The organism is Pontibacter sp. SGAir0037, assembly GCF_005491705.1.
In the GTDB taxonomy this organism is placed as follows: domain Bacteria; phylum Bacteroidota; class Bacteroidia; order Cytophagales; family Hymenobacteraceae; genus Pontibacter.
This window is the reverse complement of the sequence record NZ_CP028092.1, coordinates 2,018,503-2,076,173: the sequence shown is the minus strand read 5'-3', so window position 1 is coordinate 2,076,173 and position 57,671 is coordinate 2,018,503. Positions and strand designations below refer to the sequence as shown.

At 47.6% G+C, this 57,671-nt stretch carries 35 protein-coding genes (2 of these 35 only partly in view); 25 read left to right on the top strand and 10 right to left on the bottom strand.

Going from position 1 to position 57,671, the window contains the following annotated elements:
- Nucleotides 1–438 carry the 3' portion of a sugar porter family MFS transporter gene (locus C1N53_RS08410; protein ID WP_137758879.1) on the top strand. It extends 969 nt beyond the left edge of the window, so only the last 438 of its 1,407 coding nucleotides appear in the window; its start codon lies off the left edge, out of view; the stop codon is at nucleotides 436–438.
- A 100-nt stretch (nucleotides 439–538) separates the two neighbouring features.
- Nucleotides 539–2,935, top strand: coding sequence for a GH92 family glycosyl hydrolase (locus C1N53_RS08405; RefSeq protein WP_137758878.1), 2,397 nt, complete (start codon nucleotides 539–541; stop codon nucleotides 2,933–2,935).
- Nucleotides 2,936–3,073: 138 nt separating this feature from the next.
- Here C1N53_RS08405 and C1N53_RS08400 read toward each other — a convergent pair whose 3' ends face one another.
- The gene (locus tag C1N53_RS08400) at nucleotides 3,074–3,805 is read right to left on the bottom strand and encodes a GntR family transcriptional regulator (RefSeq protein WP_137758877.1); all 732 of its coding nucleotides are present in this window, start codon (nucleotides 3,803–3,805) and stop codon (nucleotides 3,074–3,076) included.
- Between the two features lie 409 nt (nucleotides 3,806–4,214).
- Between C1N53_RS08400 and C1N53_RS08395 the strand changes: the two genes are divergently transcribed.
- The 17 genes from C1N53_RS08395 to C1N53_RS08315 all read left to right on the top strand — a co-directional run bounded on the left by C1N53_RS08395 (nucleotide 4,215) and on the right by C1N53_RS08315 (nucleotide 39,606).
- Nucleotides 4,215–5,744, top strand: coding sequence for a family 43 glycosylhydrolase (locus C1N53_RS08395; protein ID WP_137758876.1), 1,530 nt, complete (start codon nucleotides 4,215–4,217; stop codon nucleotides 5,742–5,744).
- 745 nt (nucleotides 5,745–6,489) lie between these two features.
- Complete coding sequence (locus tag C1N53_RS08390; RefSeq protein WP_206077631.1) at nucleotides 6,490–10,596, top strand: two-component regulator propeller domain-containing protein; 4,107 nt, start codon at nucleotides 6,490–6,492, stop codon at nucleotides 10,594–10,596.
- A gap of 902 nt (nucleotides 10,597–11,498) precedes the next feature.
- Entirely contained in the window at nucleotides 11,499–13,265 is a 1,767-nt protein-coding gene (locus C1N53_RS08385) for a glycoside hydrolase family 43 protein (RefSeq protein ID WP_137758875.1), read from the top strand.
- A 65-nt stretch (nucleotides 13,266–13,330) separates the two neighbouring features.
- Entirely contained in the window at nucleotides 13,331–16,576 is a 3,246-nt protein-coding gene (locus C1N53_RS08380) for a TonB-dependent receptor (RefSeq protein ID WP_137758874.1), read from the top strand.
- Between the two features lie 64 nt (nucleotides 16,577–16,640).
- Nucleotides 16,641–18,485 carry a RagB/SusD family nutrient uptake outer membrane protein gene (locus C1N53_RS08375; RefSeq protein WP_240773433.1) on the top strand — a complete coding sequence of 615 codons (1,845 nt, stop codon included), beginning with the start codon at nucleotides 16,641–16,643 and terminating at the stop codon, nucleotides 18,483–18,485.
- Between the two features lie 41 nt (nucleotides 18,486–18,526).
- Nucleotides 18,527–21,553 carry a SusC/RagA family TonB-linked outer membrane protein gene (locus C1N53_RS08370; protein ID WP_137758872.1) on the top strand — a complete coding sequence of 1,009 codons (3,027 nt, stop codon included), beginning with the start codon at nucleotides 18,527–18,529 and terminating at the stop codon, nucleotides 21,551–21,553.
- Nucleotides 21,554–21,572: 19 nt separating this feature from the next.
- Nucleotides 21,573–23,333, top strand: coding sequence for a RagB/SusD family nutrient uptake outer membrane protein (locus tag C1N53_RS08365; protein ID WP_137758871.1), 1,761 nt, complete (start codon nucleotides 21,573–21,575; stop codon nucleotides 23,331–23,333).
- 54 nt (nucleotides 23,334–23,387) lie between these two features.
- Entirely contained in the window at nucleotides 23,388–24,416 is a 1,029-nt protein-coding gene (locus C1N53_RS08360) for a DUF5627 domain-containing protein (protein ID WP_137758870.1), read from the top strand.
- Between the two features lie 23 nt (nucleotides 24,417–24,439).
- The gene (locus C1N53_RS08355; RefSeq protein WP_137758869.1) at nucleotides 24,440–26,548 is read left to right on the top strand and encodes an endo-1,4-beta-xylanase; all 2,109 of its coding nucleotides are present in this window, start codon (nucleotides 24,440–24,442) and stop codon (nucleotides 26,546–26,548) included.
- A gap of 148 nt (nucleotides 26,549–26,696) precedes the next feature.
- On the top strand, nucleotides 26,697–27,584 hold the full coding sequence (locus C1N53_RS08350) for an esterase family protein (RefSeq protein ID WP_137758868.1): 888 nt from the start codon (nucleotides 26,697–26,699) through the stop codon (nucleotides 27,582–27,584).
- Between the two features lie 531 nt (nucleotides 27,585–28,115).
- Nucleotides 28,116–29,252: an endo-1,4-beta-xylanase gene (locus C1N53_RS08345; protein WP_137758867.1), complete on the top strand. Its 1,137-nt coding sequence runs from the start codon at nucleotides 28,116–28,118 to the stop codon at nucleotides 29,250–29,252.
- 38 nt (nucleotides 29,253–29,290) lie between these two features.
- A complete protein-coding gene (locus C1N53_RS08340) occupies nucleotides 29,291–31,252 on the top strand; it encodes a glycoside hydrolase family 97 protein (RefSeq protein ID WP_137758866.1) in 1,962 nt (653 codons plus the stop codon).
- Between the two features lie 38 nt (nucleotides 31,253–31,290).
- On the top strand, nucleotides 31,291–33,756 hold the full coding sequence (locus tag C1N53_RS08335; protein WP_137758865.1) for a glycoside hydrolase N-terminal domain-containing protein: 2,466 nt from the start codon (nucleotides 31,291–31,293) through the stop codon (nucleotides 33,754–33,756).
- Between the two features lie 264 nt (nucleotides 33,757–34,020).
- Nucleotides 34,021–34,899, top strand: coding sequence for a sialate O-acetylesterase (locus tag C1N53_RS08330; protein ID WP_137758864.1), 879 nt, complete (start codon nucleotides 34,021–34,023; stop codon nucleotides 34,897–34,899).
- Entirely contained in the window at nucleotides 34,896–36,203 is a 1,308-nt protein-coding gene (locus C1N53_RS08325; RefSeq protein WP_137758863.1) for a glycosyl hydrolase family 8, read from the top strand. The genes C1N53_RS08330 and C1N53_RS08325 overlap by 4 nt, the downstream gene beginning before the upstream one ends.
- A gap of 14 nt (nucleotides 36,204–36,217) precedes the next feature.
- A complete protein-coding gene (locus tag C1N53_RS08320; RefSeq protein ID WP_137758862.1) occupies nucleotides 36,218–37,807 on the top strand; it encodes a glycoside hydrolase 43 family protein in 1,590 nt (529 codons plus the stop codon).
- Nucleotides 37,808–37,869: 62 nt separating this feature from the next.
- Nucleotides 37,870–39,606 carry a glycoside hydrolase family 43 protein gene (locus C1N53_RS08315; protein ID WP_137758861.1) on the top strand — a complete coding sequence of 579 codons (1,737 nt, stop codon included), beginning with the start codon at nucleotides 37,870–37,872 and terminating at the stop codon, nucleotides 39,604–39,606.
- 95 nt (nucleotides 39,607–39,701) lie between these two features.
- Here the strand turns inward: C1N53_RS08315 and C1N53_RS08310 are convergent, their stop codons facing one another.
- From C1N53_RS08310 to C1N53_RS08295, 4 genes are all read right to left on the bottom strand, one after another.
- Nucleotides 39,702–40,757 (bottom strand): CNNM domain-containing protein, encoded by a 1,056-nt coding sequence (locus C1N53_RS08310; protein WP_137758860.1) that lies wholly within the window; start codon nucleotides 40,755–40,757, stop codon nucleotides 39,702–39,704.
- Nucleotides 40,758–40,801: 44 nt separating this feature from the next.
- Nucleotides 40,802–41,212, bottom strand: a complete 411-nt coding sequence (locus C1N53_RS08305) for a hypothetical protein (RefSeq protein ID WP_137758859.1) — start codon at nucleotides 41,210–41,212, stop codon at nucleotides 40,802–40,804.
- 19 nt (nucleotides 41,213–41,231) lie between these two features.
- Nucleotides 41,232–42,068, bottom strand: a complete 837-nt coding sequence (locus tag C1N53_RS08300; protein ID WP_137758858.1) for a TIGR02587 family membrane protein — start codon at nucleotides 42,066–42,068, stop codon at nucleotides 41,232–41,234.
- 86 nt (nucleotides 42,069–42,154) lie between these two features.
- On the bottom strand, nucleotides 42,155–42,979 hold the full coding sequence (locus C1N53_RS08295; RefSeq protein WP_137758857.1) for a LytTR family DNA-binding domain-containing protein: 825 nt from the start codon (nucleotides 42,977–42,979) through the stop codon (nucleotides 42,155–42,157).
- 334 nt (nucleotides 42,980–43,313) lie between these two features.
- Here C1N53_RS08295 and C1N53_RS08290 point away from each other — a divergent pair, with 334 nt between their 5' ends.
- Nucleotides 43,314–43,727 (top strand): hypothetical protein, encoded by a 414-nt coding sequence (locus C1N53_RS08290; protein WP_137758856.1) that lies wholly within the window; start codon nucleotides 43,314–43,316, stop codon nucleotides 43,725–43,727.
- Nucleotides 43,728–43,835: 108 nt separating this feature from the next.
- Here C1N53_RS08290 and C1N53_RS08285 read toward each other — a convergent pair whose 3' ends face one another.
- A complete protein-coding gene (locus tag C1N53_RS08285; RefSeq protein ID WP_137758855.1) occupies nucleotides 43,836–44,042 on the bottom strand; it encodes a hypothetical protein in 207 nt (68 codons plus the stop codon).
- Between the two features lie 254 nt (nucleotides 44,043–44,296).
- On the opposite strand from C1N53_RS08285, the gene C1N53_RS08280 reads away from it, so the two are divergent.
- Nucleotides 44,297–44,593 carry a hypothetical protein gene (locus C1N53_RS08280; RefSeq protein WP_137758854.1) on the top strand — a complete coding sequence of 99 codons (297 nt, stop codon included), beginning with the start codon at nucleotides 44,297–44,299 and terminating at the stop codon, nucleotides 44,591–44,593.
- A gap of 56 nt (nucleotides 44,594–44,649) precedes the next feature.
- Here the strand turns inward: C1N53_RS08280 and C1N53_RS08275 are convergent, their stop codons facing one another.
- The 4 genes from C1N53_RS08275 to C1N53_RS08260 form a co-directional block, all read right to left on the bottom strand.
- Entirely contained in the window at nucleotides 44,650–46,011 is a 1,362-nt protein-coding gene (locus C1N53_RS08275; protein ID WP_137758853.1) for a RagB/SusD family nutrient uptake outer membrane protein, read from the bottom strand.
- A 23-nt stretch (nucleotides 46,012–46,034) separates the two neighbouring features.
- Nucleotides 46,035–49,235, bottom strand: coding sequence for a SusC/RagA family TonB-linked outer membrane protein (locus tag C1N53_RS08270; protein ID WP_137758852.1), 3,201 nt, complete (start codon nucleotides 49,233–49,235; stop codon nucleotides 46,035–46,037).
- 17 nt (nucleotides 49,236–49,252) lie between these two features.
- Complete coding sequence (locus C1N53_RS08265) at nucleotides 49,253–50,626, bottom strand: TlpA disulfide reductase family protein (protein WP_137758851.1); 1,374 nt, start codon at nucleotides 50,624–50,626, stop codon at nucleotides 49,253–49,255.
- 146 nt (nucleotides 50,627–50,772) lie between these two features.
- A complete protein-coding gene (locus C1N53_RS08260; protein ID WP_137758850.1) occupies nucleotides 50,773–51,096 on the bottom strand; it encodes a hypothetical protein in 324 nt (107 codons plus the stop codon).
- A gap of 539 nt (nucleotides 51,097–51,635) precedes the next feature.
- On the opposite strand from C1N53_RS08260, the gene C1N53_RS08255 reads away from it, so the two are divergent.
- The 4 genes from C1N53_RS08255 to C1N53_RS08240 all read left to right on the top strand — a co-directional run.
- Nucleotides 51,636–52,166 carry a helix-turn-helix domain-containing protein gene (locus C1N53_RS08255; RefSeq protein ID WP_137758849.1) on the top strand — a complete coding sequence of 177 codons (531 nt, stop codon included), beginning with the start codon at nucleotides 51,636–51,638 and terminating at the stop codon, nucleotides 52,164–52,166.
- Nucleotides 52,167–52,213: 47 nt separating this feature from the next.
- Nucleotides 52,214–52,867: a helix-turn-helix transcriptional regulator gene (locus C1N53_RS08250; RefSeq protein WP_137758848.1), complete on the top strand. Its 654-nt coding sequence runs from the start codon at nucleotides 52,214–52,216 to the stop codon at nucleotides 52,865–52,867.
- A 347-nt stretch (nucleotides 52,868–53,214) separates the two neighbouring features.
- Nucleotides 53,215–56,058 (top strand): hypothetical protein, encoded by a 2,844-nt coding sequence (locus tag C1N53_RS08245; protein WP_137758847.1) that lies wholly within the window; start codon nucleotides 53,215–53,217, stop codon nucleotides 56,056–56,058.
- On the top strand, nucleotides 56,055–57,671 hold the beginning of the coding sequence (locus C1N53_RS08240; RefSeq protein WP_137758846.1) for a DEAD/DEAH box helicase. It continues 4,431 nt past the right edge of the window; only the first 1,617 of its 6,048 coding nucleotides appear in the window; the start codon lies at nucleotides 56,055–56,057; its stop codon lies off the right edge, out of view. The genes C1N53_RS08245 and C1N53_RS08240 overlap by 4 nt, the downstream gene beginning before the upstream one ends.

Below are 57,671 nucleotides of genomic sequence, written 5' to 3'. Positions count from 1 at the left end.
AAACTGGGGCGTCGCCCGCTTTACCTGATAGGTTCGGCAGGCGCGACCGTCAGCCTGTTCTTAACAGGCTATAGCTTTTACAGCGGCGGTTCCAACCTGCTTCTGTTGGTGAGCATCATTGTATTTCTGGCCTGTTTTGCCTTTTCCATTGGCCCTCTGAAGTTTGTGGTTGCCGCCGAGATTTTCCCCAACAAAGTCAGAGGCAGGGCGCTGGCGCTCAGCATCATGGTGATGTGGGTGGCGGATACGATCGTAGGGCAGATAACCCCCATCTTTCTGGCTTCTTACGGTGCCGCCGTTACTTTCTGGTTCTTTGCCGCTTTCTGCCTCATCGCTTTTTGGGTAGTGTACAAAATGGTGCCGGAAACAAAAGGGAAAACGTTGGAAGAAATACAAAATATGTGGGCAACTCCGTCAAAAGAGAAAAGTTCAGGCTAAGGTTTCAAAGGGGCTTCTAAATGCTTGGATGCGGATGACAATGAGCCCTTTGTTACATACCTGGCTGCTGTTTGTTTTATAAATCCTTATCATATAACTGATGAATAACCTGGTTAGAAGTGTAAAGCTTGTTTTTACTGTTGCACTATGCTCCGCATCGCTTATGTCCTGCCTTACAAGCCAGGAAAGCGGCGTAAAGCAGGAGAGCGTTTTGAAATATGTGGACCCCAACATAGGCACGGCCCATAGCCGCTGGTTTTTCTATACCCCGGCCGCTGTGCCCTACGGCATGGCCAAACTGGCCCCCTCCACCAATGGGCATTACGGAAATAAAGACGGCTGGGAAGCCGTAGGGTATGACACCCGGCACAATTCTATTGAGGGATTTGTGCATTTTCATGAATGGCAGGTAGGAGGAGTAAGCTTTATGCCTACGGCCGGAGAGCTGAAAGTACGCCCCGGCGATTTGGAGAACACAGGCAGCGGCTACCGGTCTGCTTTTGACAGGAAAAACGAGCTGGCTGAACCAGGCTATTATAGAGTGGTGTTGGATGAGCACCAGATTACTGCCGAACTGACCGCCACCAAGCGCGTCGGGTTCCACCGCTATACTTTCCCTGAGAACGACCAGTCTAGGATCATGCTGGATATAGGGAATGTACAGGGGGAGAGTGGCTGGGTTACGGATGCTTCCATTAAAATGGTCGATGACACCCATTTCGAGGGCTTTGTGGAGACCTATCCGAAATATGTGAAAAAATACGACCCTGAAGGCAAGGTGTTTATGTATTTCTACGGAGAAGTTAGCAAGAAGCCTCTGCGCGTTGGTTCCTTCTCGGAAAAAGGGGTAGAGGCCTCTGCAACGGTAGCCACGGGCAAAGGAGCCGGTCTTTACCTGGAGTACCATACCCAAGACCAGGAATCCATCGAAATAAAAGTAGGGCTATCCTATACCTCCACGCAGAATGCCAGGTTAAACCTGGCCGCCGAGGGCGAAAAGCTCTCGTTTGACAAAGCCAGGGAGCAGGCCCAAAGCGCATGGGAACAAGAGTTAAGCAAGCTGCAGGTAGAAGGCCCAGACGAGAGAGATAAAGTCAAGTTCTACACCGGTCTATACCATGCATTGTTGGGCCGCGGCGTGGCCAGCGATGTGAACGGCGCCTTCCCCCGGCACGACGGGACAATCGGGCAGTTACCCCGCGACGCGAAGGGAAACTTCAGCTATAACTTTATGAATACGGATGCCATTTGGGGGGGCTACTGGAACATCACCCAATTGTGGGCTTTAGCTTACCCGCAGCATTACAACGATTTTGTGCACACCCAGTTGCAGGTCTATAAAGAGCGAGGGTGGTTCGGCGACGGTATAGCCAACAGTAATTTTGTTTCAGGGGTAGGCACCAATATGGTAGGGCTGGCCGTGGCAGCGGCTTACAATGCCGGTATCCGGGACTATGACACGGAGCTGGCTTATAAAGCGGTTTACGCAAATGAGATGAGCTGGAAAAACAGGGTGGAAGGCTCCGGTAAAATGGATGTGAAGGCTTTTGTAGAGCGCGGGTACAGCCCTTTTATAGGAGGGGGCGATCTTTTTATCACGGATTCTACGGGGTCTACGTTTTCAGCCTCGCACACCATGGAATACGCCTTTAGTGCCTACGCGGCCGCCCAGATGGCAAAATCGATGGGCAAGACGGAAGACTACCAGAAGCTAATGAAGTATGCGGGCGGCTGGAAGAACCTGTTCAACCCGCAGTCTAAGCTGATACACCCCAAAGACATCCATGGCAATTTCATCGCTCCGTTTGACCCGTACCAGGCCTGGAGAGGCTTCCAGGAAGGAAATGCCATCCAGTATACCTTTTTTGTTCCTCAGAACCCGGAAGCATTGATCTCTGCCGTGGGTAAAGAAGAGTTCAACACCAGGTTGAACAGTATTTTTGCCGAGTCTCAAAAGAACGCCTTTGGCGGGGGCAAAACCATTGACGCCTTTGCGGGCATCAACGCCATATACAACCACGGGAACCAACCTAACCTGCACATCAGCTGGCTCTTTAACTTCTCGGGCCAGCCTTGGCTAACGCAAAAATGGACCAGGGCCATTTGCGATGAGTTCTACGGTACAGAGGGGGTACACGGCTACGGCTACGGGCAGGACGAGGACCAGGGCCAGCTGGGCTCCTGGTATAACCTGGCTGCGCTCGGGCTGTTCGATGTGAAAGGCTTTACCGACGCCAGGCCTGTTGTGCAAATCGGAAGCCCGCTGTTCGACAAGGCGACCATTGCATTGGGCAATAAGAAGCAGTTGGTTATCGAGGCCGAAAACAATGCAGCTGAAAACGTGTACATCCAGTCCGCGGAGTTCAACGGCAAGCCATTGAACAACTGCTGGTTGTACCGGGACGAGTTGATGCAGGGGGGCAAACTCAAGTTTGTCATGGGTAGCCAGCCCAATAAGAACTGGGGAGTTCAGGCACCTCCGCCTTCTGTGCAATAGCAGCTGTCCGTAAGGCAGTTTACTACGCAGATTGGCTGACGTAATACTCCTGATTAATCACGATGAAGCGCATGTATGAATTTGTTCTTTGTGCTGAGAATAAATTCATACATGCGCTTCATTACCTTTACCTGAGCCTCATGACCTCGTGCTTTCTACCGTATACACAAAGCTATCGGCCTTGTAATATCCCAGGTTATATTCCATTGGCCGCTCTCCCTGGTCATACACAAACCGTTTTCTAAATAAAACAGGCTCTCCTAATTTCATTTCAAGCTTCTTAGCTAAAAAGCCATCAGCTGCTATGGCTGTGATTTCTTCTTTGGATAATTGAGCAATAATAGAATAGTCATTTTGCAGAATCTCATAAAGTGGCCGTTTAAAGTTTTCCTCTCCATTCAACCCCACCCTGGGATGGAAGAAGGAGACGAAATAGACAAAAGGACCTTCCTCTCTTCCTCTGAGCCTTTCAAGCTTCAGAACTTTTCTATCGGCAGGGATTTCGAAAAAGTTAGCTATGCTCTCGTCTGGCAGCACCCAGCTTACATGAAGCTCAAAATTCTTTATTGGAATTCCCCGTGCCTGCATTTCCTGTGAGAAGCTGAGCCAGTTCTGTGATTTAGAGCTAACGGAGGGCATGGCAACTTTTGTCCCGATGCCCTTTTTTCTTATCAGTAACCCCTCATACACCAGTTTGTTGATGGCCTGCCGTAGTGTCGTTCTGGATATTGCCAACTGCTTTGCCAGTTCCATTTCATTGGGCAATAGCTTACCGTTTTTGTAAATAGGATCATTTATGAGTTCTCGGAGTAGATATTCTGCCTGAATGTGCAGTGGGATAGGATTTTTTCGATCAAGAGCTAAGTTCATAGGAACTGGTAAAGAATATTTTATATAAAAAACTATAGTTACAGAACGAAAGACTTCTCCTGTAACAAAATCAGTGGTCAGCAATATACATCATAGCTAAATTACGAATTCTTTATAAGAATGTATTTACATTAAAACATGATCCTACCTAAAACGATTAAGTAAAAAATGATAATTTTAAGTCGTGCTTGGACTACCTCTGGTTAAAGCTGAAATTTGTAGATGAACAGCAATGAGAGGAACCAATCTGAGCGGATGAATCTGTAGGATTGGTAGTTAAAGGTCGTCTAAGCTTCTTAAGCAGTTTGGGCAAGCGGAAATTAAGCCTTTGTAGCATTCTGAAAAGCAGGAGGCTGGTTTAATTTAGAGATTGCCTTGGTTAATAATGTAGTACTCAAACCTAAGAATAATGTATAAGTTACTTCTGATTTTCTTTGCTTTCTGGCTTGTAAGCTGCACCCCTGAACTAAAGCAAACCTATCAACAGCAGGTTATTCCAGGTGAACTGCCTGATCCTTCGATTATTAGGGTAGGTGATATGTATTATGCCAGTGGGTCGTCCAACAACTGGGGACCTTACTATCCAATTTATCAATCCAAAGACCTGAAGACATGGGAATTCGTCAACTACGTATTCGATGAAAAGCCTGCCTGGACAATAGACAGCTATTGGGCACCTGAACTGTATTACGACAAAGGTACCTTTTACTGTTATTACACCGCCAGAAGGACCGATGGTGTTTCCTGTATAGGTGTAGCAACTACCAGTGATATCAGAAAAGGATTTACAGACCATGGCATCATTATCGAGTGGGGTAACGAAGCCATAGATGCTTATGTTTATGAGGAAGACGGTACCAAGTACATCACCTGGAAAGCATACGGACTTAACCCGGACAAGCCCATTCAAATCCTGGGATCAGCTTTAACAGATGATGGATTAAAACTGACAGGTGAAGCATTTGATATACTAACGGCTGAGGAAGGCAGCTGGGAAAGCGGAGGAATAGAAGGCCAATGCATTGTGAAACATGGCGACTATCTTTATATGCTTTATTCTGGAAATGCCTGTTGTGGTGGCTCTTGCGACTACCAGGTAGGTGTAGCCAGGGCTAAATCCATGCTAGGCCCTTGGGAAAAAAATCCCGCAAATCCCATTTTAACTGGCAATGAGACCTGGAAATGTCCAGGCCATGGCACTGCTGTAAACACGGGGCAGGAATGGCAATATCTTTATCATGCCTATCATAGCTACGGATTTCCATACTTAGGCAGGTCGGTCATGCTCAGCCCATTTTTCTGGGATAATAAAACGGAATGGCCTTACTTCAACCTCACCGCTGAAAACATCAGGCCTGGGCAACTCCAAACCGATAAGGTTGATGAGTTCGATAATGGTCTGGCCGACTGGTGGCGGTATGACGCATCCACCTACCTGCCTGTCACTGAAATTTCAAACTCCAGGCTCCGGTTAAAAGATGAGCCAATTGTGAAGGGAGAACACATCTTCTCTGCCTTGGTAACTGTGCCCGAGCGAGGTGATTTTGAAATCAGCACGACCATCACCCAGGAAAGCAAGGTGCTGAGCGGACTGGTATATTATGCGACCAACAATAAGGCTTTAGGGTTTGGGGTAAAGGAAAGCAAGCTGGTGGTCTGGAAGTCGGATGAAGATACCTTTGAGGTACTCTCGGAAGCAGAAGTCAGCACAACGGCAACTGTTTACCTGCGGTCAACTGCTAAAGGAGCTAATTTATTTGAGTTTGCCTACAGCACAGATAATGAAAATTGGACAGCCATGCCCTTGGACGCTCCTGTAAAGGCAAGCTACCTCGCTTGGTGGTCCTGGGGAATGAAAGCAGGTTTATTTGTGAAGGCTGATAAGGAGGCAGAAAATAAGTATGGAACCTTTGGTAACTTCAGATTGACCTACCTGTAAAGCAGGTGGATCATAAGGTGATCGGGGAGCGCCAGTGAGGTTTTAACACATGTTCTCACCCCAAAAATACGTTTGCAAGGTTTACTTCTATAATTAATTTATAGAATACAGATTGTGAAAGCTTGCGGAATATTCTATATTTACAGAACAACGAATAGCGTCTTTCATTGCTATCTTATTGTCTGAAGAATTTCTGAGCTATTTTCAATGAAATGGGCGCTCGGTATATTGTCAGAAATACCAGTGAATTCTACATTTTCTTTGCTTTGGAAGTGTGACTAATCACTTTATATAAGGCGCTGCTTGAGTGGAGGCCGCTGAAAAGCTTTCTGTTTTTTGTCGGGGTTTAGCTTACGAGACATACATTAAAAATCTAAATGCTTGGCAGGATCTGTATAACGGTCACATTACTTAATGCGCGGTTCCAGGGCTACGGTAGTAATAGGGGTAAAGATAAGCTTTGCGAAAAGGTGTATAAAAAATGATTTCATAGCCCTTGATGAGTTATACTGACAAACATACCTAAGATAACGCATTCATAGGCTAACACAACGTACTGCGCACTAACACAGGCACGATAAGTTGGTTTAGTGGCCTTTGTGCTGAGGGAATACCTGTTGATAAGGAGGAAAGCGATATACTTCTCTTCAGAAAAGTGGAACTGCTGGAAGATGTGCTTATTTGAAGAAATTGTTTTATAAATGTTTGCAGTAGGTAATGCTGCTGTATACTTTGATTTTCTACAGTGAAAATAAAATTTAGATTACTTTTTTTTCTTTTTTTTATATGCCAGCTTGCTCTTGCTCAATCTGGTAAATTATTTTCTGTTGACCTGGAACTGTCTAATAGCCTCATTTACCAGGTTTACCAGGATAGCAAGGGTATTATCTGGATTGCCACTGAAGATGGCTTGAACCGTTACGATGGTTCCAAGTTCACTATTTACAAACATGATCAGCGTGACCCGAGTACTATTCAGAACAATTATGTCCGGCTTCTGTTTGAAGATAAAGAAGGGCATCTGCTGATTGGGTATTTCAATGGGCTCCAGCTTTACGATTACGCGACCGACTCATTCAGGCATATTCCTCTGGAACTGGAAGGGGGGAACAAGTTCGATGCTCATGTGCTGCATATTATGCAACGGCGAAACGGGGAAGTTCTGATCGGTACTTCGGGCGTAGGAATATTCACTATCAACTTTGACGGACCGACGCCAACAGCAAAACAAGTAAGGAGGAACCTGCCATCAGGCGGCATTGACTATATTTTCGAGGACAAAGACTTGAACCTTTGGGTGTCCACCCAGGAAAACGGACTTTACCGCATCAGCAAAGAAGGTAAAACAAAGCACTTTCTTCCATCTAAAGAAATTCCTTCGAGTACAATCACCGGAATTTGCCAGGATAAAGAAGGCAATGTGTACCTGAGCAGTCTGAGTAACGGGCTTTTTATCCATCATAAAACAACAGACGACTTCAGGCAGATTGAATATCCTCCTTCACCCAATCTCTCCATCAGTACAATGCACCTGAGCAAGCAGGACAAGCTTTACCTGGGCACGGAAGGTGAGGGCGTTAAAATTTATGATTTGAAGAACAAAGTAATTACAGATGGCAACTTTAACGTTGCTACTTTCGATTTTAACAAATCGAAAGTGCATTCTATTCTCGAAGACAAGGAGGGGAATCTGTGGTTGGGAATCTACCAGAAAGGTGTAATGCTGTTGCCCGCCAGTGCCAGTAATTTCAAGTATATCGGCTATAAATCGATTAATAACAACATTATAGGTTCTAATGCGGTGCTTTCCATGTATAAAGATTATGAAGGAACCGTTTGGGTCGGGACAGACAGTGACGGCCTTTATGGAATAGGTCCTGATGGAGAGCCTAAAGTTCATTATACCCGCACCAAAAATCCCGCTTCCGTGTCTTCCTCTATCATGAGTATTTTCGAAGATTCGGACAGCAACCTTTGGCTAGGCTCATACCTGCACGGCCTGGCGAAGCTAAATCGCAGAACCGGAACATGCGAATACATTACCACCATCCGGGACCAAAGCGGCGACCAAGTAGAGCGTATTTACAGCATAACAGAAGATAAGGATAAGACTTTATGGATTGGTACGATGGGAGCTGGTTTGTTTTCCATGGACTTACGTTCTCAGCAAGTAACCAATTATGTTGCCACTCCGGGTGCTGATGGCGGTGGGCAACAGAACTTCCTTCATAACCGCTGGATCAATTGCCTGTTGGTAACAAGTAAAAATAAACTCTATATCGGCACCTATGATGGACTGGGATGCATGGACCTTCAGACGAAGAATTTTGCGTCCACACACGGCACCAATCGTATGCTGCAAGGGCATATCATCTATTCTTTGCATGAAGATGCGAACGGAAGCATCTGGATAGGCACTTCACAGGGCCTGATGCGGCTGGATGGCAGCATAAATGACATGGAAGTATACACCATGGAAGATGGCCTACCCAGCAATGTTATTTGTGCCGTTAAAGGAGATGAAGCCGGTAATCTCTGGATTAGTACGAACTACGGTATATCCAAGCTCAACTCCCAAACTAACAGCTTTATAAATTATTATGCCAATGATGGATTACAGGGGAATGAGTTTAGCAAAGGAGCTGCTTTTATAACCGAAGAAGGAAAAATCATGTTTGGAGGGATAAATGGCATTACTCATTTCCAGCCAGAGGAAATTCCCCCTGTTGTCTACTCCCCTGAAAAGAAACTAGACATACGCATTACAGGCTTTTACCTTCATAACCAGCCTGTAAAAAAAGGAATGAAATCCGGTAAATATGATATCATCGACCGGGCGGTAATGGATACGGATAGCTTTCATCTCTCCCACAAAGACAATTCTTTCAGTATAGAATTGTCGGCCATGGATTTTGCCAATCCGGAGCGTATAACCTACCAATACGCCTTGCAGCAAGGCGGCTGGATAAACCTGCGACCTGGAACAAACACCGTTAATTTTACTGACCTGGTACCCGGTACTTATCGTTTCCGGTTCAGGGCAAAAAGTTATAACCATTACTCCGACGAAAAGGAGATTGCCATCATCATTTATCCTGCCTGGTATTTTTCCGCCTGGGCTAAATTTGCCTATGGGCTTCTGCTCACGGTCGTCCTGTCGTTAGTGGTACTGCAGATCCGGCAAAGGCAGCAAACACGCCGGAAAATGCAGGAGCACCTGCATGCGAAACAAATCATCGATGCAAAGTTGCAGTTCTTTATCAACATTTCGCACGAGATCCGGACTCCAATGTCTTTGATCATCAGCCCGCTTAAGAAGTTAATGTCGCTTGATACTGACCGTGAACGCCAGAAAGCCTACGCTACCATGCACCGCAACTCTGATCGTATCCTGCACCTTATCAACCAGTTGATGGATATCCGGAAGATTGACAAGGGGCAAATGGAAATGAAGTTTCAGAAAATCGAAATGGTAGGATTCATAAAAGAGCTTTGTGCCATTTTTGATGAACAGGCAAAATCCAAGAACATAGCCCTTCGCTTTCACCACCAGACGGAAGAGTTGCCGGTGTGGGTAGATCCAAGTCATTTTGACAAGGCTATTCTGAACGTGCTGTCGAACGCCTTTAAGTTTACTCCCAAGGACGGCCAGATTAATGTTTACCTGCATACAACAGAGGGTAACGTTAGTTTAAAGGAGCTGCCGCATTTTTTTGAGATAATTGTAGCAGATACCGGTATTGGCATAAAGCAAGGAGAGGAGGAAAAAATATTTGAGTGTTTCTACCAGGTTAGGGCCTCTCAGAACCATTTTGTCGGCGGTACCGGTATTGGCCTGAACCTGACGCAGTCTATTGTAGAACTTCATCATGGCACCATTAAAGCCGAAAATAACGCTGAAGGACCAGGTTGCCGTTTCATCATGCGTTTCCCTTTAGGGAAAGATCACCTGCAGGAAGAGGAACTGCTAACTGATGCACCTGTTCCTGTGCCAAACCCGGAAGCTGTTACGCTGCCTTTGCCGGTTCTATCGGAAGATGAGCCAGAAGAGAAGGTGAAAGCAAAAACAAAGAGCCATGTGTTGGTGGTAGACGATGATGATGAGATCCGGAAGTATATTTGCCACGAACTGGCTTCGGACTACCATATCATGGAGAGTAGCAACGGGAAAGAGGCTCTCTCAGTCTTACTTCATAAACCAGCAGATATCATTATCAGTGATGTGACAATGCCTGAAATGGACGGCATTACGCTCTGCAGAAAAATCAAGCAGAATGTTAATATCAATCATATCCCCATTGTGCTGTTAACGGCCAGATCGGAGGAGGAGGATAAACTGGAAGGCTTAGGAACTGGCGCCGATGCTTACATTGTGAAACCGTTTAATATCGAGATACTGAAAAAGACGGTGCAGAACATCATTAAAAACCGCGCCCTCCTGAAAAACAATTTTAGCGGCAACCAGCAACAGACAGATAAGGTGCAGAAGGTCTCTTTGAAATCAGCAGACGAAAAGCTGCTGCATAAGCTGCTTGATATCATTAACCAGAACATGGATAATCCGGCCTTGAATGTGGAAATGCTTGCCAATGAAGTAGGCATCAGCCGGGTACATTTGCACCGGAAGATGAAAGAATTAACGAACCAGACGACTCGTGACTTTATACGCAATGTGCGTTTAAAACAAGCTGCAGACCTGCTTTCGAGCAAGCATCTTAACATTTCTGAAGTAGCCTTCTCTGTTGGTTTCGCAAATCTTGCATCGTTTTCTGCAGCTTTTAAAGAGCTTTACGGTGTGCCGCCAACTGTTTACATGGAGTCTCATTTAAAACAGCAACACGACACGAATTAATTTCACCAACATAGTATCAGGAAAGCAAGCCTTCATAGCTTAAGCGTTACAAGTTCTGCAGGTAAAAGCGTTGCTTTCCTGCTTGTGTTTTCTTTAACACCAGACAGGCTATCAGACATCAGGCGGTTCCAGCCATATCCTCACACTAATTTAATTTGAACCGGACAAAGCGGCTACTATTTGCCATTAGTGGCCACGCGGTGCTATGCCCTTTACTCAAGTGTAGGATATGCTGAAGGGCTTACAAATGCCGCGCCTTGTTGAAAAAATGCATAAACTTCTATAGCTGTAAAACAGGTAACCTTTTACCGGGCCTTGGGCTGCTCAAGCTTGTTTTAGTGAGTGAGGACTTATAAACAACAGTGTTTCAGGCAGTATGTTACATAAGCATAAACAATTGTAACATGAATTTTGAGGAATGTATCATACAGAAAAGGACGTGTTACATATCCATGATTATTTAGATGTCTAATAAAATATATTTGCTAGGGAGGAAAAGAGAAAACCATGCTTTCAAATGATTCAATGCTTTGTTATGGGAGGATCACATGAAGTTCTTTTTTTTATACAGTATTGTATAAGTGATTCCTCACCTATGTGTTTAGAAAGACTAGCTGCATATAGGAGAATATCAGTCTGAAGAATACTTAAGTATCGTCTTGTGTTGCATTGAATAAGTAATTCCTCACTTATTACGAGTAAGGGAAGCCCAAAGAGCCAGCATGCTTCACCGGGTAATACAACAGCACACAGCACAAGCATAAACAGGAAATAAAGATTTTCAGGAAAATGGCCTGCTCTAACGGTAAAGATGCTATTGCATAACAGGAGTTATCCAGGTATGTAGAGAGGGTTACAGATATACAACCAAGTCGAAGCGAACATTAATTTAAACATACTAAATGCATAAGAGAAAAAAATGGAGTGCGCTACCGTTTCTGCTGCTGCTGGCAGCCGGACTAGGTAGTGGCTGTGCTGACAGTTCTAAAGCGGTGGTAGATCGTGCTGAAACCAATCAGGCTGCTCAAACGGCAGGCAAGGCCGGGGCACATTTTGATTATTTCTCCTATAAGGGACAAGATGATTATTACAACGAGAATACGCTTCCTGGCAAGGATTATTTTTATAACCCTATCTTACCCGGCTGGTATTCTGACCCCAGTATCTGTAAAAATGGGGATGACTATTTTATGGTTACTTCCACATTCTCCTATTTCCCGGGAGTGCCGATTTTCCACAGCAAGGATCTGGTAAACTGGAAACAGATAGGGCATGTTTTAGACAGGCCTTCCCAGTTAAAACTGGACGGGCAGAAAGTTAGCCAGGGCATATTTGCTCCTGCTATCAGCTACAACCCGCATAACCAAACGTACTATATGGTTACCACCAATGTTGGTGGGGGGAACTTCTTTGTGAAAACAAAAGATCCCTTCGGCCCCTGGTCCGATCCCATCTGGATTCGGGAAGTGCCCGGAATCGACCCCTCTTTTTTCTTCGACGACGATGGCAAAGCCTATATTCTGAACAATGATGCGCCGGATGGCCCGGCTTTGTATGACGGGCATCGGGCCATTAAAATTCAGGAATTTGATCCGGCAACAGACAAAGTAATAGGACCACGTAAAATGCTGGTTAACGGAGGTGTGCGGCCGGAAGAAAAGCCCATTTGGATAGAAGGGCCTCATATGTACAAAATTAACGGGCAATACCTGTTAATGTCAGCTGAAGGTGGCACAGGCCCCGATCACTCTGAAGTAATCCTGCGAGGAAATGCTCCCATGGGAGATTTCAAACCGTGGCAAGAAAACCCTATCCTTACCCAACGCCACCTGGACCCGAAACGTGCAAACCCGATCACATGCGCAGGGCATGCTGATTTGGTTGAGGCAAAGGAAGGGGAGTGGTGGGCTGTTTTCCTGGCCTGCCGCCCGATTGAAGGCAAATTTGAGAACCTGGGGAGAGAAACGTTTCTCATGCCGGTCAGGTGGAGCAAAGATGGCTACCCTTACATGACACAAGGCAATGAATTAATTCCGATGATGCTCCAGAAGAAAGGTGTTCAGCCTGCGCAGGAGGTAACGTATGGTAATTTCGAGAAGCACGATGACTTTGATGCCGCAGTACTTGGAAAAGAGTGGATGACACTGCGTGGTGATGCAAATTCTGTCTACGCTTTGAATAAGGTTCCCGGTTTTCTATCCCTGGAGTGTGCCGAAGCCAATGCCTCTGAGTTAAAGACACCGGCATTTGTATCCCGGCGAATGCAGCACCATAAATTCGAAGGCGAAACAAAGCTACACTTTGAACCCACAGACGACAAGGAAGCTGCCGGTCTACTGCTTTTCAAAGATGAGACGCACCAGTATTTTTTATCAGTTTCCAAAGAAGGTAACCACCGGAAAGTATGCGTCGAGAAGATTTCGGATGCAGAAGCCCGGGTTCTTGCCAGTAAAACCATTGCTCAGGGCAATGATCCCATCGGGTTGAAAGTGGTGTCTGAGGGTACGCATTATAATTTTTATTACGCAGTAGGTAAACAGGAGTGGACGGAGCTGGCCAGGCAAGTGAACGCCCATTATTTATCCACTGCCAACTCCTTCGGCTTTACAGGTACCAATATAGGACTGTACGCAACAAAAAATCCATTCCGGAAAAGAGAAGTGCAATAGGAGGTTGCCCCGTCCGCAGGGGCGGGGCAGCTTCATTTTAATAATTTCAATTAAATAATGATCATATGAGAAAATTGCTACAACAAAACCTGCATAGGGTAAAATATGCATTTATCGGGGTTTCTGTTCAGTGCTTTTCGGTGGGAGTATCATGGGCATCCGACACAAATTCTCAACCAAAAAGCAGTGATCATATTGCCCTTATAGCAGAACCTCCTGGTTTCCGGGGCAGTAGCCAATCTGTTGCGCAGCAGGAAAGAACAATTACCGGTAAGGTGGTTCTGAGTGACATGAACCAGGGGATGCCCGGGGTAAGTGTGCACGTGAAGGGGGCGAGTGTAGGTACTGTTACAAACGCGACAGGCAGCTATACGCTTCGGGTGCCTTCAGAGGAAACCGTACTTGTTTTTAGCTTTATCGGATATGTTGCAAAGGAAGTAACTGTAGGAAACCGAACGGAACTGAATGTTACGTTAGATCCGGATGTCACTTCGCTGCAGGAAGTGGTGGTAGTGGGCTATGGCGAACAGAAGAAAGAAAGTGTTATAGCCGCCATTACCCAAACAAAAGGAGAAGTGCTGGAAAGGGCGGGTGGCGTACAGACTATCGGCGCAGCCTTAACAGGGAATGTGCCGGGGGTGGTTACAACCGCCAGTACTGGTATGCCGGGTGAAGAAGATCCCAGGATTGTGATCAGGGGTACCAGTTCCCTAAGCGGTGCATCTCCTCTCATTCTGGTGGATGGAATTGAGCGCCCGATGAACAGTGTGGATATTAGCTCAGTGGAGTCTGTTTCTGTACTGAAAGATGCCTCGGCTACTGCTGTGTATGGGGTAAGAGGAGCCAATGGGGTAATTCTGATCACCACCAAAAGGGGGACTGAAGGAAAAGCCCAGATTAGAGCCAGGGTGCAGACAACTGTAAAGTCACCATCTAAATTACCCGGCAAAGCAGATGCTTATGACACGTACATAATGCGGAACCGTGTCATCGAAAACGAACTTTCGTTAAGGCCTGCCGCCTGGGCAGATTACCGCCCGCAGGCAATCATCGATAAATACAGAAACCCTGCTGATCAGGAAGAACTGGAGCGATATCCGAACATAGATTGGCAAAAGGAGTTGTTCAAAGATTACGCCATGGCGTACAACGCCAATGTTAACGTAACCGGAGGCACAAAGCTTGTAAAGTATTTTACCAGCATTGACTACCTGCAGGAAAACGACCTTTTTAAAGTATACGATAATAACAGGGGCTACGAGAGTGGGTATGGCTTTAATCGCGTGAACGTGCGAAGTAACCTGGATTTCCAGTTAACACCTACTACCGTTTTAAGAAGTAACCTCTCCGGTTCTTATGGCGTGCAAAAAAGGCCCAGGATAAATCTGAACGAATACAATGCCTGGATTTCTGCCTACAACAATGCACCCGACGTGTTTTATCCCCAGTATGCAGATGGATCCTGGGGTTACTATGCTCCTAATGCCAGCAGAGCAGAGAATTCTATGCGGGTAATGGGAACCAGTGGTGTCAGGTATACGACTACTACGCGTCTCAATACAGATTTTACGCTGGATCAAAATCTCGATTTCATTACGAAAGGCCTCAAGTTTGCCGGTACCATCGCCTTCGATAACACCTTCGTGGAAAGGGACAGAGGAATTAACGACGCGAACAACCCACCTCAGGAAAAATGGATTGATCCTGTAACAGGGATGGTAAGTTACAGACAGGCATTCGATACGAATAACCGTTTTGATTTCCAGGAAGCCGTAGCCTGGACCACCACTTCCGGTGGAGTTGACAACGGGGCCACCCAGCGCAGGCTGTTTTACCAGGCACAAATCAACTACGCTACTACGCTCTGGGATAAACATAACATTACCTCTATGGGGCTTTTCAACCGAAATGAACTTGCCTACGGTAGCGAAGTCCCTCGTTACCGTGAAGACTGGGTATACCGGGCTACCTATAACTACGATGGTAAATACATGTTTGAGTACAATGGTGCCTATACTGGTTCTGAAAAATTCAGTTCTGAAAACCGCTTTGCTTTCTTCCAGTCAGGTGGTGTGGGCTGGCTGATTTCGAATGAGAAGTTCATGGAACCGATTTCCTTTATGGACTACCTGAAAGTAAGAGCCAACTATGGACAAATTGGAGATGATAGTGGTGGTGGCAGATTCCTGTTCATGTCAAACTGGGCCTATGGAGGGCAGGCTAATTTTGGTACTGTGGGAGAGGGAGGCGAGTTGAGCCCCTACACCTGGTACAGAGAAAGTTCTGTTGGAAACCCTGAGCTTCAATGGGAAACAGTAACCAAAGCGAACATAGGGGTTGAGTTCGGGTTTTTTAAGGGCTTAATTAAGGGTAGTGTCGATTACTTTAATGATAGACGCAAGGACATTCTGCTAGTAGGAAATAGCCGTGCAATACCTTTCTATTATGGAGGTGTAGGAGAACTGCAAGCTCCTACAGTTAACGATGGAAGAGTGCAGAACCGGGGATTTGAGTATGAGCTGAATCTCAATTATACTTTCGGAAACGGTTTGTACTTGTGGTCTAACATGAACATGACACATGCACGAAACAAGATAATTGAAGCCGATGACCCACTGTTGCTACCGGAATATCAGAAGCGGGCAGACAAAAGGATTGGACAGGCTTACTCTTATGTTGGCAACGGTTACTATAACACCTGGGATGAGTTGTATGCAAGTACCATCCACGACCAGAACGATTTACATAAACTACCGGGCAACTACCACATCATCGACTTTAATGGTGATGGTGTAATCAATGCGGAGGATAACATCCCATATGGATATTCGGGAACTCCTGAAAACACTTACAATGCGACCGTTGGGTTCGAGTGGAAAGGGTTTAGCGGTTTTGTCCAATTTTACGGCGTAAACAATGTAACACGACAGGTGGTTTTTAATAGTTTCGGCTCACAGAACAATGTGGTTTACGACGAAGGCTCCTACTGGTCTAAAGATAATCCCAATGCCGATACCCCGCTGCCCCGTTGGAACTCAACCCCGGCAGGCTACTACAGAGGGCACCAGTACATGTTCGATGGCTCTTATATCCGCCTTAAAAACTTAGAAATTGCCTATACCTTAAACTCCAGTTTAGTGAGGAGAATAGGTATGAGCAATGTGCGAATTTTTGCGAACGGCAACAACCTGTTCTTGTGGACGAAAATGCCCGACGACCGGGAGTCAAATTTTGCAGGCACGGGATGGGCTTCACAGGGCGCTTACCCAACTGTGAAAAGGTATAACGTTGGCGCTAATATCACTTTCTAAATTACCAGTTATGAGAAATTTATTGCAATATATACTGAGATGTGGCCTCGCACTAAGCTTGATTATGTTTGCTTCCTGCGAAGACTACCTGGAAAGAACTCCCGATTCTGTTGTGGCTCCGGATGATGCCTTTCGGAATTTCAGGAACTTTCAGGGCTATACGGAAGAGCTTTACAGCTGCATTCCTGATTTCACCAATGCCTACTGGACTAACTCCTGGAACTGGGGAGATGATGAAATACAATCAACTGCACGCGATTTCCATTTTGACGTAAAGATCGACAACGGGAATTTCTGGGGATGGCAGCGGGAGCATGATGGCTGGGGAGCCGGTTGGATGGATGGTGGCGGTAATCCTGCTACCAACAATGATAGAATGACAAAGAGGCTGTGGCCATTAGGGTGGTATGGGATACGAAAGGCTAATCTTGGTCTTGCCAACCTGGACAAAATGACCGATGCCACAGATGAAGAGAGAAACCTGGTGAAAGGCCAGTTGCTTTTCTTCAGGGCCTGGTTTCACTTACAGTTTATACAGTACTTCGGTGGTCTTCCTTACATCGATACAGTACTGCCTTCTGATGAACCCTTAAGACTGCCCCGCCTGAGTTACCACGAGAGTGCTGATAAAATAGCCAAAGACCTGAGAGAAGCTGCTGACTTACTTCCCCTTGACTGGGATAACACTGACCCAGGAAGAAGAACGCTGGGTAAGAATGCACTGCGCATAAATAAAGCCATGGCTTTGGGTTATTTAGGAAAGAACTATCTCTATGCTGCCAGTCCGCTCATGAACTCTGTTTCTACCGGAAGCAGAACATACCATGCAGAGTACAGTAGAAAAGCTGCAGAGGCATTCGGAGAGTTGCTAACCCTGGTTGAAAGTGGGCAGACCTTATATCAACTGCTTCCTTTTGCCCAGTATTCCACTAACTTTTATACAACAGGGCAGAACTGGCGGATGCCAGGAGGGACAGAGGCTATATTCCGTGCTCCTACCTGGGGTGCCAACGGGTCAAACTGGGGTACAAGTAAGCAATACCAGCCATCGCCAGATCTCGCCGACGGTGATGTTAAGTTTGTGCCTACCTCTAATTATGTAAACAACTATGGGATGGCCAATGGGCTCCCAATCAAGGATATAACAAAGGCTGACCCGGAGTCTGGTTATGATCCGGAATTTCCATGGCGCGGACGCGATCCGCGCTTCTATCACGATATTGTGTATGATGGAGTAAAAACAGTTCAGGGAAGTATACCGGCAGATGTAAAAGAACCTGAAAAAGTTCGTTACGCCAGCCTTTACACTGGTGGTAGATTCAGAAATGTGACCACCGGGAGCCGTACAGGATACCTGCTTTACAAGTTTATTCCTATAAACGCAAACAGGTTTGATGGCGGGTTTGATTATGGAAACAGCCTGCATGTTAAAGTTCCCTACATGCGTTTAGCCGATGTATATCTGATGTATGCGGAGGCTGCTGCGCAAGCCTATGGCTCTCCGTCTGGTAAAGCTCCCAACTATAGCAAGAATGCCACAGAAGCGATCAATGTGCTTCGTGAAAGGGCTGGTGTTGGACCAGTGGCTACAAAGTTTCTTGGTTCTGTAGATGCCTTTATGAGTGAGTTAAGACGTGAGCGGGCTGTAGAACTGGCTTATGAAGGGCACCGCTTCAACGACCTTCGCCGCTGGTTAATGCTTATCGAAAGTCCTTACACCATCAAAAAATCAATTGAATTTGACAGGATAGGTGAATTCAATACACAGGATCCAACACAAAACCGTGTGGCAAATATACGGGAGGTGGTTATTCTGGAACGCAAGTTCAGTGAAAAGCACTACTGGTTACCACTAAAGAATGCGGATGTAAACATGTACTCGGAGCTTTATCAAAACCCAGGTTGGTAATGCCAGTTATGATTTGATTTATAAAGTTTAAAACTGAACGTATGAAATACTTATATAAAAGAATAGTACTGGGGGCTCTCATTACCGTATTACCAGCGATAGTACAAGCCCAGACCAATGATAAAATTAATGTAAAGGCTATCGTGCGGGATTCGAATGGTAACCCGATCAGTGGTGTCGTAGTAAAAAATGAACTGGATATAGCCAGTAACACCGTTACAGATTCGCTCGGTACCTTTTCCTTAAGCACTTCTCCTAATGCAATCCTGCTCATAGGGGCACCTGGTTACAGGTCTGCTTCTGTCCTTGCAAGCTCTGAGTTAAGTTATATTACCATGATGCCGGATCAGAGTTCCAGAGCGGTACAGGTGGCGCATCGTAAAGTTAAAGAAGGAGATCTGAACGGCGATGTATCCGTAATTAACGTTTCGGAACTGCTGGAAAAGAACTACATGACGTCTAGCCTGGAAAACATGCAAGCCTTAGTGAACGGTTTTCATGGCAACATATGGGGCATGGATAGTTATTTAGTGTTGGTAGACGGCGTGCCACGCGATGCAAGTAGTGTGATGCCTACTGAGATTGATCAAATTTCATTCTTAAAGGGTGTAGGCGCTGTTGCTCTTTATGGTAGCAGGGCTGCCAAGGGGGTTGTGTACATCACTACAAAAAGAGGCGAGGTAAAAGATTTGCAGATCAGAGCAAGGGTGAACAGCGGCGTGTTTGTGCCGAAAAGCTACCCGAACTACCTGGGATCAGCCGAATATATGACCCTCTACAACGAAGCGCGGCGTAATGATGGATTAGATGAATTGTATACGGATGGGACTATCTACAACCATGCCTCCGGCCTGAACCCTTACCGTTATCCTAATGTAGACTATTTTTCGTCTGAGTATCTGAGAAAGTCTTACAACCGGCATGATGGTACGGTTGAAATAAGCGGAGGAAATAAATTAGCCCGTTACTATACCAACATTGGCTTTAATACAGCCGGCTCATTGCTGAACTTTGGAGAAGCTATAAAAAACAATAGATCTGATCGTTTAAATGTTCGCGGAAATGTAGATGTTAACATTACGGATTATATCTATGCTAAAGTAGATGCTGCGGCTATTTACAGTAATGGACGCGGCGTAAACACCAACTACTGGCAAAGTGCTGCTACACTTCGGCCTCACAGGTTTGCCCCGTTGATACCTATAAGTATGCTGGAGGCAAATGATGAGGCTTCGTGGCAGATGGTCAACAATACCCGGAACATCATTCATGAGAAGTATGTTTTAGGTGGAACTCAGTTAGACCAGACCAACCCTTTTGCAGCCATCTATGCCGGAGGAAACTCACAAAATACCAACCGTCAGTTCCAGTTTAATACGGCAATCGGCGCCAATCTGGATAATGTGATCAAAGGCCTGGCGTTCGAATCAACGTTTGGGGTAGACTACGCCACGTCCTACACACAGTCTTTTAACAACGATTACGCTATATTTGAAGCCACCTGGAATAACTATGCCGGTTATGACCAGATTTCCAAACTGACACAATACGGAACTGATGCCAGATCAGGCAATCAAAACGTATCGAACAGCTCTTTCAGGCAGACACTTGCTTTTTCCGGGCAGCTGAATTACCTGAACACCATAAACGATAGCCACACCATTTCAGCTATGCTGGTTGCCAATGGGTTCCAACAGGCTAACTCAGGGGTTTACCATAAAAACAGCAATGCAAACCTGGGTATCCATGTGGGGTATAATTTCAGGAATAAGTATTATGCTGATTTTAATGGTGCCATAGTGCACTCGGCTAGGTTGCCTGAGGCTAACAGAAGAGCTTTTTCTCCTACTGCCTCCCTGGCCTGGCGAATCAGCGAAGAAGATTTCCTGCGGGGATCATCTGTGGTGGATAACCTGAAGCTTTCGGTTTCGGCGGGAAGGTTGTATACCGACCTTAGTATGTCTGACTACTACATGTACACGAACATGTACACGCAGACAGACGGTGCCTGGTACAGTTGGAGAGACGGTGCACTAAACAGAACAACTGACTCCAGACAAGGTGCCAACGCAAATCTGACTTTCTCGAAGCGGGATGAAGTGAACGTGAGCGCTGAGGCATCTTTGTTTAAAGGACTGCTTACGATGGAGGGAGCCTTCTTTGCAAATGAAATGACAGGCAATGTAGTGCGGGCTTCTGCTTTATACCCTAGTTATTTTTCTACCGGGTGGCCTAATTCCTCTTTCATTCCTTATGTAAACTATAACGACGACCAGCGAATAGGCTTTGATTATAACTTAAACTTTAACAAAAATTTCCGCGGGGTAGAATGGTCTTTGGGATTTATAGCGAGTTACTACGAAACCAAAGCCACCAAACGGGCAGAATTGTTTGAGGATGAATACCAGAAAAGACAAGGAAGACCAATAGATGCTATCTGGGGATTACAAAGCGCTGGTTTCTTTACAGACAATGAAGACATTGCAAATTCACCAAAGCAGTCATTCGGACAGGTACGGCCGGGAGACATTAAGTACATCGATCAAAACGGCGATAAAGTCATTAACGAACAGGACGAGGTATACCTCGGGCGGGGCGGTTGGTACGGCGCTCCACTCACTTTAGGTCTAAACTTAACGGCTAAGTGGAAGAACTTCACCTTTTTTGCTTTAGGGCTCGGCCGCTATGGGGCACATGACATGAAGAGCAGCTCTTACTTCTGGATTGCCGGTGAAGACAAATACTCCGAAGTGGTACGCGATCGCTGGACAGAAGAGACGAAAAACACAGCCACTTATCCGCGTCTGACGACGCTGGGCAGGAACAACAACTTCAGGAACTCAGACTTCTGGCTTTATAATAGCAACAGGTTTGATCTGGCTAAAGTGCAAATTTCTTATGACCTGCCCCTTACATTCTTAGGCAAATCATTTGTGCGCGAGTTGGGTGTGTATGTAAACGGGCTTAACCTGCTCACGGTCTCTAAAGAGCGTGAACTGATGGAAATGAATGTGGGAAGTGCTCCCCAGACAAGGTTCTATAATGTAGGGGTTAAAGCATTATTTTAATTAAGGATAATTTAAAGATATGAAAAAGAGAACTATATTCTTTTTATCAGTAGCTCTTATGTTTAGCAGTTGCGAAGACATGTTTGATCCAGCCATACAGAATATTCGTGACATCGACGGTATGTACGGAGAGCCTATATTTGCCCAGGGAATTTTGCTGAACGGTTATGCCCGTATCCCGACCAATAGCTACTCTTTTAATGATGTGGCAACAGACGATGCTGTAAGCAATGATGTGAACAACAACTACTTGAGAGCAGCTACGGGGCAATGGGCCGCCAACATGGACCCTTTTAACCAGTGGACAAATTCCAAAGCAGCCATACAGTACCTGAACATTATGCTGAAAGAGTCAGATAAAGTTCAATGGGCCAATAACGATGTGGTGAGCTCTATGTTTAACGACCGGATGAAAGGGGAGGCGTACGGATTACGCGCACTTTTTATGTATTACTTACTCCGGAGCCACGCGGGATGGGCCGGGGGTGAATTGCTTGGCGTTCCGATTGTGCTGGAGCCCGAAGATACCTACTCCGACTTTAACAAGCCACGAGCTACCTTTGAGGCATGTATGCAGCAAATCTACAGCGATCTGCAAAAAGCGGAGGAACTACTGCCACTGGATTATGTAGAGATTAAGAACATATCGCAGGTGCCTGCCAAGTACCGTATTGGAAGCGAAGTAGATGCCGTAGACAATTATGACCGGGTGTTCGGAGAATTTGCCAAACTGCGCATGACAGCCCGTATTGCGAAGGGCATAAAAGCCCAGGCAGCCTTGTTAGCAGCAAGCCCTGCCTACAACACAGGCAATACCACTACCTGGGCCGACGCAGCCAGATATGCCGGGGAAGTATTGGAGCTAAACGGAGGTATTGGCGGTATCGATCCTAACGGTGGTAGCTGGTATTCAAATGCTAACCAAATTACAGGACTCGCATCAGGAGCAAATCCGCCTGAAATACTGTGGAGATCAGATCTGAGTGAGAGCAATGAGCTGGAGCGCCAGCATTTTCCGCCAACTCTTTTCGGAACCGGCCGACTGAACCCAACGCAAAATATAGTAGATGCCTTTCCGATGAGCAACGGATACCCTATTTCGCATGCAGCGAGCAATTACAATCCGTCGTCACCTTATGCCAACCGGGACCCACGCTTAACCAGGTACATCCTGGTAAACGGAAGCACAGCCGGCGTTAACAACACCACTATCAGGACAGCGGCTGACGGTGGCACAAACGATGCGTTAAACAAAGTGGAAACCTCTACGCGCACAGGGTATTACCTGCGAAAACTTCTGCGCCAGGATGTGAATCTTAACCCCCAGTCAACTACGCAGCAAAGGCGTTATCAGCCCCGCATTCGCTACACAGAGCTGTATCTTGCCTATGCCGAAGCTGCCAATGAAGCCTGGGGACCTAGTGGTACCGGTAGCTTTGGATTCTCAGCTTACGATGTAATAGCCGCTATCAGAAGGCGCGCAGGTATCAGTCAGCCCGATAACTATCTGGAGTCTATCCGGTCGGATAAGGAAGCGATGCGGGAAATGATCCGAAATGAACGCCGCTTAGAACTGAGCTTTGAAGGCTTCCGCTTCTGGGATTTACGACGCTGGAAGGCAAACATCAACGAGACAGCCCGTGGTGTTCAGATAATGAATGGAGCTTTTCAGGTAATCAATGTAGAAGACAGGATTTTTGGCGAACACATGAATTATGGACCTGTTCCATACAGCGAAATCTTAAAATTTGGCGCTTTATCACAAAACAACGGATGGTAAGGAGAAAGAGTCCTGTTACATCTGTAAAACAACCCTATAACAAAAGTCATACAAATGAAAAAGATATGCTTTAATTTTTTAGCCTTACTAGCCATCATGACCTCATGCGAAAATCAGGAAATGGTGTTCCCGGATTACGACTACCAGTCGACTTACTTTGCCTACCAGTTTCCGGTGCGAACTATCACGCTCGGGGAAGACATCGTGGACACTTCGCTGGACAATGCCCGCAGATGTAAAATCATGGCCACCACAGGAGGTGTTTATGATAATAAAAAAGATGTTACCATTAATATAACAGTAGATAATTCGCTTGTGGAAGGGTTTCTGTTTAATCCGGATGATACCGAGATGAAAGCGATGCCTGCCAGCTACTATAGCCTGGTGTCAGACAAAATTGTTATCCCGCCGGGCAGCCTGATAGGTGGCGTTGAAGTAGAGCTTAAGCCGGAATTTTTTGGTGATCCGCTTGCTCTGGAAAAGAACTATGTAATTCCTGTGCGAATGACTAGTGTGCAGAATGCAGATACTATTTTATCGGGCAAACCATTGGTTCAGAACCCAAGAAGAGGCGTGGCGGATGATTGGAATGTTGCTCCCAAAGATTATGTGTTTTATGCTGTAAAATACATAAACCCCTGGCATGGATTTTACCTTCGCCGCGGAAAAGATGTAATCGAAGGTAAAAACGGAAACACTTCCCTGAACCAGACGGTGGTAAGGCAGAAGCAATATGTGGAAGAGGATGAGTTAATTAAATTAACTACCCAAACCTTGAGTAAGTTAAAATTACCTGTTGTATACAAAGATACACAAGGGAGAAACATCAATGCCGATCTGCTTCTAACATTTGATGAACAGGGTAACTGTACCGTATCTGCAAATTCTACGGCGTACACAGCCACCGGTAGCGGAAAGTTTGTGAAAAGAGGAGAAAAGAAAAGCTGGGGAAACACAGACCGCGATGCACTTTATCTGAACTACACGATCAATTTTGATGACATAACAGCTACAACAACTGACACCTTGGTGATGAGGAACCGTGGAGTAGCTATTGAAACATTTTCTCCGGTACAAAAGTGATTTAAACATCAGAAAAAATGGATATGAAACATTTTTATAAATTAGGTCTCTGCATGATCGGAATGGCACTGGTTGCTGCCTGTGAACATGAGCCGCTCGAGTTTAATGTAGATAAACCGGTACATTTTGCTGCACAGGAAGAGATTGATGCTTATGAAGATCTGAAAACCTATCTCGATAGACAAGCTGCTGGAGAGTTCAGGCTGGGGACAGGTATCGCACTTTCAAATTACCTCAGCAAAGGGGTAATGTACAGGCTTGTCAACCGCAACTTTGATGAAATAACTCCCTGGAATGAGATGACGCACCAGGCTGTTGTTCAAGAAAACGGCAGGTTAAACATAGCCAATCTGATACAGCTCGTTTCTGTCGCGAAAGATGCTCAAACTACTATTTATGGACAACCGCTTACCTGGCATTTAAACCAGAACGCCACTTACCTGAGAGGTTTGCTTTCCCCTTTAATTGTAGAGTCGCCTGCATTTGTTAATTCGTTGCCTTTAACAGGCTTAACTTCAGGCACGCTTCAAGGGTGGGACCACTCCGGTGGAGTTTCTATAGTTGAAAATGACGGTATGGGAGGAGGAAAGGCTGTAAAGCTTGTATCGGGCGCAGCTTCTTCTCAACCAGCTGATTTGCAACTGGTGACGCCTGAAATTCCAGTTGTTCCGGGTAGTGACTACGAAGTTATCTGTTACATCAAGTCTGACGCTCCGGGTGAAGGCCGTATTTCTTTTGAAGGCCTGAATAACAATACGCCTGTTGTGGACTGGATGAAGACCGGGCAAGCAACAGAGACATTTACCACCGGCATTGGCTGGCGAGAAATCAAGTTTAAGATCAATGGTTTCCAGGGAGACAAAATCAGGCTTAAGTTCGATCTGGGATATGCTCCCCATGTAACGTACCACCTGGATGTAAAAAACATGTATGTGTACAATACCAAGGGAGATCGCATTGAGAATAACCTGATTCCTGTCGGAGATTTTGAAACAGGAGTGAGCTTTGGCGGTTGGGGCAACAATTCAACCAGAGGGATTACAGAAGCAGGGCAGGGTGTACAGGGCGGACGCGCCTTCTACGTTACCAATCCATCTAAAACCGCTAACTACTGGGATGTGCAAACGCTGTATGAACTGCCCGGCGGAGCTTTGCAGAACGGCAAATTGTATAATCTTAGCTTCTGGGTAAAGGGCACTGCGCCAGGTACGATCAGGCCTGAGATGCAAAGCGCAAATTATTCTTCCAATGGATTTGGAGCGGTAAGCGTAACCACTGAATGGACCAAGGTTGAATTGGCTACAACCATTAATGCTGCCGACAGGAACCGCTTTGTGATTAGCTATGGAGAGTTGGCCGGTACCGTTTATATCGATAAAGTGATGCTGACCATGGATGGTGCCACTTCCGGAGGTGAAACAACTGTGGTAGAGAGAACCCAGGAAGAGAAGAAAGGCATTATTAACGGACAAATGGAGCGATGGATTTCTGGTATGGTAAAAGCTATGTCGACCGCTGTAAAGGCCTGGGATGTGGTAAAGGATCCGATGGACGATAGTAAGCCTCTCGAGCTGAGGTCCGGTATTGGCAAAACATTAGGCGACAATGAGTTTTACTGGCAGGACTATCTGGGGAAAGACTATGCCGTGGAGGCCTTTAAGCTAGCCAGAGAGCACGGGAACAGTAGCGATTTGCTGTTCATCAGCGATCATAACCTGGAAAGTAACCTGGAGAAATGCAGGGGACTTATTCAGTATGTAACGTATCTGGAAAGTAAGGGTGCAAAAGTGGATGGCATCAGTACGCAAATGCACATTAACCTGTATACAGATAAAGAAAATATTGCTACTATGTTCGGGCTACTCGCCGCCACCGGTAAGATGATCAAAGTATCTGAACTGGATGTGGCACTTGATATTGACACAAACCTGGCGACTCCGGAACATTTTGCAGCCCAGAAGGAAATGTATAAATATGTAGTGGACAAATACATGGAGCTGATTCCGGCAAATAAACGCTACGGTATTACAACCTGGACTCCGGTGAACGACGGCTCAGGACTTTGGGCTACCTCCAATTATACACGCAAACCTTCCTATGCTGGTTTTGCAGATGCCTTAAAGTCAAAGTAAGTCCTGTTACAGTAGGGAAAGATCAGCAACAAGCGCTTCATAGACTTTTTTATGAAGCGCTTGTTGCTCCTTGCTTCAGGTACAGCCAGTGGCACAGCGGATGTGCAAAGATCCATTACATGACCTCATAATTTAGAAGATAGTTCTTATGATAAGATTGTTACTTACCGCCTTTTTTCTGCTTTTCTTTATAACGATTGTTCCTGCTCAACAGGTAAACGAGCGGACCGTCCCCCCAAATTTTGACCAGTTGCAGAATAACATTGCCCATGGTCACATCGATACCATTGTTTATCATTCAAAAACAGTAGGAGTTGATAGGAAAGCATTGGTTTATACCCCACCAGGCTATGCAAAGTCGAAGCAATACCCGGTCTTGTACCTGTTGCACGGCATAGGCGGAGATGAGCTGGAATGGCTTAAAAACGGCCAGCCGCAAATTATTTTAGATAACCTGTATGCTGCGGGCAAGGCAGAACCTATGATTGTGGTCCTCCCAAACGGAAGAGCCATGAAAGAGGATAGGGCAGTCGGAAATATATTCGATAAGGCAAAAGTAGAAGCCTTTGCCAATTTCGAGAAAGACCTGCTCCACGACCTTATTCCGTTTGTGGAAGCACATTACCCGGTGTATACCGATCAAAAGCATCGTGCTGTAGCGGGTCTATCGATGGGGGGCGGTCAATCTTTGAACTTCGGATTAGGAAACTTAGACCGCTTTGCCTGGGTAGGTGGCTTTTCGTCTGCACCCAACACCAAAACTCCTGCCGAGCTACTTCCCGATCCTGCAAAAGCTAAAGAGAAACTGAAACTGCTCTGGATTTCCTGCGGTACCCAAGACAACCTGATGAACATCAGCTCACGCACGCATGCCTATCTGGAAGAGCACCAGGTGCCGCATATTTTTTATGAAGAACCAGGGGGGCACGACTTTAAAGTCTGGAAAAACGACCTCTACTTATTTGCTCAACTCCTGTTTAAGCCTGTTACTACCTCAAATCCAGCCAAAACGTTAAAAAAGGCAACACCGAAGTAGTTTGCGCTAGAAGTGGCACAGGCATGAACCTTCCGGGGCAGGGGAGATTAACATGATAGTAAGTTTGCTTTTAACTGAAAACCGTAACAGGCTTTGGCCGCATATGCATACCAGTGTAAGCTTTAAAGTAAACCGGTTTAGGTAAATTGCAGCGATAAGTTACATAGCAATAAGAAAATGTTACATCAAATAAACAGATGTAACATGGCCTGAAAGACTTGATCTATAAAGATGGCCGCTTTTCTTCCAGCTTCCATAGCTTTGCCCACCAGCGAATAAAACAGAGTACCTGCCTATCAGGAATGGGAAATGCACGTAGGAAGCATGGGCGGTAAGGAATACATCGCCGTTGATTCTGCCAGCAACGTTTAGAGTGAACCGGATTAAAAAGCTTTCGCAGCTTGTGCTCAGTAAGTGATTACAAGCTTATTGTTTTAAATCAGGAAAATACCTGAAACAGGTAGAGTAATTCTGCTAGAAATTTTTCTTTAATAAAGCCATTGCCCTAAAGCAAAGAAACCTAAAACATACATGAAGTTTAACAAATACTCCATCCGTTCGGTAATAGCCATTGTTTGTATGGTTGTTGTAGCCGGTGCCTGCAGGGTAACAAAAACCGAAGCCGAAGAAGCAACCCTTAAAAGTGCTTTCGAAGGAAAATTCTATATAGGCACGGCTCTAAATACGGGCCAGATTACAGGAAGCGATGTGGCTTCGATTCAGGTGGTGAAAGAGCACTTTAATGCTATTGTGGCAGAGAACTGCATGAAGAGCGGTATGATCCAACCCAGGCAGGGGCAGTTTAACTTCGAGCTGGCCGACCAATTTGTAGCGTTCGGAGAGCAGCACCACATGTTCATCAACGGGCATACGCTTATCTGGCATTCTCAGGCTCCGCGATGGTTTTTTACCGATAGCCTCGGCAACCAGGTGTCCCGTGAGGTTTTAGTGCAGCGGATGAAAGACCATATCTATACTGTGGTGGGCAGGTACAAGGGGCGCGTGCATACCTGGGATGTGGTTAACGAAGCCATCCTGGATGATGGTTCCTGGCGAAAAAGCAAGTTCTACGAAATAATAGGGGAGGACTTTGTGAAACTGGCTTTCCAGTTTGCGCATGAGGCAGACCCTGCCGCTAAATTAATGTACAACGATTATTCCATGTCGCTGCCCGGTAAAAGGAAAGGAGTGGTGGCCATGGTAAGAAAACTGCAGGAGCAGGGGGTGCAAATAGACGGAATAGGCATGCAGGGGCACTTGGGGCTAGACTTCCCGACCACAGAGGAATTTGAGAAAAGCCTGCTGGCCTTTGCCGGCCTGGGGGTAAAGGTTTCCATAACCGAATTAGATATTTCGGTGCTTCCTTCGCCATGGGGAAACGTTGGGGCCGACGTATCTGCCAGTTTTGAATATCAGCAGAAAATGAATCCGTATACCAAGGGCTTGCCGGATTCTGTGAGTACAGCTTTCAATGAGCGTTACCTAAGCTTCTTCAACTTATTTGTAAAGCACCAGGATAAGATCGAGCGGGTAACCCTTTGGGGAGTGAGCGATGCGCAGTCCTGGAAAAACGACTGGCCTGTGCGCGGCAGAACCGATTATCCTTTGCTTTTCGACCGCGAAAACAAACCAAAAGCTGTCGTAAACGCTATCATGAAAGCGGCGTAACAGCAGTTTACAGTTAAGAACAATTAACCCTTATTCTGATGCATCAAACCACCTTAAAGAGTCTGTTTTTATGCTGCGGACTTTTCATCAGCACCATGTTGTTTTGCCTGGGGCAGGAGCTGCCCGCAAAAGTTACAAGCCCTGATCAGCAATTGCAGGTCGAGGTGTTCTTACAAAACGGCCGGGCGCATTACCGGGTAGTATTCAAAGGGGAAATGGTTCTGGAAGATTCTCCCCTGGGGGTTGTAACCAACCTGGTAGATTATGACAGCCAGCTGACACTGCTTAAAACCGAGCAGCATACAATTAACCAGCAGTACCGCCTGGATAGGATGAAGCAGTCTCAAGTGCAGTACCAGGCCAACGAATTAGTCTGCTCCTTTGTAAACAAAGACAAGAAGGAGATACAAGTTGTGTTCAGGGTCAGCAACAACAACATTGCTTTCCGTTATGCCCTGCCCGCCTCCGGTGATCCTTTAGCACTGGTGGTGGAAAAAGAGGCCACCGGGTTTAATTTTCCGCAGGAGGCCAAAGGTTTTTTAACGCCTCAATCCAAGTCCATGGTTGGTTTTGCAAGAACAAAGCCCAGCTATGAAGAAGGGTATTATATAGAACAGGACATTGCGGCAAAATCAGCGGCCGGCCTGGGCTATACCTTCCCGGGCCTGTTCCGGGTTAAAAGCAACTGGGTACTGCTTTCCGAAACCGGTGTCAGGTCAACCTACTGCGGCGCTCACCTCAGCGACCCGACAAAGGACGGGCTCTACACCATCGCCTTTCCGGACACAACAGAAAACAACGGCTTCGGGAGCACTGGAGCCGCCATTGGCTTGCCTGCAACAACGCCCTGGCGCACCATTACCGTTGGCAACAGCTTAAAACCCATCGTGGAAACCACCATTGCCTTTGATGTGGTGGAGCCTTTGTATGAACCCTCTATTGCCTATACGTACGGCAAAGGAACGTGGAGCTGGATTATGTGGCAGGACCAGAGCATGACGTACGAAGACCAGGTAACCTATATAGACCTGGCCGCACGCTTGGGGTATCAGTTCATCCTGATCGATGCCCTGTGGGATGCAAACATCGGCTATAAGCGGATGGAGGAACTAATCCGTTACGCTGCTTCGAAAGGAGTAGGCGTGTTTCTGTGGTATAACTCCAACGGGGTTGCCAACGATGCCCCGCAAACACCTAAAAATAAAATGAACACAGCCATTGCCCGCAAAAAGGAGATGCAGTGGATGAAGCAGAATGGGGTAAAAGGCATTAAGGTAGACTTCTTTGGAGGCGACAAGCAGGAAATCATGCGCCTGTACGAAGACATTCTTTCCGATGCCAATGATTATGGCCTGATGGCGGTGTTCCACGGCGCAACTCTGCCCCGCGGCTGGGAACGCATGTTTCCGAATTATGCAGGAAGTGAGGCCGTGCTGGCATCCGAAAACCTGATGTTTAGCCAGGGTGCCAACGACAGGGAGGCTTTCAATGCCACGATACACCCTTTTATCCGCAACGCCGTGGGCAGTATGGAATTTGGAGGAGTGGTGCTGAACAAGCGCTACAACCGGGGCAACAACGGTGGAAATTACCGGAAAACAACCGACGTTTTTCAACTGGCCACGGCTGTGCTGTTCCAGAACCCGGTACAGTTTTTTGCCCTCGCCCCCAACAACCTGACTGATGCGCCTGCTTTTGCCATCGACTTTATGAAGCAGGTGCCGACCACCTGGGACCAGACCATGTTTATAGAAGGGTACCCGGGCAAGTACTGTGTGCTGGCTCGGCAGCATCAGGGGAAATGGTATGTAGCAGGCATTAATGCGCAGGCAGAAGCCGTGCAGCTGAAAATAAAGTTACCGATGTTGGCGGGCCAGGAAGTTACCTTCTATGGCGACGAAGCGGGCGGCAACAGTTTTTCCAAAAGCCTGAAAATAAATAAAAAAGGAGAGGTGCAGGTGGTAATACAGCCACAGGGAGGAATCGTTATAAACCAGTAGACACCTGAGCACCCACGAAGTGCTTTAAAGAATAGAACATGAAATTAACCAGGAGTTGTATTTGTTGCTTATTGCTTCAAGTGGCGGTGCTGTTTAATGTGCTTGGGCAGCATCACACTCCCCTCAGGCTCTGGTACGACCAGCCGGCGCAGCAATGGGTGGAGGCCCTGCCTGTCGGGAACGGGCGTTTAGGCGCGATGGTTTACGGGCATCCTGCCAAAGAAATCATCCAGCTGAATGAGAATACGGTGTATGCCGGGCAGCCCAACCGCAACGACAACCCGCTTGCAAAAGACGCGCTTCCGGAGGTCCGGAAACTGATTTTTGAAGGAAAATACGACGAGGCACAGGAGCTTACCAACCGGACGTTTATCAGCAAATCCTCTCATGGCATGCCCTACGAAACGGTGGGTAACCTGCGGCTCTCCTTCGACGGGCACGAGAACTTTACCGCTTACCAACGGGAGCTCGATCTCGAAAATGCACTGGTAACCTCCCGTTACAGCAGCAAGGGCGTCAACTACAAAACAGAGGTGCTTTCCTCTTTCCCTGACCAGGTTATCATTTACCGTATCACAGCCGATAAACCCGGTTCCATCAGTTTTACGGCAACCATGGACAGGCCTGCCAATGCCAAGGTTTCTGTCAGAGGCGAAGGCGAATTGGTACTGACAGGAAAAACAAGCGATTTTGAGGGGGAGAAGGGGCAGGTAATGTTCCAGGCATCGGCAAAGGTCAGGAGCAAAGGCGGTAGCATTCGGGCACAGCAAACGGAACTACGGGTGGAGCAGGCCGATGAGGTAACGCTGTACATCGCCATCGCCACCAATTTTAACAACTACCGCGATATCAGCGGCCAGCCGGCGGAGCGGGTAGAGCGTTACCTGCAGAAAGCTGTCGGCAAAGGCGCAGAGGCTATCCGGCAGGATCATATTGCCGACTATAAGCACCTTTTCGACCGGGTTAGCCTGAACCTAGGTGAAACTGAAGCAGCAAAGCTGCCAACCAACCAGCGGATAGCGCAGTTCAGAACAGGCAACGATCCGCACCTGGTGGCGCTGTATTTCCAGTTCGGGCGCTACCTGCTGATCTCTGCTTCACGGCCGGGCGGGCAGCCGGCAAACCTGCAGGGGATCTGGAACGACCAGCTGACACCACCTTGGGACAGCAAGTATACCGTTAACATCAATACCGAGATGAATTACTGGCCCTCCGAAATCACGAATCTGACTGAACTCAACGAGCCCCTGGTGCAGATGGTTCATGAGTTATCTGAATCGGGCCGCCAGACAGCACGCGACATGTACGGAGCAAACGGGTGGGTGCTGCACCACAATACCGATCTCTGGCGCATCAATGGGCCGGTAGACGGTGCTTTCTGGGGTATGTGGCCCATGGGCGGCGCCTGGCTGTCGCAGCACCTGTTCGAGAAGTATGCCTTTTCGGGCGATAAGCAATACCTGGCTTCCGTTTACCCGGTGCTGAAAGAAGCCTCCCGCTTTTTTCTCGATGTGCTGGTAGAGGAGCCGGAGCATAAATGGCTGGTGGTGGCTCCTTCCGTTTCACCTGAAAACGCACCTTCCGTACACCCTGGCTCAGCCGTGGCGGCAGGTACCACCATGGATAACCAACTGGTATTCGACCTGTTTCATAAAACCATTAAAACAGCAGAACTTCTTAAAACCGACCCGGAACTGGTGGCGCAACTAAAGCAGCACCTGCAAAGGCTGCCGCCGATGCAGGTAGGCAAATGGGGGCAGCTCCAGGAGTGGATGCACGACTGGGACAACCCCAAAGACGAGCACCGCCACGTATCGCACCTGTACGGCCTTTATCCATCTAACCAGATTTCGCCTTACCGCACGCCGCAGCTGTTTGCGGCGGCCCGTACCTCCCTGCTGGCTCGTGGCGACGAATCCACGGGCTGGTCGATGGGCTGGAAGGTGAACCTGTGGGCGCGGCTGCTGGATGGCAATCATGCCTTTAAACTCATTCAGGACCAGCTGTCGCCGTCTATCCAGCCAGACGGGAAGCAAAAAGGAGGTACCTACCCGAACCTGTTCGATGCACACCCGCCTTTCCAGATCGACGGAAACTTCGGCTGTACGGCCGGTATCGCCGAAATGCTGCTGCAAAGCCACGACGGTGCCTTGCACCTGCTGCCTGCCCTGCCCGATGCCTGGAAAACCGGAAGCATCAGCGGGCTCAGAGCCAAGGGTGGTTTTGAAATTGATATGAACTGGGCCGACAACAAACCGGGGGAAGTAACCATTCAATCGGCTTTGGGAGGCAATTGCCGCATCCGCTCCTACTACCCGCTCACGGGCAAAGGCCTCAAAAAGGCAAAGGGCACAAATGCGAATTCTTTTTACCAGGTAGATGCCATAAAACAACCCTTAGTTTCACCGGAAGCAAAGGCTGCAAACGCGGAGCTGAAACAAGTGTATGAATACGACCTTGCCACCAAAGCAGGAGGAACTTACACTATAAGCCTGAAGAAATAAGAGGAGGTATTGGTGCTAACTAGCACGTTGTTAAATGAGAAATTAAAAGTTAGAAGTTAGAAATGATGCTCCCGGAATATAAACAATAGCTCATCGGACATCTGGCTGTGTACTACTCTTGAACAATGTACAGCAAGAAAAGTCTCACTTTAATAGGGGGGACAAAGGAAGTACCAGTTTACATCTGTTACTGGTGAAAAAACAATTAGTTGAAGTTCTGTAAATAAACGTGTTCTTATACCTAAAAGAAAATCATTTGAAAATATGAAGCATCTGCGCAACCTGACCCTGCTTGTCGTTATGCTGATGATAAGCACCGCCGCTTTTTCACAGGACAAGAACTTCCACATCTACCTGTGCTTTGGGCAGTCTAACATGGAAGGCCATACCAAATTTGAACCGCAGGATACTATCGGAGACAAACGGTTTAAGGTCTTGGAAGCCGTGGATTGCCCCAACCTGGGCCGCAAAAAAGGAGAGTGGTACACGGCAGTGCCCCCTTTGAGCCGGTGCAACACCGGCCTTACACCGGCCGATTACTTTGGCAGAACACTTGTGGCCGGTCTGCCGGAAAACGTAACGGTAGGGGTGATTAATGTAGCGGTCGGAGGCTGTAAAATTGAGTTATTCGATAAGAACAACCATGAATCTTATGTGGCAACAGCCCCTGACTGGATGAAGGGAGCTCTGGCCCCTTATGAAAACAACCCCTACGGACGCCTGGTGGAGATGGCGAAACTGGCCCAGAAACGCGGTGTAATCAAAGGCATCCTGCTGCACCAGGGCGAATCCAATACCGGCGATGCCGAATGGCCCGCAAAAGTAAAAGGCGTATACGAGAACCTGCTGAAAGACCTGGGCCTGGAGGCCGCCTCTGTTCCCCTGCTGGCAGGTGAAGTGGTAGGAGCAAAGGAAAACGGGGCCTGCGCCAGCATGAACGCCATCATAGCCACACTGCCAACAGTTATTCCGACCGCACATGTTATTTCTTCGGAAGGCTGCACGGCTTTGCCCGACCGCCTGCATTTCACAGCAGAGGGTTATAGGGAATTAGGGAAAAGGTACGGCGAAAAAATGCTGGCCTTAACAGCAGCTAGCACTACGCAGAAAAAGCAGGGAGGCAGAAAAACTAAATCAAAATGAAAAAACAGTTAACCCTTTCTTTCCTGGGCCTTGCGCTGCTGCTGGCATTGCTGTCTGGTTGTGCTGCTACAAAGCAGGAAGAAGGCGTAAAAGACGCCCGCGGGAAAATGAAACCCTGGACAGCCGGTGCTGCCGAAACAGGTAAATACCGCAACGTGTTTCGGGAGGCCGGTTATGCCCAGGCAGATATTGATGCCAAACTGGCCAAAGCGTACCAAGACCTTTTCGAGGGGCCTGACAGGGTTTACTTCGAAGTGGGCGATTCCATGGCTTACGTGTCGGATATCAAAAACAAGGATGCCCGCACCGAAGGCCTGTCTTACGGACTGATGGTGGCGGTGCAGCTCGACAAAAAAGAGGTATTTGACCGCTTGTGGCGCTGGACCAAAAAATACATGCAGCACCAGGGTGGTCCCCGGGATGCCTACTTTGCCTGGAGTGTGGAGCCGAAAACAGGCAAACGCAATTCCGATGGTTCGGCCTCGGATGGTGAGCTGTATTTTGTAACCTCTCTTCTGTTCGCCTCGAACCGCTGGGGGAACGACACAGGCATAGATTACTACGCCGAAGGAAGAAGGATACTAGACGCTATGTGGAGCAAAGACGGCACCATGAACATCAAAAACGTGCTGAATGTAGAACACAAGCAAATCAATTTTGTGCCGGAAGGCGATATGTACGATTGGACCGATCCCTCATACCATGTACCTGCCTTTTTTGAGGTATGGGCCGCATATGCCAGAGACGGGCACGAGCAGTTTTACCGTGACTGCGCCGATACGGCACGTGCTTTTCTGCACCGGGCCACACACCCGGTAACGGGCCTTACCCCCGACTATTCCGAGTTTAGCGGTGCCCCGCACAGCAGGGGCCGCATGGGCGACGCCTTCCGCTACGATTCCTGGCGTGTACCCATGAATATCGCCATGGACTATAGCTGGTACGCCAAAGACAAGGAGTGGCAGCAGGAGTATGGCAGGCGCATCCAAAACTTCCTGTACAGCAAGGGGCTCGAAACCTACGGCGACCAGTATAACATCGACGGATCAACACCTGACTGGATACTGCCTGCCGGTGGTTACCAGAAGCTGCGTCATTCCCTGGGTTTGGTTTCAACGGCGGGTGCCGCTTCCATTATGGGTACCCAGGCTAAAAGCTGGAAATTTGTGGATGAGGTATGGAATGCCAAGCTGGAGCCGTACCCCGACGGCTACTTCGACCCGTACTATGATGGCTTGCTGTACCTCTTCAGCCTGATGCACTTAAGCGGTAATTACCGGATCATTACGCCCGGCATGAAATAAACAAAACACTTCCTATGAAATATAACTTCTTGAATCGGGTTCTGTTCGCACTTTTCTTCCTGGCGGTAACCATACCTGTCAGCGGGCAGGTGGCGCAAAACCCTCTGATACACGCCGATGTGCCCGATATGGCCATGATACGGGTAGGAGACACCTACTACATGAGCAGCACCACCATGCACATGAGTCCCGGCGTGCCAATCATGAAATCGAAGGACCTGGTAAACTGGCAACTGGTGAGTTATGCCTACGATGTGCTTGGCGAGGTGGATGAGCTGACGCTGAACAACGGGAAAAGCACCTATGGCAGGGGTTCCTGGGCCAGCAGCCTGCGGTTCCATAACGGCACCTACTACGTATCCACCTTTGCCCAAACCACAGGCAAAACCCATATCTATACCACAAAAGACATCGAAAAAGGCCCCTGGAAGGAAACCTCCTTTCAACCTTCCCTCCACGACCATACCCTCTTTTTCGATGACGACGGGCGCATTTACATCATCTGGGGCGGCGGTAAACTTTCTATCGCAGAGCTTCAGCCGGATTTGTCGGGGCTAAAGCCCGGCACGGAAAAAGTGCTGATCGAAAACGCCACTGCACCGGCCGGTCCGGAAGTCGGGCTGCCTGCCGAAGGCTCCCAGCTGTTTAAAGTAAACGGCAAGTACTACCTGTTTAACATTGCCTGGCCCAAAGGCGGCATGCGTACCGTTATCGTGCACCGTGCGGATAAGATTACAGGTCCTTACGAAGGAAGGGTGGCCCTGCAGGACAAAGGGGTGGCACAGGGAGGGTTAATTGATACGCCGAGGGGCGAGTGGTTCGCTTACCTGTTCCGCGATAATGGCGCTGTAGGCCGCATCCCATACCTGGTGCCGGTGACATGGGAGAATGGCTGGCCCGTACTAGGGGAGGATGGCAAAGTGCCGGAAACCTTACAGCTGCCTGCCAGCAAAGGCCTACTGCCGGGTATTGTGGCCTCCGACGAGTTTACCCGTAAAAAAGGAGAGTCTGCACTGCCGCTGGTGTGGCAGTGGAACCACAACCCCGCCCATGCGCTTTGGTCGGTTTCGCAGCGAAAGGGTTACCTGCGCCTGACAACCGGCCGCACGGACAATGATTTTTTAGCAGCCCGGAATACGCTTACCCAGCGCACCATCGGGCCGGAGAGTGCCGGTTCTACCTTACTGGATGTTTCTAAACTGAAGGAAGGCGACTTCGCCGGGCTTGCCCTGTTGCAGAAAAAGTACGGGCTGGTAGGCGTTAAATTTGAAAATGGCGTTAAATCCATTGTTATGGTAAATGCACAAACGGACAGCGCTGTGGAGGCTGAACGTGTGCCGCTCCACCAAAAAACGGTGTACCTGAAAGCGGAATGCGATTTTACCGATCGCAGGGATGTGGCTAATTTCTTTTACAGTTTGGATGGGAAGACCTGGAAAAAAATAGGCTCCTCCCTCAAGATGGAGTACACTCTGCCGCATTTCATGGGTTATCGCTTTGGCTTGTTCAACTACGCCACCAAAACACCGGGGGGCTATGCTGACTTCGACTTTTTTCATATAAACGACCGCCTGAGCGGAGAGGGAATTACCGGGGTGAAATAAGAAGCGCCCGTGCCGGTTGCACTACATGTATTTTCAAGTTTTAAATAATGCGTATGAATCTAATGAATCGTTTTCTAACAAAAGCATTCCTGTTACTTACCTGCTGCTTCGGCCTCTTGCATTCGGCCAGTTATGCGCAGGAAAACCAGAAGTTCCTGAACCCTATCATGGCCGGGTTTTACCCGGATCCCGCCATCTGCCGGGTTAACGACGACTATTACCTCATCCTTTCTTCGTTTGCCTACTATCCGGGTGTACCTATCTTCCATAGCAAAGACCTGGTAAACTGGAACCAGATTGGCAACATCCTGGACAGGCCGGAGCAGCTGAACCTGGATAAGCACGGCGTGTCGAGAGGAATTTTTGCCCCGACTCTTTCCTACCACGATGGCGTATATTATATGATCACAACCCTGATAGACAGAGGCGGTAATTTTGTAGTGACAGCGACCAACCCGGCCGGTCCGTGGTCGGAACCGGTATGGCTGCGCGATGTGCATGGCATCGATCCGTCCCTGTTTTTCGACGACAATGGGAAAGCCTATGTGATCTATAACGGAGACGCCCCCGATAACAAGCCGCTCTACAGCGGGCACCGCACCATCCGGCTGCAGGAGTTCGACTATAAAAACCTGAAAACCACCAGTGCTCCTGTTATCCTGGTAAACGGCGGCGTCGACATCTCTAAAAAGCCTGTCTGGATTGAAGGGCCGCATATTTACAAGAAAGACGGCTACTATTACCTGATGGCCGCAGAAGGTGGTACCAGTGTAAACCACTCCGAAGTAATCCTGCGAAGCCAGAAAGTAAATGCGGACTATGTGCCTTTCCCGGGCAACCCGATCCTGACGCAGCGCCACCTGCCGGCCAACCGGAAGAACCCGGTTTCTGCCACCGGCCATGCCGACCTGGTGCAGACGCAGAACGGAGAATGGTGGGCTGTTTTCCTGGCTACCCGCCCTTACGACACCGAAGACCACTATAATATCGGCCGCGAAACTTTCCTGGCCCCTGTGGAGTGGAAAGACGGCTGGCCTATTATTAATCCCGGCCACGAAGAAGTGCAGTATTCCTACAAGCGACCCAACTTACCGGCAGGCGAGGCTCCGAAGCTTCCGCTCAACGGCAACTTTACCTACAAAGATGAATTCCGGGAAAGTACCCTGCCTTTACACTGGCTGATGCTGCGTACGCCGCGCTCCGAGTGGTACAGCCTGAGCAAGCCTGCCGGAAGTGTTACCCTGGATGTGCGCCCTGAAACAATCTCCGGTGACGCCAACCCTTCTTTTCTGGCCAGGAGGCAACAGCACATCCGTGGCACTGCCAGTGCTAAAATGGATTTCAAACCCGCTTCTTCCGATGAATTTGCCGGTATCGTGGCTTTCCAGAACGAGTCCCACTACTATACCATTGGTAAAACAATGGCCAACGGCAAGGAAGTAGTGCAGCTGCGCAAGTCTGAAAAAGCTACCGAGGGCGGCCCCGAAACTTCTGTGCTGGCCGAAGCGCCTGTAAAAAAGAAAGATGCCAAAAAGCCGCTTTACCTGAAAATTGAGTTCAACGCAGGCAAGTATGCCTTCTATTATGGTTCCAAAGAAGGCGATTGGACCCTGCTGAAAGACAATGTAGACGGTACTTTTTTAAGTACACGCACAGCAGGCGGTTTTGTAGGGGTAACATTAGGTATGTACGCCACCTCGCAAGGCAAGGCTTCTACCGGAAAAGCTTCGTTCGACTGGTTTAACTACGAAGGCAACGACGCCATCTACGAGACCTCAACTGCAAAGAAGAACCCGTAACATCAGGTACGCAGCGTAATGTGACATACCTTATCGTTGCGTGATGCTTTATTCCGGCAGCGGCGCGAATACCCGGTGTCGCTGCCGGAATCAGGCTAGAGGTTGTCGTCCTGCAGGCCCATGTTTTTAGAGCGCTTTTGCCACCTGTCGCGGGCCCATTTCTGCAAATCCTCCACTACATCGAATTCATCGGTGATCTCCAGCCCCAGCAGCGTCTCAATAATGTCCTCCATCGTGACCAGGCCTGCCGTTCCCCCGTATTCATCCACCACCAGCGCAATGTGCTCCTTGCTCTCCATCAGGCGGGTAAACAGCTCCGGCACCGGAGTGCCTTGGTGCACCACCTGGATCGGGCGCTTTATTTCCTCCAGGGCCAGCATTCCCTGCTGCTGTACCAGGCGGTGCAGTACCTCGTCTTTGAGCACATAGCCGGTCACCTGGTCAATAGAGCCGTCGAAAACAGGGATGCGGGAAAAGCGCAGGTTGGCTGAGTTGCTATAGAACTCCTGGATGAGCTGCCGCCCGGGTGCCGCCCTCATAACAGTACGGGGCGTCATGATATGCCCTGCCTGCACCACGTTAAAGCGCAGCACATTGTTGATCACCCGAGACTCGTCCTGTTGCAGCACTCCTTCCTTGGTCACCAGCTCGGCCATGGCTGTAAAGTCGGCCCGGCTGAGCACGCTTCTGTCTTTTTCCTGCTTCAGGCGCCTGGTAATGAACTGCGAGAGAACAATAATCGGGTAGATGGGGGAGTAAATCATTATCTTGAGCGTGCGCACGGTAAAAGGGGTGAGCTGCCGCCAGTAGTTGGCTCCCAGTGTTTTGGGAATGATTTCGGTGAGCACCAGGATCAGGATGGTCAGCAGCACCGAGATCAGGGTCAGGTATTCCTCGCCCCAGATCAGCTGGGCCTGAGCCCCCACGCCCGCCGCCCCGATGGTGTGGGCAAAGGTGTTCAGGGTGAGGATGGCGGCCAGCGGCCGGTCGATGTTGTCTTTGAAATGCTGCAGATCCCTGCCAATGGCCGGGTTCTGCTGGCTTACAATGCCGACATGGGAGGGGGTGATGCTCAGCAGGGAAGCCTCCAGGAGCGAACACAGGAACGAGAAGAAAAGCGCTATCAGTAAGTATAATATCAGTAAACCCATGCGATGCTATTTTGGTTGATTAATTTGTTCAGATTGTTCCGGCCCTAAGGTTTCTTGTAGCTGATTACCCGGGCAATCATGGTGTCTGCCTTGGCCGGGTCCTCCCGAAAGAGCACCCAGCCTTCCCGCTTTGAGCCTTTGGGCAGGTATGGGATTTCCAGCTCTGCCTTGTCCAGTTCCACGCCGTCGCGCTCCAGCACCACTTCTATGGTTGTGTTTTCGGCCGTTTGCCCGCCTCCGTTAAATACACTTACCTGATAGCGGTAGGGCGTTTGTTCGGAGGGAGCCGGAATTTTTTCTACGTACAGCTCCGGGGGCAACTCCTCGTACTTGTATACCCGGTAGGCCCAATAGCCCAGCACCCCCAGCACCAGGAGCAGGCTTATACTAAAAACGGTCCACTCCAGCGGGTTTTTCTGGTCTACCGTATCGTTCTGATGGTTCTTTTCCGGCATATGGATATCCTGATAACTTCTACTTAATAAGCAGCCTGCCTGCAGAGGCACCCAGGCTGGCAATAAACCCCAGCACAACGCACTGGGCAAAGGCCACTTCAAAAGAAACGCTTTCAAACCTTCCGAAAAACCAGAGTACAAAGGCCGAGGAAAGAAGGGCTACCAAGTAGCTCAGGCAGGCGTCGAGCGTGACAAAAAAAGCCATGTCGCGGGGTGCCTCTCTGGCGGAGCCCCTGAAATCGCTGAAGTATACGACTACCGAACTGAGCAGCAGGGAGCACAGCACCATTGCCAGCATTTCCACCGGTCGTGCCTCCATGGCCAACATCACGATTTCCTCTGTAGGGGCAACGTTGCCACCCACCAGTATGGCGCCGCACAGGGCCAGCGACAGCATCGCCTGCATCCCTTTCCTGTTTTCCTTTTCCTCATTGCCGCTATCGCTCCCGAGCTGGGCGGTGCCCACAGAAACGCCAATGGAGGCGAACATCGCCTCTATCACCACCTTTCCCATTATTTCCTCCAGCCCCATTCCCTGGAACTCGATACGCTTTAGCAGGAAAAGCAGGAAGAAAGAAAGCACAAGCCCGATCCCCATCTCCTCGATGGAGTCTACGAAAATACTGCGCCAGGAGGAGCCCGGGCGCATGCCCGCATAACGGTTATAGCCCAGCAGCAGGAAAAAGGTAACCGGCACCAGGGCAACGAAATGAAACGGACCGGCTATAAACCCTGCCCACCACACTTCCATGGTGTAGAGCATGGGAAAACTGAAGATCAGGCCCCCGACAATGCCACGGGCGTATTCTTTCAGGGAATCTGATGCAGGCCTGCCTCCTGTAAAGCCGTTGTGCATGCGCTTATGTGTTTCTCTGTTCAACTATACGGAATAGGAGTGTGATGGCTCCCTTGTACGTGAACAGTAGAAAAGATGGTTTAAAATTACCGCTCCAGCAGCCATTTCCGGAAAGCCGGTGCCTGTTTCTGGCTGATAACGGCAGTTCTGGGCTCCCGGCAGCTGAGCCGGAGCTCCAGTTTGCCGTGCTCCAGAGGGCTGAACTGCACGCAGGCCCTGTAATGCACGAGCAGTTGCCTGTTTACACGGAAAAAGGTATCGGTTCCGATCCGCAGTTCAACCTGCTCCAGGCTGCCCGAAATCAGGTGTACGTCTCCGGCAAAGGTGCGCAGGTAGTTTGCCCCGTTTTTCCTGTAAAAGCAGCAGATCGTATCTGTCGGAACAGAAATGGTAGCCGTTGCCGTCCGCACAGGGAATACTTCCTTCGCCTTTGTGACGGGAGCAGGGGCTTTCCGGCTGCTTACATGCAGCACATACAACAAGAGGTAATACAGGTTGAGCAGCACCAGGAGCAGGCGCACAAACGGAAATTCGTAGCGTGGGTAGGTGGTTTCCAGGATGTCGACACCAAAAATCGCGAAATAAGCCATTGCCAGCAGGTAAGCGAGCATAGCCGGCAGGGCAAAGCCCAGCACAACCTGGGCCGCCAGGCGCAGTACCGGCTGCTGTTGCCAGCTGAGGCGGCGGTCGAGCTGTGTTGTCGCAAAACTTACCAGGGCAATAAGCGCGTATGCGATCACGAAACCGGCTGCCAGGGCAATATAGTAGGAATAGGACAGGAGCATGTCTGCCAGGCTGTCTTCCTCGCCAAGGGTGGTCAAATAATGGGCCGCTGCCAGGGCAGCGACTGGCCGGAAGTACGATTCCCGGTGCCTGAAGGGGAGCAGGGATATATAAATAGTTGCAATCATACTGGTTTGTTTTCGGGTGTGAGTAAAGCAGCATATAGCTTTTAATTACTCCGTTTTCTGGGGCTGGGCTATGTAAAGTTTGTGGTAATAGTATGTTATTCTTCCTATAATAAAAAATTACTATTAATTATGGCTGGTGTTAAGCAAAAATAATTATGCCAGTAAAGGCCCACCTTTGAAACTAGCCTTGCAGGGGGATGATTTTGTGCCCCTGTTTCCATACTTCGTGGGCTTATTTCTCTACTTCATGCGCCATTTTCTCTACTTCGTGCATTTTCTATGGCCTTAACTGGATTTCTGCCAGGGAGTGTGGCGTAAGTATAGGGAATGAATTATGATGTTACACCTTAAAGAAAATGCGATGCAAAAATTTCCATTTACACCGGAGGGGGTACAGCAGCAACAGGATTTGTTGTATGCCCTGGCCGACCAGGAGCTAGAGGTGCAGGCAGCCTTGCTGCGGGATGATTTCAGGAACTGGGTGATCGGGCATTTTGAACTCAACAGTGCCCAGCAGGCGTACCTGGCCGGGCTGGACGAGCGTTTTATCCAGCGCCTGGCAGCCGACAGCGCCTTTGCGGTAGCCAACAGGCTGGAGGTACAGCTGGAATACCCGGAAGATACCGGTTCCGAAGCCCCGGGCGTTGGCAAACGGATCGAGGAGCTCGATTCTTTTACCTCCTCCACTTCGCCGGGAGGCGGATTCCTGGTGGATGGCACCCTCACCATCCGTTTTAGTTATGAGTAGCTGAGCCCGAAGCCGGACCCCAACAGGAAAAGCCTTCGCTGCCACAGCGAAGGCTTTTCCTGTTGGGGTATGCTCCCCCCGGAGCTAAATATGCGACGGGCCTCTCAGTCAACCCCCGTGAGAACCGGTAAAATGCACCCGAATTTCGTGGCTCGATTTTTCTACTTCGTGATCGGATTTCCATACTTCGTGGGCCATTTTCTCTACTTCATCGCTTTTGGTGCTCCTTTTCTTTGTTTTTCGCTGTCCCTGCGCCGTAAATTTGTTCAGAGGGTTGCGCAGTACCTGCCCTTCCTTCTCCTCCCAAAACGTCACAGGCCGACAGGCTTTTGCCCTATAAAATCATCTTCATTTTTCCATCTTCAGAAAGGAGGTATGTCTTCTCTATACCCGCATGAGCAACAGGCGGTGCCGCAGGCAGGCATCGCAATAAGACAGATGAACATATAGGCTGTGCAGCCTCCAGGGCATGGCCTGCGTGGGCGGCCGAAGGAGTCGCCAGAACACGTGATATACCTATTTCAAACTAAAGTTTTTCGCTTGCTTTTTGATGTATAAAAGCATCCTGTATGATGAAAAAGTATATGTTAAGTTTAGCCGTGTTGGTAGTGGCCGTTGCCGCCACGGCTTTTACAAAGGCACCGGCAGAAGAGGCTGCCGTAGCGGTACAGTACCAGTTTATTGGTACTAACATGAATGATGTGTACAACACGAACCTGTGGACGGCTGTGAGTGGCAGTGGCCCTGCTTGCAGTGGTGAAGACCTGCCGTGTGTGGTTTCGGTTCAAAGCGGAAGCATAGGTACCTGGTTAAACGCCAGAGACCATGCGCAAATTCTGGAAGACGCACAGACGCTTAAAGACTAATAACCGCTCTAAAAAATCCGCCCCTATAGCAACACATGATAGGGGCGGATTTTTTATTAGCGCGGGTTTTGTTGTATACCAGCTAATTCAATTACATCCTCTGGAATAGGCAAGGCGTAACGTGGGTCGTTAGGCGCGAGAGTATATATCTGCCCGTTTAGCGATCTGGTTAGGGTTATATCAGCGCCTTCCTTGTTCAGTCGTTTCAGGTCCATCCAACGCAGGCCCCGGAAGAGCAGCTCTTTCCGGCGCTCCTGCAGGGTCAGGTCAACAGCTTCCTGTGGCGTAGCTGCTGTAAACGGTACAAAGGTGCCGGTTCTCCAGCGTGTTACCAGCAGCGTGTTCAGGTCTTCCATCGCCTCATCCGTTTTTCCCAGCCTTGCCTGTGCTTCGGCCCGCATCAAGTATACTTCATCAGTGGCTATACCACTGAAAAGATTTGCAGCGCCCTCATAACTCCCCTTGAACCCATAGGTGCCGTTCCCGTTATTCCGGAAAAAAATTACTTTTCGGAGATCATCGGCTGCATACGATTGAATGAGTGCCGGTTCTATTTTTCCCCTGCTTACATTTAAAGGAGCAGGTACACGCATGATACTGCGGAACATAATCTCCTGGTTGTCCTGCCTGACAGGGTAGGTGGCCGAGGGATTCAGGGTATTAAAATCCATCAGGTAGCTGTGCAGGCGCAGGCTGGAATCTGCATATGCTGCTGCCTCAGAGTAGTGTCGCCTGTACAGGTAAGTTCGGGCAAGCAGCGCGTAGGCGGCTGCCTTTGTAGGCCGCGTAGGGTGTACCTGTACCTCCGGCAGCAAAGAGACAGAAGCCTTCAGGTCGGAGAGCACCTGGTCGTAGGTTTCATGCAGGCTGGCCCGCGTTGATCTGCTGTCGAAGTTCGTATCCAGGCGAAGCGGTATGCCCAGGTCTGTTGCGGCGGTGGAGGCATCATAAGCCATTGCCCACATTGCGGCTACCTGCAGGAAAGACTTTCCGCGTATAAACAAGGCCTGCCCCTTCACATTATCCCACTCCACCTGGTTAAAGGTACTGCGGTCCACTTTACCGATATTCTCCAGGATGGTATTTGCCGTATACACCGGCCTGTAGGAGTAGGCCCAGTTATTTGTAGCGCCCCGGGCAAAAAGAAGGTCTTTCTCCCATACGTAAACCCGACGGTATTCCTCTGTCAAACCTGCCCAGTCCGCGTCTGTCAGGTAGTAGTCGTCGGAGCTGATTTCAGAGGAGCTGGGGTCGCTGTCGTTTATAATGGAGAAGTTATCCAGCAGGGCCTGGAAATCCGCCAGCGTTTCCGGCACTACCTGTTGTTTATTTGGTTTCTCATCCAGGAAACTCTCACAGCCCGTAGCCAGGCAGAGCAACAGCAGCAGGTATACTGCTCTTTTAGCGATGTATTGCATAATGGTTGTTTTAAAGGTGAAAATCAAAAGGATGCTCTCAGGCCGAGTGAAAAGCTTTTGGCAGGCGGAATAGCATAGCTGTTCAGGTTGAAATCCGGGTCTATACCTTTGTTGTTGGCTGCCCAGAGCAAGCCCAGGTTGTTGACACTGCCGTATACCTGTAGCCTGCTAAAAGGCAGCTGTTTCCAGCTTTCTTTTGTGAGTTCGTAACTGGCTGTAACATACTGGAACCGTATGTGATCGCCACGCTCCACCAGGGCCTCCGAACCACTATAGAAGGCATCTCTTCTGAAATTATCCGGGTATAGCAGTGATGGAACGTTCGTAAAGGCTTCATCGCCGGGTTGCTGCCACCGCAGGGCATAATCGGCATGCCCGAGCCCAATCGCGTACAGGTTGCCGTAGTGGAGCGATTCTCTCCGGAAGTAGTAGCCTAGTTTGTAGGAAAACCTTGCTGTAAGCGAAAAGCCTTTAAAGGAGAAGGTATTACCAAACGAGCCGAACAGGGTGGGCAGGGCAGAGCCGTGGTATTTCAAGTCGGTTACCTGCGTCTGGGCCCCGGTTAGAGTGGCATAATCTGTACTTATTTCTTCGTTTACAATACCCTGCGGGTCTCCTGTTTGCGGATCGAGCCCAGCCCAGCGATAGGAGTAAATAGCATATACAGCTTTTCCGGGCAGCGCCGATACGGTTGGCACAGATCCTACAAATGCACTCCCGTTCAGGTTGCTCAGGTAGTATTCGGTTACCTCTTCGCGGGCATAACTGGTATTCAGGTGGGAGGCCCATTGCCATCCGCCTATCTGCAGGTTCAGGCTATTAAGTTCCAGGTCAAAGCCGGAGCCCTTCATGCTGGCCACGTTCTTTACAATCGTGGAGCCTATCCCGGCCGTGCTTTCCAGCTGTTCCCTGCCAAACAGATCTATGCCTTTTTTCCTGAAATACTCCAGGCTGCCTGTTACCCTGTTGCCTTTTAGCCTGAAATCGAGGCCGATGTTGGTCATGCGGGCCGTTTCCCAGCGCAGGTCGGGGTTGGCGTAATTATCGTAAGTAGCATAAGGGGCTAAGGTATACGGCGAAACGGCAGCGTATTGTATGGTGGTAACAGCGGTTTTGCTCAGATCGGTATTCCCGCTGAAACCATAGGTGGCCCGCAGCTTCAGGTAAGGCAGAAAAGCCAGCTTATAAAACGGTTCCCTGGAAATGTCCCAGCTCAGGCCGGAGGACCAGAGCGGATTCCAGCGGTCGTTAGACAGTACCCCGAACAGGTTGGAGGCATCCCGGCGGACGCTCCCGGAAAGTGTGTACCTGCCTCTGTAAGTATAAGCGCCGTTTCCGAACACAGATACAAAGCGGTTGAGCCTGTCGCTGAGGCCATCGCGGTTCGGTACCAGGGCCAGGCTGCCATCGATAAAGGTGGGCTGCCTGTTCACGTAATCAACCAGCCCCGTGGTCAGGATGGCTTCGTTAAAGCCGTACATGCGGGTACTGCTGCCAGTAGTGCGGGCATGCCGTACTTCCCCACCTGCCAGTGCGGCTACTTCGTGGAGGCCCCAGGTATGGTTAAAGTTCAGCTGTGCCCGCACATTATGCGCCTCCAGCAAGGCCTGCCCCCGGTCCAGGATAGCGCCTCTGGGGATGCCATAGCTAACCGTGTTTGTCTCCGGGTCAATCCGGGTGTACAGGTTAACCAGGTTTCTTGCTGCGTAGCTTTGCTCCCCCTGCAGGTTTTGGGAGGTAGTCTGCTGCCGTTGGTACTGGTAGCGAAACAGGGCCTCCAGACCTAGCGGCAACTGGTAGCTGGCCCCGATATTTCCCAGCACTTCCTGCAATGCTGTAGTGGTTCTGTCGTGTTTGTAATCTTCCAGCGGGTAATAGTTCCAGTCCAGCAACTGCCCGTTTCCGGCCGTTTCTTTATAGGCTTGCCTGTAATCCCGGATAGTTGGCAAAGCATTGCCCTGTGCATCAGCAAAGCGGGTGTAGGGATACAGCGTGGTATTACCGGAATTTCCTGTTCCGTAGGCAGGTCTGCCACTGCCGCCGCCGCTCTGGGTGTAGTACAAGCCAGTAGTTAGCTCCAGGTTATTTACAGGCCTGAGCGTATTCTGGAAGCGCAGGTTCAGGCGGTTAAAGGAAGCGGCCAGGTTGTCCACATTCTTATCATAACCAGCAGAAAGCAGCCAGGCGTTCTGGGCAGAGCCTCCTCTCAGGCCAAGGCTGTACTGCTGGTTCAGGCCGGGCTGGTACATGTACCGGCTGTACTCATTGCGCACATCCTGCTGGCGCAGGGAACTCAGTTGGGCTTCCGCTTCCTGTGCCGATATAGTGCCGTTGCGCTGCTGTAATAAGAGCTCCACTACCGGGGAAAGTGGTGCCTGGTAAGGTGAAGTGATATCATAATCATAATACCCCCTGTCGAAGAGCATCTGCTCCACCTCTATGTAGTCGGCGCTGCTCATCTGGTTGCTATAGGAGAGGTCGGGTTTGCCGGTAAAGGTAACGTTGCTGTTAAACTCCACGCGCAGGGGCTGGTTAAAACGCCCCTGTTTCGTAGTGATCACAATCACACCGTTGCCTGCCCGTGCACCCCAGATGGAGGCCGCAGCGGCATCCTTCAGCACCGTGATCTGCTCCACATCGTTGGGGTTAATGTTGTTGATATCGCCTTCGTAGGGGAAGTTGTCCACCACAATAAGCGGGGCTTTGGGGCCCTGGATGGTACTCAGGCCGCGCACCATAATATTGCCGCTTTCCAGGGTGCCGCGGTTTACGGTAATGCCGTTGGCTACGGCTTCCAGGCGGCCGAGCACATCGGTGCTCACCTGCTCGTTAAACCGCTCCTGGCTTACCTGGGCAAAGGAGCCGGTGGCCCGCTCCTGCGGTATGTTCTGGTAGCCGGTGCTCACCACCACTTCCTGCAACTGGTGCTCGTTTTCCTGCAGGGCAATGAGCAGAGGCTGCGAGAGCGGCAGCTCCACGGCTATTTCCCGGGCAACATAGCCCAGGAAGGTGACAAGCAATAGGCTGTTGTCGGGCACACGGGGCAGGGTAAATTCACCCTCGGCGTTGGTCGTGACGCCGGTATCGGTTCCTTTTATCACCACGCTGGCACCGGGCAGAGGAGTATTGTCTTTGGCGGAGCTTACTTTCCCGCGTACCGGCTGCTGTGCCATCCCGGTGAGGGCACAGAGCAGCAGGCTAAACAAGAGTACTGATCTTTTCATAAAGTAATGTGTTTTGGTTAAGGAGTTAGATGTGAGTTGTTATCGGTGGAGGTGTGCAGTTCCCGCAGCACGAACAGGGGCACTTTGCGGCGGGCCGGCACCAGGTCCAGCCCATAGGCCCGCAATTCCTTCCGCAGCGCGGGCAGGTCAGTAAAGCCGGCTTTCAGTTCAATGTCCACGAGGTCGGTATACCCGGTTTCGTTCACCACCAGCAGGGGCAGCGTATTGTTGCTGTTGAGGCGGGCTACCAGCGTAGAGAGCGGCATGTGCTGCATGGAAGGCGCAGTTTTGCTGTAGAGCCTGTTCTCCGGTTCGCCTCCTTTGCTTTTCAGTTTGTCTTTCCGGCCTTTGCGCACCAGCCGCAGGCAGTCTGTTTCACGTGGCTCCAGGGTGGCCCGGTAGCCGGAGTAGCGGTTCAGATCGTCGAGCAGCACACGGTACGGGTTTTCGGAGGTACCCTCGGGCAACAGCAGGTCGTAGGTATAGGTATGGCGGGCTTTCCAGTCGGCTGCCGCAAGGCCGGATTTAGTGGGAAAGAGGCGGGCCGAATCGACAAGTTCCAGTACCAGCCCTTTGCTGCCGAACTCGGGGTACAGGTTGCGTTTGGCAGTGGTATACAGCTCGAGCAGCGACATGTTGGCGGCCACCAAGCCGCTTTCCGCGTCACCGTTCTGGCGCACCTGCAACCTGGCAGGGCCATCGTCTACCGAGCCCTGCAGCAATGTGGCGTAGTAGCGCGCGGCCTGTGGCGGGATCGCTTCATTTGTCAGCAGGGGGCGGCTCAGGTCGAGGTCCGGGCGCAGGGTGGGCGGCATTATACCTTCTCTTATCGCGCTGCTGATGTTATGGGCCGTTACCTGTTCGGAGCGGGTAATAGCCTGCACGGTGCCATCGGGAGCTACCCAGGCAAAGTGCGGAATAGGGGTGTGCGGGAAGAGCCTGATCAGGCTGGTATCTTCTACCACCGAAGGCAGGCGGTAGCGGGAGCCGTCGGGTTTGCGCCACTTCTCAAAAAAGGCGGTGACGCTGGCCTTGTTGTCACGGGCGGCGGTATAGCTTACCAGTAGCACCTGCAGCTGGTCCCCGTATGCATGTTGCAGGGAATCCAGTAAAGGAAGCGGTGCCCTGGACGAGCTGCACCAGGTAGCCCAGAAATCGAGCAGCAGCAGTTTGCCTTTAAAGTCGGAGAGCGTGGCGGTGGGTGTAGGGTGGTTGACCATTTGCAAAGAAAGATGCTGCGGCACCTGCTGGCCTGGACCAAGCCCTTGGGCTACCTTACCTTGAGCCCGGCAAACGGTGAGCCAAAAGCCCGGCAGGAGTTGCAGGAGCAAAGCCATTAACAGGAAAAGTATAGGCAATAGCTGCCCGGGAAGCCATTTTTGTGGTTTCATTTTTTAGAGGTTAAATGGTAGTAGTTAGATGCTAGGTTTTAGATGTTAGGCATTTTCATGTAAGGCATCAGGTGTATCAGGTAGCACGACATTCAGAAACTGGCCCCAAGCGAGTAGGAGGGGCTACGGGTAGTTGGATTTTGTCTTCACTCCGGCGGTGAGGTAAGCAGCACCCAGAGGCGGAAATAGGTATCGGGCAGTTCCGTGATGGTTTCCTGCTCGGGTACGGCGGCATCGGGATCGGCATGCAGGCGGTAGAGGGCGTGCAGCATCCGCTCCAGGTGATCAAAAAAGGTGGTGAGCCGCTCGGAACGTTCCGGGTTAGAAATGCTGGCCTTGAGCACGGGCAGGAACCACTTCCAGATCTCCCGCTGCGCTTCCTGCAACGGGTAAGTGGCGCAGAAGCGTTGCAGCACCTGCTCGGGGGCAAGCGGCGCTTCCAGGGCGGTAAAGGTTTCAGGTACTTCCATGGGATGTAATGGGTTAAGTAAAGGCAATAAGGTTCCGGGTAAGCCTGTGGTGGGGCTTGCCAGAAGTGAAGCTACTGGATGAAAAGGAGGTAAAGAGAGCAAAAGGAAGTTACTCACCAGATAAACTTACTCCGGTGCACTAATGATCAATTGGTAGATGAAGCTGGGGTACTGGTTCATTGTTCTGACTATTTAGCGCACTGAACAATGAATCTTAAGAAAGGGCCATTAAAGAAACGATAGTAATGGGACCCACTCCGTATGATGCTGAAACCTGTAGGAGGGCTGTGAACAACATACAAGAGCGGGCCCATCACTATCGCAAAGATAGTAAATGGGCATCAACTCCTGCATCTTGCGTTCACAGAAAGGTTCCTACATTTTCAGCGCAAGATTCAGAATCCAGATGCTTGGATATCTAATCGTAATATCTATTCTATATTCTATCTTATTATTTCAACAGCTAATATATATAATTGATTAATAAATTCAAAATTTTTGGAACCTATGTATAAGTATTTTTCCCTGCTCCTTGAGGCATGGGAAAAGAGGTTCTAATCACTCCGACAGATTTATACATTATAAATAGGGTAAGGGCACTCAGAAATGAGGCTGATATCTCTCAGAAGAAGCTTTCAAAATTAATTAGTCCTTCTGAGGATACGTCGATGATTGGTAAAATTGAAAGTGATACAACATCGCATAAATATACTGATCACCATCTGAACATAATAGCTAACATACTCAATTGCAGTATTCATGATTTTTATCCTGAACATGTATTAAGCGACTTTCCTCAAAAGAAGATCGTGGATAAATTTCCTCAAGGAATGGGCCCAACAGGAATGTTAAATGTTATAATTGAAGCAGAGGAAGATTATCTTAAAACTCCGAGGACAGCTAAACAAATTACTGCTTTAATTAACGGAGAAAACAAAGAATCAAGACCTGAAACTGACTTTACGGCTATACTGGCACGAAAAGTAGAAGCGGGAGTTTTAAAGAGAATGGAGGTAGAGATAGAGGAGAATGGTAAGAAGCAAATCGTTGTAAAATTTCAGAAGGTGTAGATAGTTTGTTTTTTTTTATTAATATGAAATTGCTTTAATTAGAGTCTGTGAAAGAACATAAATATACAGTAGTGGTTTCGACTTTTCCCGTTTCTTCCATAGAGTTTGATAAAACTTACCGTGTGCGGCAGAAGAGGCTTGCAATGGGCTACACAGCCAGAGAGCTGTCGTTCCTGCTTGGTTACCACCCTTTGTACGTGAGGAATTTGGAAGATCCGACCTCTACCAAGAAGTACAACGCTGCTGAGACCAACTACCTGCGGTTGATTTTTGGTTGCCCGCTTTCGGAGCTGATGCTTGGCAGAATTGAGGAGCCGTTTTACCAGGTGCAGGTCGAGCATAGCTTTAATTCTGCCTCTGGTAACAAAAGTTATACTATCTCACTTTTACGAGGCAATGTCAAAGAACATTTTCTGGACTTTGAAGAAGAGCCTGCTGGCTTTAAACTGTCGTTAGAAAGTACTGCCACTAAGCAGCAAGTGCAGGAGTATGTGTATGAATTATTTGCTAGTGGTTATTTTGATGAACCGCGGACAGGGTTGGAGGTATTTAACTACTGTGTGGCAAAATTGGGATTTCCTTTAAAGCCAGCTTTTGTTGCTGATGCTTTGGGCTTTTATACCGGAAAACGGAAAGCTCCTAGGTTGGTGAAGGGAAGGAATGAGAGCTCTCGGGAGGTGTTTGTGAAAGCGCTAAAGTGAATACACAATGCAGCTAATGTGAGTTGGCACTCCTGCTGCCTTGTAGTTGGCATCAATGTTAAAAAAGACAGAAGACATAGCAAGGCAATGACTGAAAATGGACTTAACATACAGACCATTTCGATCAAACGGACAGACAAACAAGCTGATCGCGTTTTGCTGTTGGGACAGGTGATAAAAGGAATAGGAAAAGCCAACACTTCGCATTTTTTAAAATTTCTTTTAGCCAGCCGCATAAACGGCACACTTGGTTTAGCTCGATACACAAGCTAACCTTTCACAAAACCAAAAGAGCTATTTTTAACCAACCCTATTTGCCAAATTAAATCTGTACTATTAAAAATATAATGAAGTATTTAGAGTGGAACAACATCATATCGTCATACTTTTTTAATCCTGCCAACGCAGGGAAAGACATTTATTTATATCTAACAAAAAATGACATAATAAACATTGCTAGACAACATTTTGATATAGAAACAGAAGATGAAATTTGGGCAGATTTTATCAATGCCATAAAACGTGGTGTACCTGGTTCAAACGGAAATATAATTGCAAAGGCAAAATTTGCTCATTCTAAGCACAAACTTGTTGGTATAAAGAAAGCCGATGGAACGTTTGCTACAATAGACGGTATTCCTGTATTATTTCCGCCACACATTTCCTATTTAACTTTTATGGTGCTTCCGTTAGTTGAAAATGTTGATAACGCTAACCTAAGACCAAACAACTATTATGGCAGGCTTAACTCATTCCTTCAAAGTCATCAAATAAACGAAAACATCGGAACAACCGATTTTAGTGACAATCAAATAAATTGTTTATGGGAAGACTTGTCAAAATGGGCTAATATCATAAAAAATGGTGAATTAGGTTTATTCAATGTAATTCCCTTTTCAAACGCCAATTGGATTTATGTTGGAAAAGTTTTTTCGCAATGTGTTTTGCCACCAAAATTACTGAACCGCTTGCCAGAATTGTTTGAATCTATTGGTTTAGTGCCGAATACTTTTTATGATGAAAAATTTTTACAAGAAAAAGTTAAAAACAGCCGAACAGACTTAATCCCCAAAAGCACACTAGAGTTTTTGAAAAAAGATGATGAATTATCAAAATCTATCATTCAAACAATCCAACGTCTATACAAAAAATGGTCAGGCGAGACACATATAGAAATTGAAGAAGGAACAGCAACAAGAAAGAAAAGAAATTATACGGTTGCACCTTTGTTTCTTCAATTTAAAGTAAACACAAATGATGAAGTGATTTTGTTCTCTTACAGAATGTATTCTTCAAATGATTATCCAGAAGATTTGAAATTTGAAAATTACGAAAACTTATATGAAATCAATGGTTGGTCTAAAACTCTTCCCCTTGGATTTTACGAAGCACTTGAACTTGAAGACAATTTCAACAAATGGATTGCGAAATTTCCAAACCGTGATATAAGGTTATTTGTAAGTGCAGGAAGATTTAAATTGAGTAATGATTTTTGGATTGAAACTGATTTACTTTCAAAAACAGAGCAAATGTATTTGCTCTGCAAAAGCGACAAACAAGAATTAATCAAGGAATGGGGCAAAACATTTGGTAATGGAAATTTTAAGCAAGAAGATTTTGAAGGTTTACCTGACAACTATTCCCTGTTTTGGTTTCGGAGTCCTACACAAGGACTTACTGACATTTCAATTCTTACACTTTACACCGAAAAACGAATTGAATTAGTTGGCGGGTTAAAAGTAAATTTCAGAACGTATATAAATGACTTTTTACCGGAAGTTGAAATTGTAAATTCTGATGGAAACGAAAATGTGTATTTGCAATACAAAGACACAGACGAAAAGATATATCTTTCTAAAAAAACATCCCTTAACAATCGTTGGTTGTTGCCTGAAAAAACAGCAATAAATACCGATTTTTACATCAAAGTTGAAGACGAAACTTTTTCAGGAAATGCACTTGCATATAATCTTGTTTCATCAAATAGTACAGCAATAAAAGTTGATGGCTTAAACTTACAGAAACGTGATTCATTTGGACGAAATATTATAAAGGATGCTGAACAGTTTTGCTTAGGAAGTAACATTGTTAATTCAAATAAATCAAGCCAAAGATATTTTTCAACTTATGGCCCATTATTCACATCTATATTTTTAGATACCCAAACAAATATTATAAATGCAACATTTAACAATCATAACGGAAATAATTTTTGCAATTTTCTTACTTTGAAAAGCGAACTTTCAACTGAAGATTTTTTTAAAGCATTTGAATTTTTCTATTCAGAAGAATTTTCCGAACATCAAGCAAATACAAACTACAATCTTACAAAACTTAAAAGAGCGTCATTGAATTTTTATGATTACATCGGAATTCTTGACTATGATTATGAAACTAAAAATATTATTTTAAATCCACCGCAATTTATTTTTATACCTGCAGATAAAGGAAGAAAGATTTTACTGATTGGTGCAAGAGATACTGCCTTAATTGAAAAAATCATAACGGCAGCATCAAAACACAAGTTGCAAGTAGAAATTACAAAGCAATTTTTGTCAAACGAAATATTGCTTTTACCTGATGTGATTACAATTAAAGCTTTTCAACAAGCAAATGATTCTTATGGGGAAAACAATATTATAGCATTTGTGAACGAATTAAATATAAAATTCACATCTAAATATTTTCCACAAATTGCTTTGCAGGACTTTTCATCAAATATTAATGATTACGAAAATACATTAGAAGAGATTGATGAAAATGATTACGATTGGGCAAGATACATTTTCAATGCTGAAACATTAGTTTTTGACAAAAGTGAAACATTATCTTTTGATAGATCATTTTGTTTACTTAAGTACAAGTTAAACGAATACACTTATTATTTCAAACTTTGGAAAGATAACAAATGCTATAAAGTCGATGTGAATTGGGGGAAATTTTTAGCATTGAAGTATTTTAGTAAAGATGTGATTCTTTTTGACAGTGTAAGCAATAAAGTCGCTATTCCTATTGAAACACCCTTACCCAGATTGTTAGCAAAAGCTATAATGCTTTTGAGCGGAAAAGCACCAGACTTTATAGAAATTGAAGGTAAGAAATTTAGAGTTTATGAAAATGTGACTGGTATTTTTACTCATAATTTATTTAGACTAAAGTTAGGTCAAACACCAATAAACACGACATTATGAAAGACCCAATTGGTTCGTTTGAAACCATAAAAGAGAATTTTATACGCTATGTAAAAACAGCATTCGGAACTAGATTTGAAGGCATCGAAAAAGAGCGTTACGACTTATTGAATTACGATAAGGTTCTTTATCGAAAGCCTTGGATTGAGCCATTGCCTGACTTTGTTTCAAGCGGCAAAAAAATTAATGACCTAACTGCCGAAGATTTAGGAAATGCCTTGAATGAAGCGGAAACTAAAACATTCAAAGGACTTGTAAATACCGGGCTTATTGGAAATTTCCCTTTGCATTCGCACCAGGCAGAAATGTTGAAACAAGCCTTACTTGGAAATAACTGTATCATTACTTCCGGCACAGGTTCGGGAAAAACGGAATCATTCTTACTTCCATTGTTTGCGCAACTTTCAAAAGAACTAGCAAATTGGCAAGCACCAAATCAAAAATCGGCAAGACTAAATACTTGGTGGCAAGAAAATGATGGGCTTACACCAACGCAAATTGTCAATAGTTCAAATTATACATTGAGTAATGTTGTTAGGCAACGTAATCACGAAACAAGAAAAGCCGGATTAAGAGCGTTGATACTTTACCCAATGAATGCTTTAGTTGAAGATCAAATGAGCCGTTTGAGGAAAGCCTTAGATTCTGATGACACAAGAAATTGGTTAAGCGAAAACACAAACGGGAACGCAATTTATTTTGGACGATACAACGGAAGTTCCCCTGTAGCCGGTGAACTGAAGAAAATAAAAGATGACGGAACTCTTGCAATCAACACAAACAAGGTCAACCAACTCAAACAACAATTACAACAAATTGAAAAGGATTCAAACCGAGTAGTACAATATATTCTGCAAACTGGTAAATCAGGAAACGAAGCGAAAGATTTAAAATCATTTTTTCAACGCTTAGACGGTGCAGAAATGAGAAGCCGTTTCGATATGCAAGTAGCACCGCCAGACATCATGATCACAAATTATTCAATGTTGAGCATAATGTTAATGCGTGATATTGACAAAGGAATTTTTGATGAAACAAAACAATGGTTAGAAGAAAATCCAAACAACATTTTTCACCTAATCATTGACGAGTTGCACTTATACAGAGGAACGCAAGGAACAGAAGTTGCTTATTTGCTCAAACTTGTTCTTACTCGTTTAGGATTACATTCACATCATCCACAGTTACGGATTCTTGCTTCAAGTGCTTCGTTAGAAGCAGGAGACGAAGCAAGTAAAAACTTTGTATGTGATTTTTTTGGAATAAGCCATGAGCATTTCAAACTAAAATTCAAAATCATTGAAGGGAAAAACAATCCAATTACTGCGTTTCCAGAAACCGGAAGAAAACTTCCAATAAATCCGTTCAAAGAAATTGCGGAAAAGTTTTCAGAAGTAAAAGGAAACATTACTGATGAAAATTTCAATTCAATTTGTGAATCAAGTGCAACACAACTTGCAGCAACTTTTAATTTACCACAAGACGGAAACGGAATTTCAAATTTACTTTCTGTAATAACCAATCCAAATTTTCAATTAAAAGAACGTTTGTTTTCGCCTTGTCAAGATTACAAAGCAGTTTGTTCAACGCAAGCAAATGGTGATGAGGATAAC

What these genes read in the sequence shown, in the direction of transcription:
- C1N53_RS08345 (WP_137758867.1), top strand. Translation starts at nt 28,116, where the DNA reads ATGAAGTTTAACAAATACTCCATCCGTTCGGTAATAGCCATTGTTTGT.
- C1N53_RS08330 (WP_137758864.1), top strand. Translation starts at nt 34,021, where the DNA reads ATGAAGCATCTGCGCAACCTGACCCTGCTTGTCGTTATGCTGATGATA.
- C1N53_RS08395 (WP_137758876.1), top strand. Translation starts at nt 4,215, where the DNA reads ATGTATAAGTTACTTCTGATTTTCTTTGCTTTCTGGCTTGTAAGCTGC.
- C1N53_RS08265 (WP_137758851.1), bottom strand. Translation starts at nt 50,626, where the DNA reads ATGAAACCACAAAAATGGCTTCCCGGGCAGCTATTGCCTATACTTTTC.
- C1N53_RS08320 (WP_137758862.1), top strand. Translation starts at nt 36,218, where the DNA reads ATGAAATATAACTTCTTGAATCGGGTTCTGTTCGCACTTTTCTTCCTG.
- C1N53_RS08305 (WP_137758859.1), bottom strand. Translation starts at nt 41,212, where the DNA reads ATGCCGGAAAAGAACCATCAGAACGATACGGTAGACCAGAAAAACCCG.
- C1N53_RS08385 (WP_137758875.1), top strand. Translation starts at nt 11,499, where the DNA reads ATGCATAAGAGAAAAAAATGGAGTGCGCTACCGTTTCTGCTGCTGCTG.
- C1N53_RS08270 (WP_137758852.1), bottom strand. Translation starts at nt 49,235, where the DNA reads ATGAAAAGATCAGTACTCTTGTTTAGCCTGCTGCTCTGTGCCCTCACC.
- C1N53_RS08245 (WP_137758847.1), top strand. Translation starts at nt 53,215, where the DNA reads ATGAAGTATTTAGAGTGGAACAACATCATATCGTCATACTTTTTTAAT.
- C1N53_RS08370 (WP_137758872.1), top strand. Translation starts at nt 18,527, where the DNA reads ATGAAATACTTATATAAAAGAATAGTACTGGGGGCTCTCATTACCGTA.
- C1N53_RS08280 (WP_137758854.1), top strand. Translation starts at nt 44,297, where the DNA reads ATGATGAAAAAGTATATGTTAAGTTTAGCCGTGTTGGTAGTGGCCGTT.
- C1N53_RS08355 (WP_137758869.1), top strand. Translation starts at nt 24,440, where the DNA reads ATGAAACATTTTTATAAATTAGGTCTCTGCATGATCGGAATGGCACTG.
- C1N53_RS08335 (WP_137758865.1), top strand. Translation starts at nt 31,291, where the DNA reads ATGAAATTAACCAGGAGTTGTATTTGTTGCTTATTGCTTCAAGTGGCG.
- C1N53_RS08260 (WP_137758850.1), bottom strand. Translation starts at nt 51,096, where the DNA reads ATGGAAGTACCTGAAACCTTTACCGCCCTGGAAGCGCCGCTTGCCCCC.
- C1N53_RS08375 (WP_240773433.1), top strand. Translation starts at nt 16,641, where the DNA reads ATGTTTGCTTCCTGCGAAGACTACCTGGAAAGAACTCCCGATTCTGTT.
- C1N53_RS08255 (WP_137758849.1), top strand. Translation starts at nt 51,636, where the DNA reads ATGGGAAAAGAGGTTCTAATCACTCCGACAGATTTATACATTATAAAT.
- C1N53_RS08400 (WP_137758877.1), bottom strand. Translation starts at nt 3,805, where the DNA reads ATGAACTTAGCTCTTGATCGAAAAAATCCTATCCCACTGCACATTCAG.
- C1N53_RS08275 (WP_137758853.1), bottom strand. Translation starts at nt 46,011, where the DNA reads ATGCAATACATCGCTAAAAGAGCAGTATACCTGCTGCTGTTGCTCTGC.
- C1N53_RS08405 (WP_137758878.1), top strand. Translation starts at nt 539, where the DNA reads ATGAATAACCTGGTTAGAAGTGTAAAGCTTGTTTTTACTGTTGCACTA.
- C1N53_RS08295 (WP_137758857.1), bottom strand. Translation starts at nt 42,979, where the DNA reads ATGATTGCAACTATTTATATATCCCTGCTCCCCTTCAGGCACCGGGAA.
- C1N53_RS08325 (WP_137758863.1), top strand. Translation starts at nt 34,896, where the DNA reads ATGAAAAAACAGTTAACCCTTTCTTTCCTGGGCCTTGCGCTGCTGCTG.
- C1N53_RS08340 (WP_137758866.1), top strand. Translation starts at nt 29,291, where the DNA reads ATGCATCAAACCACCTTAAAGAGTCTGTTTTTATGCTGCGGACTTTTC.
- C1N53_RS08360 (WP_137758870.1), top strand. Translation starts at nt 23,388, where the DNA reads ATGAAAAAGATATGCTTTAATTTTTTAGCCTTACTAGCCATCATGACC.
- C1N53_RS08310 (WP_137758860.1), bottom strand. Translation starts at nt 40,757, where the DNA reads ATGGGTTTACTGATATTATACTTACTGATAGCGCTTTTCTTCTCGTTC.
- C1N53_RS08315 (WP_137758861.1), top strand. Translation starts at nt 37,870, where the DNA reads ATGAATCGTTTTCTAACAAAAGCATTCCTGTTACTTACCTGCTGCTTC.
- C1N53_RS08290 (WP_137758856.1), top strand. Translation starts at nt 43,314, where the DNA reads ATGATGTTACACCTTAAAGAAAATGCGATGCAAAAATTTCCATTTACA.
- C1N53_RS08300 (WP_137758858.1), bottom strand. Translation starts at nt 42,068, where the DNA reads ATGCACAACGGCTTTACAGGAGGCAGGCCTGCATCAGATTCCCTGAAA.
- C1N53_RS08365 (WP_137758871.1), top strand. Translation starts at nt 21,573, where the DNA reads ATGAAAAAGAGAACTATATTCTTTTTATCAGTAGCTCTTATGTTTAGC.
- C1N53_RS08350 (WP_137758868.1), top strand. Translation starts at nt 26,697, where the DNA reads ATGATAAGATTGTTACTTACCGCCTTTTTTCTGCTTTTCTTTATAACG.
- C1N53_RS08380 (WP_137758874.1), top strand. Translation starts at nt 13,331, where the DNA reads ATGAGAAAATTGCTACAACAAAACCTGCATAGGGTAAAATATGCATTT.